This window comes from Nitrospirillum amazonense (assembly GCF_029594735.1).
Lineage (GTDB): Bacteria > Pseudomonadota > Alphaproteobacteria > Azospirillales > Azospirillaceae > Nitrospirillum > Nitrospirillum amazonense.
On record NZ_JARPAF010000003.1, the window covers coordinates 284686 to 339182 of the forward strand.

The window sequence follows — 54497 nt, forward strand, 5'->3', positions numbered from 1 at the left end:
GGAGGCCTCACATAGGCTGGGCGCCGGCTGGGCGAACGCCGACAAGGGCGGCGATCACCAGGCCGGACACGATGATCATGATCATGGAAAAGGCCATCAACTCAGGCAGGCGGCCGGTCGCCGCCATGTGATCGACGTCCGCCTTGCGGTAAGGCGCCAGGAACAGGCGCCACAGGCCCGGGAACTCGCCGCTTCCCCCGGTCCTGGCCATCCAGGCCTTGATGGTCGAACGCCACTGCAGCAGGCCGACCATGAAGAACAGCGATAGCGCGGCGATGCCGGCGGCGGCCAGCAGGGGGGCCGCCAGCACCATGGACATGGACTTGCCGCCCAAGGCCAGCAGGGCCAGGCAGACGCCCAGCAGACCGAACAGGGCCAGGAAGGCCTTAGGCGTCCGTTCCCTGTCCGGCAGGCGCGCGGCCAGGGAGGCCAGCAGGCCCAGGGTTGGCGGAGGGGTGGGCGAAGTATGGAATGGTGGATTGGACATGGCGCGTCAGTTTCCCTGGATGATCGAGACGATCACGCCCAGGGCCATTAACGCCCAGGCCAAGACGGTTAAGCCGTCGGTAAATTCGATACGGCTAATGCCGTCGAGAAAAGCCGGCGGCCGGCGGCCCATCGCACCGCCCATGCCGTTGGCGGCATAGCGTTGCAGGATGGCACGTCCGTTGAGATGGAACACAGTGCGGACGATCAAGCCTACGCCGCCAAACAGAAGAAGCACGACGGCGAGTGCCACCACTGCCAGAAGGACATAGCGGGCGGCGCCCAGGGTATCGAAGGCACCGGCGTCGTTACCGAAAGAGGCTGCGGTCAGGCAGTAGGCGACCAGGAGCAGCGCCGCCGTCGCGATGGCTTTCACGAATGTGCGGCTGCCCGGCAACGGTACAGTTGCTCCCAGGCCGGAGATGCTAGCGATAAGGGTGTTCATGGATCAGCCTGCCGGTGCCAAGGCGTTCAACAGGCTGGTGATGGCGATGTCGAAGGCGCGTTTGTTGATGGCCGTCACCAGATAGGGGTCGGACGGGCCGGCAGGCGTGACCAAGGTGAAGACCGCCCAGCCCTTGGCCGTGGCGACCACCGTTTGCCGAACCAGGGCGGAGCGCTGGCCCAGCGTCGCGGGGGCGTCCGCCGTCCAGAAGGAAACCCCGGCGGTGCCCGTCGGTACCTCTCGCAGCGCGCCGTCGGCGAAGTTGGCGCCGAGGTGTCGCATCCCGTTCGCCACCAGGTGCGCGATCTGGTCGGGTGCCCGGAAGCGGTCGTGCGGGGCGGTGTAGACGTTGATCATGCCGGCCCGATCCGCGCCCGTGCCATTGGACAGGCCCCAGGACTGGCAATTGGCATCAACGCTGTCATCAGCCCGCACCGTCCAGGATGCCGGCACCTTGAAGCCCAACTGGAAGACCTTGTTCAGGGCGACGTCCTGAAGGATTTCCATGGTGGGCTGGGGCTTGGCCTCCGTCAGCTTGAAGGAGGCGGCCGCCACCAGGAAGGCGTCCTCCGCCGCGGCGTAGCGGCGTTCGGGGGCGAAGCTGTGCAGCAGGTAGATGAACTTGCCATTCTTGAAGGTGCGCAGCCGGTACAGATAGGGCTGGCCTTGCACGCTGCGCGAGGCCAGCACATCGGCGTTGCGGCCTGCATCCGACGGGACGCTGCGGCGGGCCACCACCGTGTAGTGGTTCGCCGCCATCCAGGGATCCAGCCAGTCCTCCGGCGCCACTTCGCGTTCGATCTGCTGGGCGTAGACCTCGGTGATGGCCTCCTGATTTTTTTCGCCATAACGGGCCAGCAATTGCAGGCGGCCGTCCGCTTTGGCGGGCCGTCCGTCCTTTTCGAACCACTGCCAGTCCTTGGGAATCATCAGCTCGAAGGCGAAGGCCTGAACCGGGCTGGGGAAAGCCTGGTGCAGATAGTCGCGCTCCACCTCCGCGCGGGTGGCTTGAACGGTGGTTCGCAGGTCGGCCATGGGTCGTTCCTTCGCGGTGATGGTCTCCGCGGCATGGGTACGCGGTGTAAGGACGGCAAGCAGCCCGGCCGCCAGGATGAAGAATAGGACGCCACGCTCCTGTCGGGCAGGGGACGTCATGGGGCACCTCCCTTGGGGGCGGGGCCTATGCTGGCGTCCAGGCCCGTCTTGATGCCCAGGCCGGCTTCGATGTCGCCGAAGATGCCTGCGTGCGTCCGCTGGTCCACCCGATCGTAGTAGCCGTAGCCGCCGGCGCCGATGCCGGCGCTGCCGGCGGAGACGCCCTGTTCGCCCTTGACCGCGATGGTCCAGTCATCGGGCACGCCGGGCAGCCAGCCGATGGGGATGGTAACGTTCTCTTCCGCGCTGGCCTGGGCCACGCGGGCGCCGGCCTTGCCGCCCAGCGCGGCGCCGACATAGCGGCCGTCGTCCCCCAGCAAGGCTTGGCCCTTGGCGTCGGCGGAGAACAACTCGCCCGCGCCCTTCACCCCGAGGCCGCCCTTGTTCAGGTCGCCCGCGATACCTTCGCCGGTGACGCGCTGCATGGCGGCCTTGGCCTCACCTTGGGCGCCCAGGCCGTTGGTGGTCACCCCGGCGTGGCCGGTACCCTCGGCCGCGAAGATGTCCATGCCGCCGGAAATCTCGCCCCAGCTGTTCTTGCCCTTGGCCGAAATGCGGGCCATGGCGATTTCGCCCTTGGCGTCCACGGTGGCCTTGGTCGGGTCGGCGTGGGCGGTGATCGCCCCTTCCGCGCCCATGACCTTGGCGGTGACGGGGCCGGTGGTTTTGTTGGCGGCCCAGGCGGAGCCCTCGGCCTTGAAGTCCTGGCCCGGCGGCTTGGCCGGCGCCGGCTCCTTCATGTTCAGCCAGATCTTGCCGCCCTTGTGGCGGATGCCATCCTTGTCCATCACCACGGTGCTGCCGTTGCTGGATAGGATGATGTTGTCCGGCGTGAACTGGATGGAACTGTTACCCACCTTGAAGGCCAGCACTTGCCCCGCCTGGCGCACCGACGCCTTGGTCACCGTCTCGAAGGCGTTGTTCTGGACGACCATGGAGAGGTCTTTTTGGGAGTGGAAGGCGATCTCTTCGGCGCCGGCCTTGTCCTCCAGGGTGAAGAGGTTGAAGCCGCCGCCACCGGGGCTGCTGGCGGTGCGGAAGGTGGTCTGGGTTTTCTGGCAAATCCTCGTGTGCCCGGCGGACGGATGCGCGCCGAACGTCCCCAGTCGTGGCGGCCCAGTAGCGGCGGCACGGCCGCCTGGCTGCTACTATCATCACTTGTTAACTCACCGTTCACACGGTGTGATTTCAAAACCTTCCGAACCGCTCCTGTAACTTCGCGCGACACAGAACTATGGGCCGGCGGCGGGGCGTCAAGGGCCGCGCGCGCTGGGCGCGTTTCCTATGCCGTCATGAATACGGCAAGAAAGTGACGCAAATTATTCTTTAACCGCAGGTGAATGAGGGGTGGCTTCATGTTGATGTGGCTTTAAAAATAGGCCGTTACTGTAGAATTGAACGCCCGTGCTTCAATTCTGTTTTGCTGCCGACGGCTTGACCACTCCACGAAGGGTTATGTCCTTCGGGTATAGGGAGCTTAATGCTGCATGTCCTGATGGCGGACCCAATTGTCGGCCGGAACCCCAGCTTTCACGGCAAGGTAGCTGGAAACCCTAGGGATTCCGCGCAGTTCACGGGGGCAGGCACCTTCGTATTAACGCGTTATTGGGTTGGACCGAGGGTCGGAAAGCTGGTTCCAAGGGGTGTCACGGCACCTGTCGCCCGGGTCATATGACCTAGGTTTTGCAGATATATATCCGCTTCATCCCGGTGGTTATAGAACCGGCGGATAAGGAATAGGCTTCCGGAATTTTCTCAGCAATTACAAAGGCGATTGCTTAAAATATCGATTAAAATTGCATTCAAAATATACTTTGAAGCTATGCCCTATGACTGGGGGCGGGCGCAGCCTGTCCACAACTCTACCTCTATCTGGATATACCACCGAGAACCGTTTCTGGGGGGTCGACGGAACTATCTTCCGAATTATATCAGCGTGCATTGCTTGGTAAATTTATCGTTAAAAGATTGGACACGTTGTCGACCTCTCAGTGACGTCGCCAATGCCGTCCTTGCGCAGCGAGGATCAGATGGCCCTTGTCTTACGTGTTCTTTCGGCCGGGGACTGCTCCATATCCGAAGGCGAAACCCGCGTCTGCGACGGCGCCAGTTTCACCATCGGCCGTGGCGCCGAGAACGACTGGGTGGTCAACGACCCCCAGCGCCACCTGTCGAAGCAGCACTGCCGGATAGAGCTGCGTGGCCAGACCTATTTCGTGACGGACACCAGCACCAACGGTGTCTACGTCGGCGGGGCGGCTGCCCCCCTGGGTCGGGGCAACAGCCAGCCGGTGAACGACGGCGACGTCATCAATCTGGGCCCCTGCACCCTGCGCCTGGAAATCAGCAGCCAGCCGGCGGCCTCGGTGTCCCCCATGGCGACCATGAATGGCATCGGCATGACCAGCGGCGCCCTGGCCGACCCGGACATGGATTACGGCATGGGGGGCCTGAACAATGGCCACACCGGCTATGTCCCCTCGCTGACCCAGGTCCTGGCTGGCGACCGCGTCGCCGAAATGCAGCTGACCGACATGCTGGGGGAAGGGGAGGCGGAGGTGGAGGCGCCGTTTGGTGGCGCGCTGGCCCCATCGCTGGCCGCCCATTCCGGTACCGGCGCCTATTTCGAGGCGCCTGAGGTCAAGCACCCCGTTATCCCCATGGACTGGCAGGCGGAGGGCGTCGATGGCGTCGGCACGCAGGATGAGCTGGAGTCCGTCAGCGCCGCCGCCCAGGTGATGGCGGAGGCCTTCGCCGGAGCCCGCAACGGCCAGGCCACGGCCCGCATGGCCAGCCCGGCCGTTTCCAACCCCGCCCCGGTGGGTCCGGTCAATGGCGCCGGCGCCACCATCCTGCCCATCAACCCCGCCGTCGCCCCTATGCGGCCCCAGCCGGTGGCCGCCCCTGTGACGCCGGTCCCTCCCGTTTCCCCCGCCATCGCACCCGTCGTGGGGCTGGGCACCATGAACCCGGCGGCCCTCGCCACGCCGGCCGTCCCCCCACCGGCGCAGCCCGCACCGGTCGCCCCGCCGCAATCGGCGGCGCAGGCCTCGCCCATTGCCCAGGCTCAGGCCCAGTCGGCGCCCGCCCAGGCCGCCAACCCCCAAAACCCAGGCCCCCAGATCCCGGACGACGTGTTCGAGGCCTTTCTGGCGGGCGTCGGCCTGCCGCTGGACGCAGTGGACGCATCAGACGCCCCGGCGCTGATGCACAAGATGGGCGTCGCCCTGCGCGAGGCGGTCAACGGCCTGCGTGAGCTGCTGGAATTGCGCGCCTTCCTGAAGTCCGAGTTCCGCATCGAACACACGCTGCTGCGTGCCAAGGAGAACAACCCTCTGAAGTTCTCCGCCAACCTGGATGGCACGCTGTCCGTGCTGATCGGCCGGCGGGTCATGGGCTTCATGGACGCGCCGGAGGCCATCCGCGAAAGCCTGCGCGACATCAAGGCCCACGAGGTGGCCCTGATCGCCGGCATGAAGACGGTGGTGGGCGACGTGCTGGAACAGCTGTCGCCCGAGACCATCAAGAATGACGTCAGCGCCTCCATGCTGCCGCAGGTGCACAAGGCCCGCTGCTGGGAACGGTACGAGCAGGTCCACCAGCGCATGATGGGCGAACAATCGTCGGGGCCGCCCCTCGGCAGCAAGTTTTCCTCCGCCTACACCCAGCAGTTCAGAAGCCTCTGAACCGCCTGGGGCCCGCCTTCGTCCCCGCCTGGCACCCGCCTCACTTCCACCCGTCCGCCAGCCGCCTGGGGATAACCCCAGCCCCGAGACTGCCCAGACTAACAGGGTCCTCTAGACGATGCCTCTCGCCACGACCATCGCCCGCCGCTCCACCCCGCACTCCATGGGGCGTGCGGCCCTCGCCACCGTGCTCGCCGGTGCCCTCCTGCAGCTGGCGGCCTGCTCGCACGAGCCGCCGCCCCCGCCGCCGGTGCGCACCACCGTGCCGGTGTCGATCAACGTCGGGCCCGACGCCAATCCCGACACGCTGGGCCGTCCGTCGCCCATCGTGACGCGCGTCTATCAGCTGGCGTCCAAGGACAAGTTCACCATCGCCGCGCCCATCCAGCTGATCCAGCACGACACCCAGGCCCTGGGTACCGATCAGCTGGGCCGGGACGAGTTCGTGCTGCAGCCCGGCGACAAGAAGCAGATGGTCCTGCCGCAGAACGACAAGGTGCACTACGTCGGCATCGTCGCCGCCTATCGCGCCATCGACCAGGCCAACTGGCGCGAGGTTGTGGCCCTGCCGGACACCGGCCCGGTGACGCTGAACGTCACCGTCGGTGCCAACGGCCTGGTGGTGAAGCGCGACACGGCCGACGCCGGCACCCCACCCGGCGCCGCCGGCACCGCGGCGGCGGCCGACGCGTCCAAGCGCACCCCCACCAAGTGAGGCCCCGGCCATGATGTCCGCCAACCGCGTGGTCTGGACCGAGGGCATGTTCCTGCGAGTCCAGCATTTCCAGCAAGCCGACCGCCATGTGGAACGGCTGCTGCACGCGCGCACCGAACCGCTGACCCCCTTCTCCTGGGGCCTGAGCGAGCTGACCATCAACCGGGAACTGCTGGGCATCGGCAAGTTCGCCATCGTCTCCGCCAAGGGCATCCTGCCCGACGGCACGCCCTTCTCCATTCCGGACGAGGCCGACCATCCGCCGCCGCTGGAGCTGTTCGACACCACCAAGAACTGCGTCATCTACCTGACGCTGCCGGTGCGCCAGCCGGGCGGGGCCGAGGTGGGGCTGACCAATTCCGAGGACGCCATCACCCGCTTCGTCCCGGCGCGGTATGAGGCCGAGGACGCCAACCTCGGCAGCGACCAGGCGGCCGCCATGGACGTCGCCCGCCTGCGCCTGCGCCTGGCGCCGGAGACGCAGCCGCTGGCGGGGTATGAGAAGATCGCCATCGCCCGGGTGGTCGAGGTGCGCTCCGACCGCGCCATCATCCTGGATGAGCAGTTCATCGCCCCGGTCACCTCGGTCGCGGCCCAGGCGCCGCTGGCCGCCTTCCTGACCGAGCTGCAGGCCCTGATCCAGCACCGGGCCGAGGCCCTGGCCGGCCGTCTGTCCGGCCCCTCGGCCAAGGGGGCGGCGGAGATCGCGGACTTCCTGCTGCTGCAGACCGTGAACCGGTATGAACCGCTGCTGCGCCATTACGCCGCCACCGCACCCATGCTGCATCCAGAGCGGTTCTACCGCCTGTGCGTCGAGGTGGCGGGGGAACTGGCCACCTTCACCACCGAGGCCAAGCGCGCCGCCGTGTTTCCCGAATACCGGCACGAGGATTTGCAGAACACCTTCCGGCCCGTCTTCTCCGACCTGCGCGCCTCCTTGAGCGCCGTGCTGGAGCAGACCGCCGTCGCCATCCCGCTGCAGGCCCGCCGCCACGGCATCAAGGTCGGCGTCATCGTCGACCGGTCGCTGCTGTTCAACGCCACCTTCGTGCTGGCGGTTAACGCGGACATGCCGGTGGAGCACCTGCGCCGCGTCTTCCCGAACCAGGTGAAGATCGGCCCGGTGGAACAGATCGCCCAGCTGGTGAACGTGGCGCTGCCCGGCATCAATGTCAGGCCCCTGCCGGTGGCGCCCCGCCAGCTTCCATACCGCAGCGGCCAAGTCTTCTTCGAACTGGACCGCAGCAGCCAGCATTTCAAGCAGCTCCAGAAGTCCGGCGGCATCGCCCTGCACCTGGCGGGTGATTTCGCGCAGATCGAAATGGAGCTGTGGGCCATCAAGGGGGGTGCGTGATGTCCTATCCCAGCTACGGCCAGACGGCGCATGAGCCGACCATCGTCAAGCCGACGCCCGGCGGCCGCCGTCCGGCCCCGGTGCAACTGGTGGCGCCGCCCACCGATTACGCGCCGGAAGACACAGTCGATCTGACGCTGGGCGGCCTCAACCCGCTGGTGGCCGCCGCCGGCCCCATCCTGACGCTGGCCCGCCGCCTGCGCACGTCCGCCGCCCAGTCCAATATCGAGGAACTGCGCGAGCGCGTCGCCGACGAGATCAAGACCTTCGAGAAGCGGGCGCAAGGCACCGGCGTCACCAACGAGGCGGCGCGCGCGGCCCACTACGCCCTGTGCGCCACCATCGACGACATCGTGCTGAACACGCCGTGGGGGGCGAGCAGCACCTGGGCGCGGGCCGGCATGGTCATCACCTTCCACATCGACGTGACGGGGGGTGAGCGCTTCTACGATCTGCTGAACCACCTGCTGAAGGATCCGGCCGCCAACTTCCAGGTGCTGGAGCTGATGTACCTGTGCCTGTCGCTGGGGTTCGAGGGCCGGCTGCGCATCCTGCCGCAGGGCTCGCTTGAGCATTCGCGCATCCGCGACAACCTCTACCGCGTGCTGACCCAGCGGCGCGGCGAGGCTGAGCGCGAGCTGTCGGTGCACTGGCGCGGGGTGGAGGCACCCTTCCGCCCCCTGCTGCCCAGCATCGAGTTCTGGACCGTCATGGCGGCCACCCTGATCCTCATCACGGTGATGGCCACGGGCTTCAGCTTCGCGCTGAACGGCAGTTCCGACGCCACGCTGGAAAAGATGGCCACCTTGCCGCCGGTGGGCCAGCCCAGCGTCGCCCTGGCCCAGCCCACGGCGCCGGTGCAGCCCAAGTCGAAGGATCTGGACCAGTTCCGCGCCTTCCTGGCGCCGGAGATCGCCCAGGGCCTGGTGACCGTGGTGCCCCAGGGCACGGACACCGTGGTGCGCATCCGCAACGCCGGCATGTTCGCGTCGGGCAGCAGCGAGGTGAACGAAAGCTACACCGCCCTGCTGAACCGCATCGGCGAGGCCCTGAACACCCGGCCCGGCGCGGTGCTGATCACGGGACATACGGATAATATTCCCATTCGCACCATCCGGTTCCCGTCGAACTGGCATTTGTCACAGGCCCGCGCCGACGCGGTCGCCGCCGTCATCGCCACCCACCTGACCGACAAGTCCCGTCTGAAGGCCCAGGGCATGGCCGACACCCAACCCATCGCCACCAACGACCAGGACGCCGGCCGGGAAGCCAACCGCCGCATCGACGTGATCCTGAGCTCGCCCGCGGCCGCCGTGCCGGCGCCGTCGGCGGCCTCTGCGACCCCGGCCGCCGTGCCTGCCCCGACCCCCAACCAGGGAACGGCCCAATGAACGTCCCAAGCAGCGTCTACTTCGCGCAGCCCCTGATTTCCGCCCTGGCGCAGCCCTTCCGCGCGCGCTGGGTCTGGTCCCTGGTGTGGGCCATCGGCTTCGCGCTGGTCATCTGGTTCTTCGGCGCCTTGGTGGCGGTGGGCAGCCACCGGCCGCTGGAAGGCGACCTGGTGCGCCTGATCGCCTGTTGCGCCGTGTTCGCCACCTGGGCCGCCTTCAACCTCCAGGTCAATCTCAAGGCCCGGCAGACCGACCGGCGCATGGTGCACGACCTGACCGACCCCAGCGAGGAGGAGAAGCGCCGGGGTGCCGACGCCGCATCCGCCGAGGAACTGCGCCTGCTGCGCGACCGCCTGCAAGAGGCGCTGAGCCAGCTGCGCAAGAAGGCCGGGCGCAAGGGCATGGGCCGGGGCTACCTCTACCAGCTGCCCTGGTACATCATGATCGGGCCGCCGGGCTCGGGCAAAACGTCCGCCCTGCTGACCTCGGGCCTGAACTTCCCGCTGTCCACCACCATTGGCCGGGACCCCCTGAAGGGCATCGGCGGCACCCGCAACTGCGACTGGTGGTTCACGGACGAGGCCATCCTGCTGGACACGGCCGGCCGCTACACCACGCAGGACAGCGACCCGCACCAGGACCAGGCCGCCTGGCTGGGCTTCCTGGACCTGCTGAAAAGCTATCGTCCCCGCCAGCCGGTGAACGGCGCCATCGTGGTGATGAGCCTGGCCGACCTGATGGCCCCCGATCCCACGGAACGCCTGAACCACGCCCGCGCCATCCGCCTGCGCCTGAACGAGCTGTACGACCGCTTCGGCCTGCGCTTCCCGGTCTACATGCTGTTCACCAAGGTCGATCTGGTGCCCGGCTTCGTCGAGTACTTCGACAATCTCGGCAAGTCGGAACGCGAACAGGTGTGGGGCATGACCTTCCCCCTGGACGACGGCGCCGCCGACAGCCCCGGCGTGGTCGAGCAGTTCCCGCAGGAGCTGGAGGGTTTGGTCATCCGCCTGAACGAGCGGCTGCTGGAGCGGGTGCAGCAGGAGGCGGACATCGAGCGCCGCGGCCTGGTGTTCAACTTCCCCAACCAGGTGGCCAGCCTCAGCGACGCGCTGCTGGAGATCCTCACGGAAATCTTCCGCGCCAGCCCCTATGAGACGCGGCCCCTGCTGCGTGGCAGCTACTTCACCAGCAGCGTGCAGGTGGGCATGCCCATCGACCGCACCATGGCCACCATCGCCGCAACCTTCGGCTTGGATCCGGTGCGCATGCCGGCCAACAACCGTCAGGGCCGCAGCTATTTCCTGACCCGGCTGTTCAATGAAGTGATCTTCGCCGAGGCCGCCGTCGTCAGCCTGAATCCCAAGGTGGAGCAGCGCCGCCGCCGCCTGCGCATCGCGACGTACGCCTCCGCCGCCGTCATCCTGGCCGTGCTGGCCTATGCCTGGAGCACCGGCTACCAGGAGAACAAGCGCCAGGTGGCCCTGATCGACGACGGCCTGCAGGCCTATGACAAGGCGGCCACCGGCATCCCCAGCCAGGGCGTGACGGACGCCGACCTGGTGCGCGTGGTCAAGCCGCTGAACATTCTGCGCAACCTGCCCACGGGCCTGGAGAACAACGAGGGCGTCGCCAGCCAGTGGCTGACCTTCGGCCTCTACCAGGGTGACAAGCTGAAGACGGTGCACGCCGCCGTCTATCACCGGGCGCTGAACGGCCTGATGCTGCCCCGCCTGCTGGTGCGGCTGCAGGACCAGATCCGGGCGCACGAGGATGACGATGACTTCGTGGCCGGCGCGCTCAAGATCTACCTGATGCTGGGCAGCCGCGGCCCCTTGGACGCCAATGCCGTGCGCCAGTGGATGGTGGCCGACTGGGCTGCCACCTGGCCGGGCGAGGCCAACAAGGGCTTGCGGGACGACTTGGCCCGCCACCTGGACAGCCTGCTGACCCGGGGCAGCCTGACGCCCATCCCCTTGGACGCCAACCTGATCACCCAGTCGCGCCGCAGCCTGGAAAAGCTGTCCCCGGCCGAGCGGGTCTACGCCCTGGTCCGCCAGCATGAGGGCATCAGCCAGCTGCCGCAGTGGCGCCCTGTCGACCATGCCGGCGCCACGGCCGACCATGTCTTCACCCGTGTCTCCGGCAAGCCGCTGACCGAGGGCATTCCCGGCCTGTACACGCCGGAAGGCTACAAGGCCTTCCAGCCGGCGCTCTCCGCCGTGATCGCCGAGGTGCAGGGGCAGAGCTGGGTGCTGGGCGACAAGCCCGCCGGGGCCAACGCCCAGGCGCAGCAGGCGGCCCAGGCCGATGACCTGCGCGAGCGGGTGACGCAGCTGTACTACGCCGACTACATCCAGCAGTGGGACACCATGCTGGGCGACCTGCGCATCGTGCCGCTGGCCGACATGCAGCAGACCATCGCCGTGCTGAACCTGGTGTCCAGCCCCGACATGCCGATGCTGAAGCTGCTGAAGGACGTGGCGGCGGAGACGCAGATCGTCCCCCTGCCGGGCCTGCCCAAGGCGGTCCCGGCGCCGGGCGGTGCCGCCGCCCCAGCGGCTCTGCCCACGCCGGACGCGCCGGCCGGCGCCGTGGCCGTGGCCCAGCACTTCCAGCCCATCGCCGATTTCGTCACGCCCAGCAACGGGGCGCCGGCGCGGGCGGAGGATCTGGTGCGCCTGCTGGGCGAGGCTTATCAGGAGCTCAGCAACGTCGCCAGCGGGCCCGGCAACGGCCGCATGGCCATGTACACCCGCGCCTCCCACGGCGGGGCCGGCGGCCCCATCCAGATGCTGAACAACCAGGCGGCGCAGATGCCGCGGCCGGTCAACGGCTGGATCGCCACCATCACCGGCAGCGCGTCGGAACAGTCGGTGGGCGGTGCCCGCGCCCAGCTGAGCAACCTTTGGGGCGGCGAGGTGGGCGGCTTCTGCACCCGCGCCGTCAATGGCCGCTATCCCTTCGCCAAGGACAGCACCAAGGAAATCTCGGTGGGTGACTTCACCCGGCTGTTCGCCCCCAACGGCATGTTGGACAACTTCTTCAACAACCACCTGAAGACGCTGGTCGACACCTCGGGCGCCAAGTGGCGGTGGACCAAGGTGGGCGACACCGGCCTGGGCATCCCCGACAGCGTGCTGGCCTCCTTCCAGTATGCCGCCCAGATCCGCGACGCCTTCTTCCCCGATGGCGGCCAGCAGCCCCGTGTTGCCCTGCAGGTGACGCCGGTGACCCTGGATCCGAAGTCCACCGGCGTGCTGTTCGCCAGCGGCGGCCAGCAGATCGAATACCAGCATGGGCCGCAGTGGCCGGCTTCGCTCCAGTGGCCGGACAACGACCCCAACGGCGTCAGCCGCGTGGTGTTCGAGGTGACCGACGGCCTGCCGCAGAGCGTGCTGAAAAGCGGTCCCTGGTCGCTGTTCCACCTGGTGGACCAGGGCACGGTCACGCCGCTGGGCAGTGACAACTTCCGCGTCAACTTCACCTCCGGCACCCACAACGCCGGCTTCGAGGTGAAGTCCAGCACCTCGCTCAACCCCTTCATCCTCAAAGAACTGAGGGCGTTCCGTTGTCCAGTCTCTTTCTGAATGGCGCCGTCTCGGCTCACGAGCCGGGTTTCTTCGGCAAGATCCCGGCGCGGGGGGACTTCGTCTCCCGGCGGCTGGACCCAGCGATCGTCCGCCCGCTGGACGAATGGCTGCAGGCGTCGCTCGCCACCAGCCAGCGGCAGATGGGCGAGGCGTGGCTGCCCAGCTACCTGGACACGCCGGTCTGGCGCTTCGTCCTGGGGCCGGGGGTCTGCGGCGACACGGCCATGGCCGGCGTGCTGATGCCCAGCGTCGACCGGGTCGGGCGCTACTTCCCCCTGGTGCTGGCGACCCCGCTGCCCGGCTGCGTCGCCCCCATCCGACTGATCGAAAGCGGTCGCGCCTGGTTCGACAAGGTGGAAGACCTGGCGCTGACCTCGCTGGACGACGACTTCAACTTCGACAGCTTCGACCAGGCCGCACGGGTATTGGGCGCGCCGCCTTACGACACCACGCGCGGGCCTGCGGAGAGCAGCGCTTTCCGTGTCGGGCTGGCCAACAACGGCGGCGCCAACGGCCGGGGTGCCCTGGGCAGCGCCTATGCCGAACTGCTGGACCAGGTGCTGATCGGCTTCAACAACCGCTTCAGCCTGTGGTGGACCACCGGGTCGGACAAGGTGGCGTCTTCGCTGCTGATCTCGCCCGGCCTGCCGGCGCCGCAGAATTACGCCGCCTTCCTGGACGGACGTTGGGAGCGCTGGGGCTGGGAACGCCCGGCCGACACGGCGCTGCACCTGGCGGACGAGGAACTGCCCATCCTGCTGCTGCGGCCCGTGGTGGCGCTGCCCAGCCACGGCCGTACCCATCCCGGCACCCGCCGCACCATCAACCAGGACGCCCTGCTGCTGCGGCCCGACCTCGGCCTGTGGTGCGTCGCCGACGGCCTGGGCGGCCATTCGGCGGGCGAGGTGGCCAGCGCCCTGACCGTGAAGGCGCTGGATGCGGTGATGCCGCCCCTGTCCTACGGCGGCTTCGTGGAAGAGGTGCGCGAGGCCCTGGTCGAGGCCAACGACAAGCTGCGGGCCCAAGCCGCCACCCTGGGCGACCAGGCGCTGATCGCCTCCACCGCCGTGGTGCTGCTGATCTACGCCAACCGCTTCAATTGCCTGTGGGTGGGCGACAGCCGCATCTACCTGCTGCGCGACGGCCGGCTGCGCCAGCTGACCACCGACCACGTGGCTGCCGGCATCAACCAGCAGCAGCGGGCCACCATGCTGGTCACCCGTGCCGTGGGCGCCGCCGACACGCTGGAGATCGACATGGTGCAGGACGTCGTCCAGCCCGGCGACCGCTTCCTGCTGTGCAGCGACGGCGTCACCAAGGTGCTGAGTGAGACGGAGATCGCCACGCTGATGCGGGGAATGCCTCCGCGCGAGACGGTGGACGCCCTGGTGGAAAACATCCTGGTCAGCGGCGCGCCCGACAACCTGACCGCCGTCATCGTCGATGTGCCGGAAAGCGATCATCCGGTGGCGGAGGCCGCCATGCAGGCCACGGCCGTGCCGGTGGCGCACTCGCCGGCGCTTGAAGATGTGCGCCAAGGGGGTGCGGAATGAGCCAGGCCGCCGTCCTGACCAACCCCGGCGCCATCGTGGCGAATGAGGAGCCGCAGCAGCCGGACGAGATGACCTCGCTGCTGATGAGCCCAGAGACGCCGGATGAACTGACCCGCTTCGCTCCGGCCGAGCTGACCGAGGTCATGGTGGCGCCGGACGTTGCTGCGCCGAACGCCGCCCCGGTGGTGCCGACGCGCGAGGTGGTGGAAAGCCAGGTGGCGGGCTTCATCGCCGGTGTCCGGGCGCAGGCGCACCGCGCCGGCCTGGACGAGGTCGCCTCGCTGGACCTGCTGAGCGGCGCCCGCGCCGCGCTGGACCGTCACATCCAGGCCGCGCAGCGCCCTTGGGAGGATGGACCAGAGCCTGCGGCCAGCACCGCGCCGGCGGCCAAGGCCGATCCCACCGGCTGGTCGGTGGCGCCGGGCAGCACCATGCTGAACACCTTCATCGTGCGCACCCTGCTGGCACGCGGCGGGATGGGCGAGATCTACCGGGTGCGCCATCGCGACCTGAAAACCGACCAGGCCATCAAGGTCATCATTCCGGAATATCGGGACGACGCCAAGATCGTGGGCTTGTTCCATGAGGAAGGCCGCCTGCTGCAGCGCATCCGCCATGACGCCGTGGTGAGCTGCGCCGGCCTGTACCGCGACGGCGACGGCCGGTCCATGCTGGTGCTGGAGTATATCGACGGCCAATCGCTGTCCTACTTCCTGCGGCGCGGGCCTTTGGGCCTGACGGCACTGGAGGCCCTGCTGCGCCGTCTGGCGGCGGGTCTGACGGCGGTGCACGCCGCCGGCATCGTCCACCGTGACGTCAGCCCCGACAACATCCTGCTGCCCGGCGACAATCCGGCGGCGGCCAAGCTGATCGATTTCGGCGTGGCGCGGGAAATGCGCAACGGCGTCACCCCGCGCGACGGACTGGATTTCGCCGGCAAGTTCTCCTTTGCCTCGCCCGAGCAGCTGGGCATGCACGGCGGCGCCATCGGCGTCGCGTCCGACATCTACAGCCTGGGCCTGGTCATCGTCGCCGCCGCGCGCGGCGAGAAGCTGGCCATGGGCCAGACGGTGGAGGAGGCGACGGCCGCCCGCCGCCAGGTCCCCGACATCAGCGCCGTGCCCGACCGTCTGCGCGGTCTGGTGGAGGGCATGCTGCAGCCCGATCCCAAGCGCCGGCCCACCGACCTGAACACGTTGCTGCGGGCGCTGGACGCCAACAGCGGTTCCTCGGCCAAGGGCGGCTTCTGGGGCCGGCTGTGGCCGTCGCGGAAAGGTGCATGATGGATAACGGCGCTATCCTGTCCCCGGGCGTCCTGGACCTTCCTGCCCTGCTGGCCCCCGTCCCGGGGGACCAGCCCTGCGGGCCGGATCTGCGCGTGCACAACGGCGGCGATGCCGCCTATTTCCAGCTGAAGGATCTGCGCGCCACCGCCCGCGCCATCGAGCGGCGGGCGGATTCCGAGGATGAGGCCCAGACCTCCCTGGCGGAGTGGCAGCGTATCCAGGACCTGGCGCGCAGTGTCCTGGCCCAGCGCACCAAGGACATCGAGGTCGCCGTTTGGCTGACAGAGGCCGCCGTGCGGCTGGAGGGTTTCGCCGGTCTGGCCGATGGTTTCCGCCTGCTGGCCGGCTTGGTGGAGCAGTATTGGGACGGCGTCCATCCCCAGCCGGACGAGGACGGTATCGCGGTCCGCCTGGCGCCGATCGGCGGCCTTAACGGCCATGGGGCGGAGGGCACGCTGATCCAGCCCATCCGCAAGGTGCCGCTGCTGCGCGAGGACCAGCCCATCGCCTACTGGCACTACGCCCTGGCCCAGCGCGCCAGCCAGACGCCGGACACGCGCAGCCGCCCGGGCCGCACCCCGCCGCCCACGCTGGACGCCTTGTCCCAGCGCATGAGCCAGGTGCCGGCGGCCCGCAACCGGGCGCTGCTGGCCGACATCCGCGCCTGCCGCCAGGCCTTCCGCGACCTGGATCGGCTGCTGACCGAACGGGCGGGCGCCGACGCCCCGCCTACCTCCACCATCACCCACATCCTGGAGGAGGTGGAGGACGCGGTGGTGTTCCTGACCGGCCTGTCGGCCAAGGAAGAGGTGGAGGAGGCCGCCGTGCCCGACGTCATCCTGCATTCCGCCACCGGCGCCCCCGTCGTGGACGAGGCGGCGGCGCCCCAGCGGCCGGCCAAGGGCATCACCAGCCGGGAAGAGGCGCTGACCCTGTTGGCGGAGATCGGCCAGTACTTCCGCCGCACCGAACCCCATTCACCCCTGTCCTACACCATCGAGGACCTGGTTCGGCGCGGCCGCATGCCGCTGCCCGAACTGTTGGCCGAGCTGCTGGCGGACGCGGGTGCCCGCAACACCCTGCTGACCACCGCCGGCATCCGGCCGGTGCAGGGCAACGGACAGTAAGACACTGATGAGAAATCGTTTTTGTTTCGGGGTAACCCCAGACGACATGCAGCAACCCATGGGTAGGAGAAGGTAGATGGCCAGCGTTCATGACAAGCTCGAGCGGGTTCGCAAGCCGCGCGTGCACATCAAATACGAGGTCGAAACCGATGGGGCGATGGTCGAGAAGGAGCTGCCCTTCGTGGTCGGCGTGCTCGGCGATTTCTCCGGCGACCCGACGGATGACCTGAAGCCGCTGAAGGACCGCAAGTTCATCCAGATCGACCGCGACAACTTCAACGAAATCCTGGCGCGCATGAAGCCGTCGCTGTCGTTGCGCGTGCGGAACGAGCTGGAGGACGACGGCAGCGAGATGGCCGTGGAGCTGAAGTTCTCCTCGCTGGAGGACATGGAGCCCGGCCAGATCGTCCGCCAGGTGCCGGCGCTGCGCAAGCTCTTGGAGACGCGCAACCAGCTGCGCGACCTGCTGACCAAGGCCGACCGCTCGACCCAGCTGGAAGACCTGCTGGAATCCATTCTTCAGGACGACACTCAGCTGCGCAAGCTGTCGCAGCAGCTGGGCGCCACCGCCGAGGAGGTGAAGTGATGACCGATACCCTGACCGTTTCCCGCGAAGAAGCCGCGGCCGGCACCGTCGAAGGCCTCTCCCTGCTGGACCAGGCCATCGGCGCCACCAAGCAGACCGAGCCGGCGCGCGTGCAGGAACTGCTGCGCACCCTGACGGAAGAGGCGCTGGGCGGCACCGTCACCTACAGCCGCAACCTGACCCAGACGCTGACCGCGGCGGTGAAGGCCATCGACGCCAAGCTGTCCAAGCAGCTAGCCGCCATCATGCACCACCCGGAATTCCTGAAGCTGGAAGGCAGCTGGCGCGGCCTGCACCACCTGGTCATGAACACCGAGACCAGCGCCAACCTGAAGATCCGCGTGCTGAACGTGCGCAAGCGCGAACTGGCGAAGGATCTGGCCAAGGCGGTGGAGTTCGACCAGAGCGAGCTGTTCAAGAAGCTCTACGAGAACGAGTTCGGCACGCCCGGCGGTGAGCCCTACGGCATGCTGATCGGTGACTATGAGTTCACCAACCACCCCGAGGATGTGCAGATGCTGTCCAGCATCTCCAGCATCGCGGCGGCGGCCTTCGCCCCCTTCGTCTCCGCCGCTAGCCCCAAGCTGTTCGGCTTCCAGGATTACCAGGAGCTGGCCAAGCCCCGCGACCTGGAGAAGATCTTCGAGACGGCGGAATACGCGCAGTGGCGCAGCTTCCGCGACAGCGAGGACAGCCGCTTCACCACGCTGACCCTGCCGCGCGTACTGGCGCGCCTGCCTTACGGCGCCGCCACCCTCAGCGTCGACGACTTCAATTTCGAGGAAGCCCCCCTGGACCCCTCGGGCAAGTCGCTGGCGCTGGAGCACAACGAATATTGCTGGATGAACGCGGCCTACGTCCTGGGCTCGCGCGCCACCGAGGCCTTCGCCAAGTACGGCTGGTGCACGGCCATCCGCGGCGCCGAGGGCGGCGGCAAGGTGGAAACCCTGCCCACCCACGTCTTCGTCAGCGATGACGGCGACCCCGACCAGAAGTGCCCGACGGAGATCGGCATCACCGACCGCCGCGACGCCGAGCTGGGCAAGCTGGGCTTCCTGCCCCTCTGCCATTACAAGAACACCGACTATGCCGTGTTCTTCGGCGCCCAGACGGTGCAGAAGCCCAAGAAGTACGACCGCCCGGACGCCACGGCCAACGCCGCCATCTCCGCCCGGCTGCCGTACATGATGGCCACGTCCCGCTTCGCCCATTACCTGAAGGTGATGGCGCGCGACAAGATCGGCTCCTTCCTTGAGGTCGAGGATTGCGAGGCCTGGCTGAACCGCTGGATCAACAATTACGTCAACGCCAACGAGGGCGCCGGCCAGGAAATGAAGGCCGCCTACCCGCTGCGCGAGGCTAAGATCACGGTGAAGGAAATCCCGGGCAAGCCCGGTTCCTATAACGCCATCGCCTGGTTGCGGCCCTGGTTGCAGATGGAGGAACTGACGACCTCGCTGCGCATGGTGGCACGGATACCGAGCAAGCTCTGATGCAACAGACCCTTGAGGCGGCAGCCCCGGGGGTGGAACGACGCATCGACACGACGGAAGGCCGGGCTCCCCGGCCCGACGCGCCCCCGGCTTGGCGGCTGGACCTCAGCCGCCATCCCGACAAGCGCCTGGTCATCGACCAGCTGATCGCGGCGATCGACGCTCTGCTCACGGCCCAGGTCAACGTCATCCTGCACAATCCCCGCTTCCAGCAGCTGGAGGCGTCGTGGCGCGGGCTGCTTCAGCTCGTGGAGGCCTCGGCCTCCACCCGCGCCATCAAGATCCGTGTGCTGGACGTGTCCTGGCGCGAACTGTGCCGCGACTTCGAACGCGCCATCGAGTTCGACCAGAGCCAGCTGTTCACCAAGGTGTACAGCGATGAGTTCGGCACGCCCGGCGGGGAGCCCTTCGGCCTGCTGATCGGCGACTACGCCGTGCAGCACCAGCGCGATGCCGACCACCCCACGGACGACGTGGGGACGCTGAAGGCCATCGCCGCCGTGGCGGCCGCGGCCTTCTGCCCTTTCGTCACCAGCTGCTCCCCCGCGCTGTTCGGGCTGGACAGCTTCGGCGACATGGCCAGCGACGTGGACCTCGCCCGCTCCTTCGAGGGGCATGAGTTCATCCGCTGGCGGGCCCTGCGTGAGGCGGACGACGCCCGTTTCATCGGTATCGCCCTGCCCCGGGTGATGATGCGGCCGCCTTACCGTCACGACCCCAACCGTATCGACGGCTTCCGCTTCATGGAACGCACCGGGCGGCCGGGGGCGGGGGACTACCTGTGGGGCAACGCCGCCTTCGCCTTCGCCACCGTGGTCATGCGCGCCTTCCACCAGTACGGCTGGTTCGCCGACATCCGGGGCGCGCCGGACGACCTGAACGGCGGCGGCCTGGTGGACCGTTTCCCCGGCCACACCTTCCCCACCCTGGGTGGGGCCGCGGCGCCGGCCGCACCCCTGGACGTCTACCTGTCCGACCGGCAGGAGAAGCAGTTGAGCGACCTGGGCATCGTGCCCCTGTCGCGGGTCAGCTACGTCGATGCCTGCGTCTTCTACAGCTGCCAGTCGCTGCATCAGCCCAAGGTCTATGACCGGGCGACGGCCACGTCCAACGCGCGGCTATCGGCCATGCTGCAGTATGTGCTCTGCGCCTCGCGCTTCGCGCACTACATCAAGATGATCGGCCGGGACAAGATCGGCTCCTTCGCCACGGCGCATGATTTCGAGGAACATCTGCGCGATTGGCTCAGGGGCTATTGCCTGGCCAACGACGACGCCAGCACCTCGTTCAAGGCCCGCTATCCCCTGCGCGAGGCCGAGGTGCAGGTTCGCGACATCGCCGGCCGGCCGGGCGCCTTCGGCTGCGTCATCCATCTGAAACCGCATTTCCAGCTCGACGATGTCCAGACCAGCTTCCGCCTGGTCACGGAACTCGTCGGCCCGCAGGCCTGACGGGAGAGGACCCCATGAGCCAAACCGCCATCACCGACGCCCTGGAGGCCGGCGACCTGTTCGGCGCCTTGTCCGCCGCCACCGCGCATGTGCAGAAGGCGCCCACCGACACCGGTACCCGCTATCTGCTGGCGGAGATCCTGTGCGTGGCGGGACAGCTGGAGCGGGCGGACAATCAGCTGTCCGTCGTGCTGAACCAGGACCCCGGCTCCATGGTGCCGGTCTCGCTGCTGCGTCAGCTGATCCGGGCGGAGACGGCGCGCCAGGATTGGTACCGCGAGGGTCGTCCGCCGGAATTCCTGACCGACATCACCGCCGCCGCCCGCCTGCATCTGGAGGCGGGCGTGAAGGCCCGTGCCGGGGACGCGCAGGGGGCCGCCGCCACGCTGGCGGAGGCGGAGACGCTGCGCCGAGCCCCCACCGGCCAGCACAAGGGTGCCGCCTTCACCGACTTCCGCGACCTGGACGACACCTGCGGCGGCCTGCTGGAGATGCTGAGCGCCGATGGCAAGTATTTCTGGGTGGACGCTGACGAGGTTCTGGGCCTGGATTTTGCGCCGCCCAAGCGCCTGTCCGACCTGATCTGGCGGCCCGTGCGCCTGACCCTGCGCGACGGCACGGCCGGCAGCCTGTACATGCCTATGATTTACGCCAGCGCGGGGGCCGATGGCCTGGCCGACCAGCACCGGCTGGGCCGCCTGACGGATTGGGTGGATCGGCACGGCGCCATCCTGGGGCGGGGCCAGCGCTGCTTCCTGCTGGGCGACGACGCCGTGGGTGCGGCCGACCTCACCACCCTGCGCTTCGATGAAACCCAGGCCGATGTGGAGGCGGCGTAAGCCATGCCGGCGCAACAGCCCGCCACCATCGTGCCCTCCGTCCTCGACCGGCTGATCCAGCCGGTGGAAGGGCCGGCCGTGCGCAGCCTGGGCTGGAACGCGGCGTTGTCGCAGCTCAAGAACTCCATCCGCCGGGATCTGGAGGCCATGCTGAACACGCGGCGGCGGCCGGGCAAGCTGGGCAATGATGTCGGCGAGCTGCACCGCTCCCCCCTGCAGTATGGCATCCCCGACTTCACGGCCATGAGTATGGCGGCGCCGGAGCGCCAGGCCGCCTTCGGTCGCGCGCTGGAGGTGGCCATCCGCGAGTTCGAGCCGCGCCTGTCGTCGGTTGCGGTCACCCTGCTGAACGGCGGCCGCAACCTGGACCGCACCTTGCGTTTCCGGGTGGAAGCGGTGATCCGCCTGGACCCGTCGCCGGAGCCCATCGTCTTCGAATCCGTGCTGGATCCCGTCAGCCAGACCTTCCTGATCAAGGGCGACCCCCATGCCTGACACCTTCCTGTCCTTCTACAACCAGGAACTGGCGGCCATCCGGCGGGCGGCGACCCGCTTCGCGGGTGAGCATCCCAAGGTGGCGGGCAACCTGCGCATCAGCCCGACCACGGTGGACGATCCCCACGTCGCCCGGCTGATCGAATCCTTCGCCTATCTGACGGCGCGGGTGCGCCAGAAGCTGGATGACGATTTCCCGGAACTGACCGACGCGCTCCTGGGCGTGCTCTATCCCCACTACGTGACGCCGCTGCCCTCCATGGCCATCGTGCAGATGAAGGCGGCGCCGGAACTGACGGGCAGCTTCACCGTGCCGCGCGGCGCCCAGGTGGAGACGGAGGCGGTGCGGGGCGAGGCCTGCCGCTTTCAGACCACCATGCCGGCCGAGATCTGGCCGGTGGAGGTTACGGCGGCCAGCCTGGCGGCCCTGCCGGCGGCGGCCCCCCTGGTGGCGTCCACCCGCCAGGCCAAGTCGGTGCTGCGGCTGAAGATCAGCTCCACCGCGCAAGGGCAGGGCCTGACCGACCTGGGCGTGGATCGCCTGCGCCTGTTCCTCTCCGGCCCGCCGGAGGTGGCGTTCACCCTGCACGAGCTGCTGCTGAACAACGTCGTGGGCATGGCGGTGGTGGAGGATGTGAACGACCCCAACCCCGTGGAACTGGGCCCCGACCATTTGACGCCGGTGGGCTTCGAGCCCGAGGACGGCATGGTGCCCTATGGCGCCCAGTCCTTCCTGGGCTACCGCCTGCTGAGCGAGCTGTTCACCTTTCCGGAAAAGTTCCTGTTCGTCGATTTGCACGGCCTCAGCGCGCGCTCCCTGCGCGGGGTGGGCCAGCATATGGAGGTCTACCTCTACCTCGACCGCGTGTGGACCGAGGGGGAACGGCTGGTGCGCCCCCAGGTGTTCGCCCTGGGCTGCGCCCCGGTGGTCAACCTGTTCCGGCAGTCAGCCGAGCCCATCATCCTGGGCCATGACGCCACTGAGTATCTGGTGCAGGCCGACGCCCGCCGGCCGGAGGCGCGCGAGATCTATGCCATCGAGCGGGTGCGGGCCTCTTCCCCCCGGGGGGAGAAGGCGGAGTTCCTGCCCCTCTACGGCAACCATCACGGCGCCGATCCATCGCGCCACCAGCATTTCTGGCACGCCATGCGCCGCCCCCGGGGCGGACGCGATGCCAGCAGCGAAATGTACCTGTCGCTGGTCGATCTGGGCCTCAACCCCAACGCCCCGCCCGACTGGACGGTCAGCGTGGAGACGCTGTGTTTCAATCGCGACCTGCCGGCGCAGCTGCCCTTCGGTGGCGGCCATCCGCGCATGCACCTGACCGAGGGCGGGCCCATCGCCGGCGTCACCTGCCTGACGCCGCCCACGGCGGTGGTGCGGCCGCAAACGGGCGACGGCGCCCGCTGGCGCCTGATCTCCCACCTCAACCTCAACCACCTGTCGCTGATCGACGGCCAAGGGGGCAGGGACGGCCAGGGCGGGGCGGCGGCGTTGCGGGAGCTGCTGAAGCTTTACGACCTGAAGGACACGCCGGAGACGCGGGCCATCATCGACAGCGTCACCGGCATCGGCTATCGCCGCGCCACGGCCCGGGCGCCGCACGCCGACTTCGCCGCCCTGTGCCGGGGCGTGGACATCGACTTGGTGATGGACCCGGAGCGGGCGGGCGCCATGGGCATCTACCTGCCCTCGGCAGTGCTGGAACGCTTCTTCGCCCTCTACACCTCCATCAACTCCTTCACCCGGCTGACGGTGCGGGCCAAGGGCCGGAAAGAGGCGCTGGTCCGCTGGGGTGCCCGGATCGGCGCCAAGGTGACGGCATGAACGCCATCGTGCCCCTGCCGACGCTCAGCGGTTCGCCCGCCCTGCTGGACATGCTGCGGCATGAGCCCTTCCGCTTCGACCTGTTCCGCGCCATCCAGCTGCTGGAACGGCAGTTCGGAGCCTTGGCCGAAGAGGATGAGCTGCCCATCCGGTTCGCCGCGCACCAATCGTTGTGCTTCCCGGCGCATGAGATCCAGCGCCTGCACCTGCCTCACCTGACGGAAGGCGGGGAAGAGGGCGAGGCGGCGGCGCCCGCCCGGCTGGATCTGAACGTCATGACCCTGACGGGGCCCGTCTCGGCCCTGCCGCAGGCTTATACCGAGACGGCCATCCGCAGCCTGCGCGATCGCACGCCTGGCTTCGCCGCCTTCCTCGATTTGTTCAACGACCGCATCGCCACTCTGCTGTTCCGCGCCTGGCGGCGCTATCGCCTGCCCGCCTTGTATGAGCATCGCGGGCTGGAAGGCGGGGACGCCGCCACGGCCGCCCTGTTCGGCATCGCCGGCTTTGGCACTGGTCACCTGCGCGGCCGCCTGTCGGTGCGGGATGAGGTGGCGGTCTACTATGCCGGCCTGTTCAGCCAGCAGCCGCGCGCCGCCATCTCGCTGGAGCGCATGCTGGCCGACGCCTGCGGCCTGCCCGTCAAGGTGCAGCAGTTCGCCGGCCGCTGGATCGCCATTCCGGCGGAGGAGCAGACGTGCCTGCGCCTTGGGGGAAAGGCGCCCGCATACAACCGCCTGGGGGTGGATGCCGTGGCCGGTGCCCGCATGTGGGACGTGCAGGGCCAATTCCGCATCATCCTGGGCCCCCTGACGCGGCGCCAGTTCATGGACCATCTGCCGGGTCGGCCGGGGCTGAGGCGCTTGGTGGAGCTGGCGCGTCTTTATGCCGGGCCCGAACTCGGCTTCGACGTGCAACTGGTGCTGCACCGGGAGGAAGTGCCCCCCTGCCAGCTGGACGGGCGGGACGGCACGGGCCCGCGCCTAGGCTACGACAGCTGGCTGGCGTCGCTGCCCATGCTGCACGACCCGGACGACGCCATCATTAGTATCAATGATACCGATTAGTATCACCTGGAGCATATATCGGAAGTAATGCCGTTCTATTAATGTAATGTTACATGAATGGCATAATAACAGATGGAAAATTTGATACTATAACTATTGGGTAAGTTCCAATTGCCGTTCGAGTTTTATTTTTGCAGTCATGCCATCGGCGGACCTGGGTCGGACGATGGGGGTAGGGGAATACGTCAACCAAAAGCGCGGGTCTTGAAATGGATTCGATGGATCTAAGGACGCTGGTCGATGGGCTGGATGCCGCGGCCCGGCGGGCGCTTGAAGCCGCCGCGGGCGGTGCCATGGCCAAAACCCACTATGAGATTGAGATCGAGCACTGGCTGCACGCCTTGCTCGACCGGCCGGACACCGGCCTGCGCCAGGCGCTGCCCAAGGTGGGCCTGGGCCCTGAGGCGCTGGAGCGCGCGCTTGACCGTGGGTTGGCCCGCTGCCGCACCGGCAGCAGCCGCGCCCCGGCCTTCTCGCCGCGCGTCGTCTCGCTGATGCGTGAGGCCTGGTTCCTGGCCACCTTGCGCTTCAAGGCCGGGGCGGTGTCGCCCCTGCACCTGCTGGCGGCCCTGGTGGCCGACGATAAGGGCGCCTTGGCCTTTGGCGATCTGGCCGCTGCGCTGGAAGCCATCGACCCGCAGGCGCTGGACGCCCTGATCGAGACCGAGGTTCCCGAGGGTGCCGCCGCCGATGGCCAGGCCCCGCGCAAGCCCGGCGGGCGCACGCCCAACCTGGATGCTTACACCATCGACCTGACGGCGGAGGCGGCCCAGGGCCGCATCGACCCCATCACCGGCCGCGATGCCGAGGTGCGGCAGGTGATCGATATCCTGACCCGCCGCCGCCAGAACAACCCCATCCTGGTGGGCGAGGCCGGCGTGGGCAAGACCGCCGTGGTGGAAAGCCTGGCCCTGCGCATCGCCGCAGGCGAGGTGCCGGCGGCCCTGCGCGAGGTCAGCATCCGCACCCTGGATCTGGGCCTGCTGCAGGCCGGCGCCGGCGTGAAGGGCGAGTTCGAGAACCGCCTGAAGGGCGTGATCGACGAGGTCAAGGGCTCGATCAAGCCCATCATCCTGTTCGTGGACGAGGCGCACACCCTGATCGGTGCCGGCGGCCAGGCGGGGCAGGGTGACGCCGCCAACCTGCTGAAGCCCGATCTGGCCCGTGGCGCGCTGCGCATGGTGGCCGCCACCACCTGGGCGGAATACAAGCGCTATATCGAGCGCGACGCCGCCCTGGTCCGGCGCTTCCAGCCGGTGAAAGTGGACGAGCCGGACGAGGCGACCGCCATCGCCATGATGCGCGGCCTGGTCCCGACGCTGGAGCAGCACCACGGCGTGCGCATCCTGGATGCGGCGGTGCGGGCGGCCGTGCACCTGTCCCACCGCTACATCACCGGGCGCCAGCTTCCCGACAAGTGCGTCAGCGTGTTGGACACAGCCGCCGCCATGGTGGCCATGAGCCAGGCCGGCCGGCCCGAGGCGCTGGACGCCGTGGCCCGGGAGACGGAAGGGCTGGAGGCGGAAAAGGCGTCCCTGCTGCGGGAGGTGGCGCTGGGTGCCGACCATGGCGACGCCATCGCCGCCCTGGACGAACGGCTGGCCGACGCCCAGGTGCGCCAGGCCGACCTGCACCGGCGCTGGACGGAGGAACGCCGCCTGATCGACGAAATCGTCGGCGTCCGGGGCTCGCTGGAAACGGCGCAGGGCGATACCGACGTGGCCGCCCTGCGCGGACGCCACGCCCGTCTGCACCAGGACCTGACGGACTATCAGGGCGAGCAGCCCCTGATGCACCACGACGTCACCGCGCAGGCTGTGGCCGAGGTGGTGGCGCGCTGGACCGGCATCCCGGTGGGCCGCATGCTGTCCAGCGAGATTGAGACGGTGTTGGGCCTGGAAGGGCGCCTGGGCCAGCGGGTGGTGGGTCAGGACGACGCCCTGCACCTGATCGCCGACGTACTGCATACCGCCCGGGCCGGTATCGCCGACCCACGCAAGCCGCCCGCTATCTTCCTGCTGGCGGGCCCCAGCGGCGTGGGCAAGACCGAGACCGCCCTGGCGCTGGCCGACATGATGTACGGCGGGGAACAGAGCCTGACCGTCATCAACATGTCGGAGTTCAAGGAGGAGCATAAGGTCTCCCTCCTCATGGGGTCGCCCCCCGGCTACGTCGGCTATGGCGAGGGCGGTATCCTGACCGAGGCGGTGCGCCGTCGGCCCTACGGCGTGCTGTTGCTGGATGAGATGGAAAAGGCGCACCCCGGCGTGCAGGACATCTTCTACCAGGTGTTCGACAAGGGCGTGCTGCGCGACGGCGAAGGCCGCGACATCGACTTCCGCAACACCACCATCCTGATGGCGTCCAACGCCGGGTCCGATCTGCTGACGGCCCTGGCCGCCGACCGCGAGACCCTGCCGGATCTGGCCGGCCTGACGGCTGCCCTGCATCCGGAACTGCTGAAGCACTACAAGGCGGCCTTCCTGGGCCGGGTCACGGTGGTGCCCTACCTGCCGCTGACGGCGGAGCGCCTGCGCGACATCGTCGGCCTGCAGCTGGGCCGCCTGCGCCAGCGGGTGGAGCAGACCTATGGCGCCGCCCTGTCCGTGTCGCCGGCGGTGATCGAACGGCTGGTGGCCCGGTGCGGCGAAAGCGACGTCGGGGCCCGCGCCATCGACCATGTGCTGTCGCGCAGCCTGATGCCGGCGCTGTCCAAGCGCCTTCTGGAAACCCTGGCCGCCCGGCGCACCGTCGCCGCCGCGACCGTGGATTGGGATGACGAGGCCGGGGATTTCCGGATCGACATCCAAACGGTGCCACTGGCCGAAAGGCCGATGGTGGAGTCCGCGGCGGAATAAGCCGCCAAGGCACCGCCCGGACCCAAGCCGCTTGGGGTCACCCGGCGCACCGTACCTACCGCACCGGCCGCTGGCCGCCCGCCAGTCCGGTGCATCGACGCAAACCCGCGTTCAACCAAAGTCCATGAAGTGAGGAGAACTACGAATGCCCATTTACCTGCAGATCGACGGCATCTCCGGCGACGCCACCCAGCAGAACCACCAGCAGTGGACCGACATCAAGACCCTGCAGTGGGGCGTGACCCGGTCCATGAACACCCTGGCCGGCGCCACCGCCAACCGCGAAGGTTCCGAGCCGTCGGTGCGTGAAGTCGTGCTGACCAAGACCAGCGACAGCTCCTCCGTGAAGCTGTTCTCCCAGGCCTGCAGCGGCCGTTCGGGTGTGACCGCCAAGATCCACATCGTCACCAGCGGCAACCCCGGCGACACCTACATCGAGTTCACCCTGACCAACACCCTGATCTCGTCCTACAACATCTCTGCCTCCAGCGACCGTCCGGAAGAGCAGATCGTGCTGAACTTCACCAAGGTGGAGATGAAGTACACCCCGTACGACAGCCAGCACAACCCGCAGTCCCCGATCATCGCCTCCTACGACCTGGCCACCACCAAGTCGGCTTGATCGATCGCTTGAGCGGCCGCGCGGGCGGGCAGCCGCCCGCGTGGCTTCAAGCCTCTGATAGTTGCCTGGGATCGCTCGCACCGTAACACGGATGATGAAGCCGCAATTCCGGCTCTCGCCCAGAGTCGTGGACGGAGAATGAGATGATGTCTGCCCTGGGTGTTCATCGTCGGGGGCGGGATCGAGGGCAAGCGACGCTAAGCACCTGGCGTTTTTACTTTCTCGATATCTTGTTTGTAGTCTGCATCTGGTTGATCTGGGCGTCCTATCCGGATCTTTTGGTATTTGACGGTGGTGCCGACCACGTCCTCTTTAGCAGATATGTGTTTTGTTTCTTTGCTGGGCCGTTTTTGTATGGCATCCGAATTGCGATGTATGTCGCGATCTTTAGAAAATATAAGAAGCCGATGACTATGGAAATTCGGATCATCCAGATTTCCATCGGCGCTTTTATAACGATCATGGTTCTTGGGATATTTGCCGGAGATCTATGGGCTTCGGCTCACGGATATAAGAAGTGCTTCAAGGTGGCCGATCGTTCCAACGATTACTTATATGTATTGCAGGGAACAGAATGCTCGCCGGAGCCTAGTCTCGGCGAATACCTACACCCGGAAGACAGTAAGCGGCAGTAGAGGCTGCTTTCGGCAGAAATAGAAGAGTGGGAGAAACGCTATGGCAGTCGTTCTGAACAGTGACTGGGGGCCGTTCCGCAATGAGACCGAGGCCACGGCCTGCCTGTGCGCCTATGTCGACAAGGTGTGCGGTCCCGGGGTCGGCATTTCCTGGGCCACCAACGGCTATGTCTACCCACTGCGCGGCCCTACGCGCGATGCCGGCGGTTTTGGTGACATCTTCGTTTTCCAGTGGAGCCACATTCCCGCTCCGCCACCCAAGCATCAGCCGCCGCCCGATTTCTGGCATCGGGTGAAGGCCTTCATAGAGAGGTGCATGGAGGCCCAGGGCCAGGCCGCCATCGCACAGAGCGAGGCCGACCTGGCCATGAGTCAGGCCGTGGGACGCGTCTTCAACCGCATGTTCACCTCGCACGGCGATGACGCCTTGGGCGTGGCGCTGGACGTGTTGTGCGTCGCGGCCTCCATCGCGCTCATCCCAACCGGGCTGGGCGTGTTGGGTGTGGCCGGCCTGGTGGGCGGCGCCTTCCTGCTGGTGGCCGACGGCACCGCCTATGGCATGGAACTGGCCGGCAACGACGAGGGGGCCGAGGCCTTCAAGCAGCACACCGAGAAATACCGCATCATCGCGACGGTCATGACCCTGCCTGACATCGTCGTCGGTGGCCCCAAGGCCATCAAGGAACTGGCGGAGGCGCGGGAACTGCTGCAGGCGGACTTGACGACCGCCCGTTCGGCGGAGACGCTGGCCGCGCGCACCGCCAATGCCTCCCGCGCGGAGCGGTATGCGCAGATTGCGGAGCGTGCTCATTTGCGGTCCCAACTTCGCGCCAAGCAGATCCATGCCGGCATGACGCTGGAGGTCGCCCCCCGCGCTGCTGGTGTCGGCTCCGGCTTCCTTATGATCCGGGAAGAGATTCTGGGCGATGAATCGGCCCTGCATGAAATAGCCCGCCGTCTTCAGGTTCACAGCGTCGCGGTGCACAAATGATGACAGACACCCACTCCGCCCCGGCCTGGCGGCGCCCCTCTCCCGGATATCTCTTCCACCTGGCGCTCGCGGTGGTTGGCATCACTTTCCTGGCCATCGGCCTGGACGGTTCGATCAAGCTGCGGGCGCAGCTTGATCCGGTGGAAGCGCTGGATGGGGCGGGGCTGGTGGGTTTCCTGTTCAGCTGGGCGCTGGTCTTCGGCTTTCGCCTGATCTTCTGGGGCCGCGTGCCCAGCCAGACCCAGGGCCTGGTTCGCCTGTTGCTCAGCACCATCTTCGCGGTCGAGGTCGTAGCTACAGTCGTCGCCTTGGGCTTGCTATTCACCCAGCCCGGCGGTGTTGGGGGCAGCGTCCTGGTGACCGTCTTCACCCTGGCCGCCGCCCTCTGCCAGATTTCCACCATCATCTGGCTACTGCGCTACCGCAAGGAGTGAGGAGGGCGGGATGGGCGTGTCGACGATATCCAGCGCCGCGCCACGTCCCACATGGCGCCGGCCATCCACCGGCTACTATCTCACATTGGGCTTGGCGCTGCCCGGCATCGTCTTCGCGGCCACCAGCATTGCCGCGTCCTTGCAGATCCGGGCGCATGCTGATCCTTTCGACATTCTCAATCCCGTGGGTCTGCCTGCGTTACTGTTCGTCTGGTTCTTGCTCTACGCCTTCCGTTTGATTTTTTGGGGGAAAGTGCCCCTACAAATGCAGAACCTGGTGCGCACGCTCTTGACGCTGGTGTTATGCGTCGAGGCCTTGGCGGGTTTGGTGGCCTTCCTCTTGGTATGGAGCCTGCCGACAGAGGCCTTGGTGCGCGGGCAATCAGATCTCATCGTCGTGGGCTGGTTCACCACTCTTGCCGTTCTCAGCCAGATCGGCACGGTTACCTGGCTGCTGCGCTACCGCAAGGAATAGCGCGTCACAGCGGGTCATTCTCGCGGACCAAGGACAGTGCAGGGTCACGCGGTTCACGCCGTCTTCGTTACGGAAGCGGGCGTCGCTGAAGCAGCGGCGCACCAGGGAGAAGCTGCGGCCAGACAGGGCCACGGCGTGGGCATGCGGCCCGCCCCGTCTTACCCTTTTGGGTAGGGTGGGCCCGGGTAGCGACCGATCACCAATGGGTTTCGCTTATGTAAAAGGGAATGGGCACTTCCGCCGTCCCGCGACCCGCGCAGCGGTCTTTTCGGAACGTGTGCGGGAGCGGAAGCCCATCGCCTGGGTGCTTGCGTGGCGCTGGAAACCAAGGCGTGGCGCCACTTTGAGAACAGGCCTGCAGGCCACGCATGGCAAGAGGACGCCCCCTCTCGCCCCACATCCTCCCTTATGTCCATGCAAGGCCGCCCCTTGCTGAACCGCATTGCGCTAAGCGTGTGCGATGGCATCTTGAATAAATTATTCCTCATATTGTTAAAGAACTTATTGGAGAATGCTGCCGTAAACTGCTGCACATATACCGGAAAACTGTGCATATCATGAAAATATCACCAGAGCGTTCATGTTTTACGTCATCAATCTGATGACAGTAACGACGCTATATTTTCCCACATTTGGCGTTTATGTTCCGTAAACAAAGCCCGAAAATATGCCTGATGATTATGCATCTACTATCTTGATGCAAATCTCCAACGAAGGGGTTACTCGGATATTCAGATGTGCTGGGACCGCTGTCCCCTGCGCGCGTCCCGGCGCGTGGGGGTGGCAACCGGCGTAACGCCGGTTTCTGATTTGGGGGAGTGGGCTTATGGGCAAGATGCTGCCGGACGTGCGCAAGGGCCTGGATACGCAGGGCCAGGACACGCGGACGCGGCCGTCGCGCGCACGGCCATCGCGTACCCTGCTGCTGGCGGGCACCTCCCTCCTGGCCATGGGCACGGCCCTGACGGCCCCCCGGGCAACGGCGGCGGATACCACCATCACCGGCGGCAGCACGTCGTTCGTGGCGACCCAGTCATCGGGCAACCTGACCCTCACCAACAGCGGCACCCTCAGCGGCGCCACCGCCCTCAAGTACACCGACGGCACCAGCTTCCTGATCAACCAGGGCCTCATCCAGGGCAGCATCCGCGGGGCGTATCTGGCCGGCACCCAGGCCGCCGGCTACGTCACCCTGACCACGCTGGTGAACACCGGCAGCATCGTCTCCGCCGGCAACGCCATCGAAATCGGCCTGGGCAACACCCTGGTCTCGCTGGTCAACAGCGGCATGATCCAGGGCAACCTGCTGCTGGGCGGCGACAGCGCCGTCACCATCTTCGGCGGCACGGGCGGTGCCACCGGCACCTTCACCGGCGTGGACGGCACCACCCAGGGTATGATCACCAGCGGCGCCGACCTGACGCTGGCCAGTGGCAGCCTGCTGCTGAACGACGCCGTGACCGTGGGTAGTAATACCCTGGTGAACAGCGGGGCGACCGTCATCCTGTCCAGCATCGTCAGCGTCACCGGCAATTATCGCCAGTCGGCCGGCGAGCTGGCCCTGGGCGGTGGTGGTGAACTGGTGGTCAGTGGCGCCGCCACCGTTGCCGGCGGCACCGTCTCCGCCTTCCTGGGCAACCTGTCGACGTCGGGCAACTACGTGGCGGGCGACACCCTGGCCACGCTGATCGCGGCCGGCAGCGGCAGCTACAGCGGCATCACCGCCAACCTGGGCAACGGTCTTCCCCTCCTGTTCACGGGGCAGGGGTCGGACGGGTCCAACCTGCTGGCCGTGGCCAACAGTGATTACATCGGCAGCACGCTGGGCAGCGTCACCAATACCGGCAGCATCAGCGCCCTGTACGTGGCCACAACGGGCAGCCTGGGCGGCTTCCGGAATGAGACCACCGGCACCATCAGCGCCGACGCCGGCGTTACCATCCTGGGCACCGTCGGCACCCTGGACAATGCCGGCCACATCTTCATCAGCGGCAGCAGCGGCTTCGTCGCCAACGGCAGCATCGGCACGCTGATCAACAGCGGCGTCATTGATAACGCCGACATCTCCGGTGTCGGCTTATTGGTCCGTGGGACCATAGGCCAACTGGTGAATCAGGCGGGCGGCAGCATCAACAGCGGCCTTTTGGGCGTTTTTGTCATCGGCCCCAGCTCCAATCACGGCACCGCCGCCACCATAAGTACGCTTAGCAATAGTGGCTTCATCGGTGGTGCCGTCGGGGCGGTCTATGTTGACGGGACCATCGGCCTGCTGGAAAACCAGGCCGGCGGCACCATTACGGGCGGCAACTCCGCCGGCATCGTGGTCTATGGCGGCATCAGCACCCTGACCAACACCGGCCTGATCCAGAGCAACTATCACGCCATCGATATCGCTGCCGCCCAGTTCATCGGCGGCACCATCGGCGTGCTGGAAAACCAGGCCGGCGGTACCATCGTCGGGTCCCAGGTCGGCGTCGCCAACACCGTCGTCGTCCATACCCTGGTCAACAGCGGCATCATCGCCGGCGGCAACCAGGGCGTCTTCAACCAGGTCATCATCGGCACCCTGGAAAACCTGGCTGGCGGGACCATCACCGCATCGGGCGGCGGCACCTCGACGGCTATCCGCAACGTCGCCATCATGGGCACGCTGACCAACGCCGGCCTGATCGCCGGCAACTATGGCCTGTACGTGGGCCCCGGGGGCACGCTGGACGCCTTTAGCAACAGCGGCACCATCGCGGGTCAGTTCGCCGTCAACATCCAGGGCGGCACCGTCGGCACCCTGGACAACAGCGGCACGATCACCGGCACCTATGCCGTGGTGATCAACGGCACCATCGGCACCTTCATCAACGGCGGCCTGGTCCAGGGCACGGTGCTGAATGGCGCCAACAACGACCTGACCATCCAGGGCGGCGCCGGCGGCGCGGTGGGCACCTTCACCGGCCAGGACGGCGTGTCCAAGGGCATGATCGTCAACCAGCAGAGCGACCTGACCTTCAGCGCCGGCAGCCTGTTGCTGAATGACGACATCGACGCCACCGGCCATACGGTCGCCAATGCCGGCGCCAGCCTGCAGATCGCTACCCTGGTCACCATCACCGGCGCCTATGACCAGGCGGCGGGCACCCTGGTGCTGGGCGCGGCCGGCGGCCTGTCGGTCACGGGTGCGGCCACCGTGGGCGGCCTGGTGCAGGCCAACCCCGCCGGCACGGCCAACTACCTTGTGGGCGATACCGTTGCCACGCTGGTGCATGCCGGCGGCGGCCTGGTGTGGAGCGGCAGCCTGGGCCCCAGCGCGTTGGGCGGCCACCTGGCCGTCGGCGATGCCACCAACAGCACCGATTTGATGGCTCTGGCCGCCAGCGATTATATCGGCGGCACCTACGGCACCCTCAGCATTGGTGGCGGCACGCTGCTGTCGGCCCCCACCGCGCTCTACATTGCCGGCACGGGCATCCTGGGCGCACTGGCCAACAGCGGCACCATCGCCGGCGACATCACCAACGACAGCGCCCGCGACCTGACGATCCTGGGCGGCGCCGGTCTAACCATCGGCACCCTGACGGGCAGCAGCCTGACCACCCAGGGCACCATCGCCAGCGCGCTGGCCAACGTGGTGCTGGGCGGTGGCAACCTGGCATTGAACGACGCCGTCCATGTCGGCACCGGCACCCTGATCAACAATGGCGCCAATCTGACGCTGTCCACCCTGGTCAATGTCAGCGGCAATTACAACCAGGCGACCGGCGGCCTGGAACTGGGCGGCAGCGGCACGCTGGCGGTCAGCGGGGCTGCCAGCATCACCGGCGGCAGTCTGGTGTCGGGGCGTCCGCTGTCCGCCACCGGCAACTACCTGGCCGGCACCATCCTGGACACCCTGGTGACGGGTGGTACGGGGTCCAGCTATGACGGGGTGACGGTCACCAACAACAGTCCTGTGGTGGGGGGCATCGGCGGCATCGTCTCCGGCGACGACCTGCTGCTGGGCGCCACCGGCAACTATATCGGCGGCACCTATGGCAGTCTGGCCAACACCGGTACCTTGTCGGGTGTCTTTGGCTTGGTCGTGGGCAACCTCGGCACCCTGGACGCCTTCAGCAACAGCGGCCTGATCTCCGTCACGGGCATGACCGGTATCGGCATCTACGACCGCGGCGGCTCTCTCGGCCAGCTCGACAACAGTGGCACCATCATCGCCCATAGGGGCGTCCAGCTCGACACTGGCGCGACCGTGGGCACGATCGCCAATAGCGGCACCATCACCGCCGTCGCCTCCGCCATCGAGCTGTACAACGCCCAGGCCGGGCTGATCACCAACACCGGCACCATCGCCGGCACCGCTACGTTCGGCGACGGCATCATCCTGCTGCAAGGCGCCAGTGCCGAAACCGTCGACAACGCCGGAGTGATCAGCGAGACCGGCTACGGCGGCAACGGTATCGTCAACTATTCGGCCAGCACCATCGGCACCGTGCTCAACAGCGGCACCATCATCGCCGGCGGCCTCGGGATCGGGAACTTCAGCAGCAGCGCCAGCATCGGCACCCTGGTCAACAGCGGCATGATCAGCGGCGGCACGGGCGCCATCCTGAACGGTGACACCGCCACCATCGGCACGCTGATCAACACCGGCACCCTGCGCGCCGCCAACGGCAGCGGCTACGCGCTGGCCAACCACAACGGCGCCGTCATAGGTACGCTGATCAACGCCGGTGTCATCGCGGGCGCGGTGACGGGTGCCCTCTACAGCTCCGACACCATCGGCACCGATTTCACCATCCAGGGTGGTGACACCGGCACGGTGGGTACCTTCACCGCCTGGGACATGTCTGCCAAGGGCATGATCTACAACACGCTGGGCAACGTCACCTTCACCTCGGGCGCCCTGCTGCTGCACGACGACATCTACGTCCCCGGCTATTCCGTCACCAACATCGCCGCCGCCCTGGCCCTGGACACGCTGGTCACCATCACCGGCGCCTACAGCCAGTTGGGCGGCACCCTGTCCATGGGCACCGCCGGCGGGCTGTCGGTCACCGGCGGCGCGGGGCTGGCGGGCCTGTACCAGGTCACGCTGAGCGGCAATGCCGGCGCCAACTATGTGGTGGGTGACGCCGTCGGGACCGTGGTGCAGGCCGACGGCGGCGTATCCTACAGCGGCAGCCTGACGGGTACCGCGCTGGACGGCCACGTGGTCCTGGTCAACGGCACCACCAGCAACCAGCTGCTGGCCCTGGCGGCCAGCGACTATATCGGCGGCAGCTACGGCACGATCAGCGTCACCGGCCTGCTGGCCGCGCCCACCGCCCTGTACATCGCCGGCACGGGCAGCCTGGGCGCCCTGGCCAACAGCGGCACCATCGCCGGCGACATCGTCAATCTCGGCACGGCCGACCTCACCATCAGCGGCGGCACGGGCGGCGCGGTCGGCACCCTGACGGGCGCCAGCCTGACCAGCCAGGGCACCATCACCAGCACTCTCGCCAACGTCGTGCTGGCTGGCGGCAGCCTGCTGCTGAATGACGCCGTGAACGTCGGCACGGGCACGCTGGCCAACGCCGGGGCCACCGTATCCCTCTCCACCATCGTCAGCGTCACCGGCAACTACAGCCAGGCGACCGGCACCCTGGCCCTGGCCACGGGGGCGGAGCTGGTGGTCAGCGGGGTTGCCAGCATCAGCGGCGGCACCGTTTCCATCGCCCGCCAATCCACCCTGGGCAATTACCTGGTCGGCGGCATCTACGCCACCCTGGTGGCTGGCGGGGCCGGGTCCAGCTACACCAACGTCGCTGTCACCACCGGCAGCCATGCCCTGGGCCTGGCCGGCACCGTGTCCAACAACGGCCTGCTGCTGGGCGCCACCGGCAACTATATCGGCGGCAGCCTGGGCAGCCTGGCCAACAGCGGCACGCTGGCGGGCCATGTCGGCCTCAGCATCGCCCAGGGCGGCCAGCTTGGCACCTTCACCAACGACGGCCTGATCAGCATCGGCGGCGGCATGGCCGTCGAAAACCGGGGCAGCATCGGCCTGCTGGAAAACACCAGCATCGGCACCATCACCGGCACGATGGGCCTCTACAGCGGCAACAACAGCACCCTCAGCACCCTCGCCAACGCCGGCCTGATCAGCGGTACCTACGCCGTCAGCCTGGAATACGCCCAGGTCACGCTGCTGGCCAACAGCGGCACGCTGGAGGCCCTGGCCGGCGCCGGCGTGCCGGCCGCGCTGAACCTGTCCAACAGCACCATCAACACCCTGGTGAACAGCGGCCTGGTCAGCACCGACGCGTATGGCTATGGCGTCAACCTCAACTTCGCCACCATCAATACGCTGGTCAACCAGGGCACCATCGCCGCGGGCATCGGCATCAGGATGGCCTACGCCGGTCTCACCGCATTGGAGAACAGCGGCACCATCAGCGGCACCACCGCCATCCAGAACAGCTACGGCGTCGGCATCGGGACCCTGGTCAACAGCGGCACCATCATGGGCGTCAGGGCCTATTTGGGTTTTGCGAACGCCAGCCTGGGCACCCTGGTGAACAGCGGCCTGATCCGGGGCGGCATCTACAACGGCAGCACCGACTATAACGACACCGTCGCCAGCGACCTGACCATCCAGGGCGGCACCGCCGGCACGGTGGGCACCTTCACCGGCCAGGATGGTGTCTCCACGGGCCTGATCTTCAACAGCCTGAGCAACCTGGTGTTCGCCAGCGGCGCCCTGCTGCTGAACGACGACGTCCGGGCCAACGCCCATACCGTGTCCAACACCGGTGCCGCCCTCACCCTGGTCAACACCATCAACCTGACGGGTGCCTACAGCCAGTCCGCCGGCACCCTGGTGCTGGATGGGGCGGCGCAACTGAACGTCATCGGCGTGGCCAGCATCGCCGGCCAGGTGGCGGCCTCGGTCGCCGGCGACAGCACCGCCAATTACCTGGTGGGTGACACGGTGGGCACCCTGGTGCAGGCCTCAGGCGGCCTGGCTTATGCCGGCACCTTCGTCAACGACGGTGCATTGGGCGGCCATGCGCAACTGACCGTGGGTACCAGCGGCAGCCAGCTGCTGGCGCTCGCCACCACCGACTATATCGGCGGCAGCTACGGCACCCTCAGCATCGGCGGCCTGCTGACGGGTCCCACCGCCCTGTACATCGCCGGCACGGGCAGCCTGGGCGCCCTGGCCAATACCGGCACCATCGCCGGCGACATCATCAATGCCGGCGCCAACACCCTCAGCATCACGGGCGGCACCAGCGGCACGGTGGGTACCTTGACGGGCGGCAGCCTGACCAACCAGGGCACCATCACCAGCACTCTCGCCAACGTCGTGCTGGCCGGCGGCAGCCTGTTGCTGAACGACGCCGTGAACGTCGGCACGGGCACGCTGGCCAATGCCGGGGCCGCCATCGGCCTGTCCACCATCGTCACCGTCACCGGCAACTACAGCCAGGCGACCGGCACACTGGCCCTGGCCACAGGGGCGGAGCTGGTGGTCAGCGGCGTCGCCAGCATCGGCGGCGGCACCGTCGCGGCTGCCGCCCTCTCTGACACCGGCAACTATCTGGCCGGCAGCATCTACGGCACCTTGGTGGCCGGCGGTGCGGGGTCCGACTACACCGGCGCCACTGTGATCGGCAGCAACATCCCCGGCATGGGCAGCACCGTGGCCGGCAACAACCTGGCGCTGTTCGCCACCGGCAACTACATCGGCGCCAGCTACGGCAGCCTGTCCAACAGCGGCACGCTGGCGGGGGCCGTCGCCCTGCAGGTCGGGGGCACCGGCAGCCTGGCCACCTTCAGCAACAGCGGCCTGGTCACGGGCGCCTACCGTCCCATCCTGAACTACAACACCCTGGGCCTGCTGGAAAACCAGGCCGGTGGCACCATCACCGTCACCGCCGCCGGCACCCTGCACCAGGACACGGCGGCCATCTTCAATAGCCGGGATGGCTCCATCGGCACGATCACCAACGCCGGTGTGATCGCCGTGGCCAATGACCCCGGTGACAACAGCGTCTACGGCATCTACGCCATCTACAACGCCGGCGGCACCATCGGCCGGATCACCAACACCGGCACCATCACCGGCCGCGCCGGCATCTTCAGCACCAACCCCGGCGTCATCTCAGACTATATCGGCACCATCGACAACCGGGGGCTGATCAGTGGTAACACGGATATCAGCCTACGGTTTGCGCGCGTCACCCTGGTGACCAACAGCGGTACCCTGACCGGCCTGGGCACCCTCAGCGCCGGCTTGGTGGGGGCTAACTTCAGCACCATCGCCACCATCGCCAACAGCGGCCTGATGGCGGCGGACCATGGCGGCTACGCCATCTCCAACATCTACGGCACCATCGGCACGGTGCTGAACCAGGGCACCATCCGCATCAGCGGCAGCGGCACGGCCATCAACAACTACGGCATCCCGACGACGATTGGCGCCCTGGTCAATTCCGGGACCATCCTGGCCGACAACGTACTCATCACCAACGCCTACGGTGCCGTCCTGGGTACGGTGATCAACAGCGGCACCATCAGTGCCCGCACCGTCATCCGCTCCTACGGCAATTCCAACCTGGGCACCATCGCCAACAGCGGCCTGATCCAGGGCAGCATCATGAACGGTGCCGCCACGGCGATGTGGACGGGCCAGGTGGACACCGCCGTCGGCGACCTGGCCCTGCTGGGCGGCACCGGCACCACGGTCGGCACCTTTACCGGCCTGACCGGCAAGGGCCAGATCGACAACAGGCTAAGCAACCTTTACATCACCGGCGGCAACCTGCTGCTGAACGACGACATCCTCGCCACTGGCCACAGCGTCACCAACAGTGGCGCCGCCCTGACCCTGGGCAGCGCCATCACCGTCAGCGGCACCTATGTGCAGAGCGCCGGCACGCTGGTGGTGAGCAGCGCCAACACCCTGCAGGCCGACAGCGCCACGGTGACCGGTGGCCAGGTCCGCCTGGACGGCTCGGGCAACTATGTCGTCGGCCAGGCGCGGACCGTGATCGGCGCCGCCACCGGCACCTACAGCGGCGTCGCGCTGAACGGCACCATCGGCACGGGCAGCGCCATCGTCCTGGGCACCTTGGTCCAGAGCGGCGCCGCGCTGCTGGCGCAGTTCAGCAGCGACTACGTCGGCGGCAGCCTGGTGACCCTGACCAACAGCGGCACGATCACCACCGCCTTCCCTGGCATCGTCGTCGCCCGCACCGGCAGTGTCGGCACCCTGACCAACGACGGCGCGGTCATCGGGACCCAGCAGGCTGTGGCCCTCGGTGGTGTCGTCGACACCCTGGTCAACAACGGGACCATCAGCGCCATCTCCGCCCTCGGGTTGGCCGGCACCGTGGGCAGTGTGCTCAACACCGGCGTCATCCGGGGAGCTATCGCCTTGTTTGGCGACAGCACCACGCGCTTCGCCAACACCGGCACCATCGCCGGCGCCTATATTTCCTTCGCCGGCATTTCCTACGCCGCTCTGATGGCGGCCTCCAGCATCGGCACGCTGGTCAACAGCGGCACCATCAACGCCCAGTATGCCCTGCTGATGGTGGGTGGCCAGGGCGGCGCCAGCAGCATCGGCACGCTGATCAACAGCGGCGTCATCGCCGGCAATATCGTGAACGGCAACGGCGGCGTCCTGGGTTTCCTGCCCAATGACACCGTCGCCGGCGACCTGACCATCCAGAGCGGCACCGGCGGGACGGTCGGCACCTTCACCGGCCAGTCCGGCACCGGCCTGATCCAGAACAGGCTGAGCAACCTGGTGTTCAGCGGCGGCAGCCTGCTGCTGAACGATGACGTTGACGTCACCGGCCACACCGCGCTCAACAGCGGCGCCAGCCTGACCCTGGCCAACACCATCGATGTCACCGGCACCTACGTCCAGGGCAGCGCCGGCACGCTGGTGGTGGGCAAGGGTGGCCAGATGGCCATCGCTGGCCAGGCCACCATCGCCGGCCAGCTGCGCGCGGGCCTGGCCACCGACAATTTCCTGCCGGGCCAGCAGGCCACCCTGGTGACCGGCGGCGTGGGGTCGGACTACAGCGCCGCGACCATCGCCAGCAACCTGGCGCACCTGACGTTGACCAACACCGTCACGAACAACGCCGTGGTGGTCACGGCGCACAACTATTACATCGGCGGCAGCCTGGGTGCCGACATCACCAACACCGGCACCGTCAGCGCCGCCACGGCCGTCTACATCGCCAGCGGCGCCACGGTCGTGGGCACGCTGGTCAACAGCGGCGTGATCGCCGGCGATATCATCGACGACCGTGCCGGCGCCAGCCTGCTGCTGGCCGGCGGCGCCGGCGTTGGCACCTTCACCGGCGGCACCATCACCCACACCTTGGGCGATATCCACGTCACCCAAGGCACCATCCGGTTGAACGATTCCGTCAACGCCGGCACCGGCGCGCTGTTCATCGACAGCCCGGCCTTCGTGACATTGGGCGGCACCGTCGCCGTGACCGGCATCCTGCGCATGGCCGGCGGCCTGCTGATCGGCACCACCACCGGCCTGCTGACGGCCGACAGCGCCACCGTCACCGGCCGGGTGCTGACCGACGCCCTGGGCAACTACGGGGCTGGCGACACGGCCACTGTGATCCAGGCCGCCACCGCCGACTATGGCGCCGCCACCCTGGCCAGCCTGTTCGGCCTCAGCGGCAGCGTGGCGCAGGACGGTGGCAACCTGGTCGTCCATTACCTGAACGACTACGTCGGCGGCGGTCTGGCCACCCTCAACAACACCGGCACCCTCACCAGCGGCGGCTATGGCGTGTACGTGGCCGCCACCGGCAGCATCGGCATGCTCAGCAACAGTGGTGTGCTGGGGGGCGTGACGGCGGGCGTGGTCGGCAACGGCGGCACCATCGCCACCCTGATCAACACCGGCACCATCAATGCCGCCTACGCCCTGGGCCTGGGCGGCGGGGCCACCCTCGGCACCTTGGTCAACAGCGGCGTGATCGCCGGCACCCTCGTCAACGGCGACGCCAACCTGGTCGGCCTGGGCGTCGACACGGTGGCGGCCAACCTGTCCATCCAGGGCGGCGGCGGTGGCCTGGTCGGCACCTTCACCGGCCGGAACCTGACCGGCAAAGGCAGCATCCTCAACCGCCTGAGCGACCTGCTCTTCACCGGCGGGAACCTGTGGCTGAACGACGACATCGACGCCACCGGCCACACGGTCGGCAACCTGGGCGCCGACGTCACTCTGACCAGCGCGATCACCGTCACCGGCGCCTACCGCCAGGCTGCCGGCGGCACGCTGGTGGTGGGCACGGCCGGCCGGCTGTCCGTCACCGACGCCGCCACCGTGGCCGGCACCGTCGTGGCCGGCCTGGCGACCGAGAACGCCACCCTGGGCCAGATCTCCACCCTGGTCGCCGGCGGCGTGGGCAGTGACTATGGCGCGGCGCATGTCGCCGCCGTCACCGGTATGGGCGTCACCGCCAGCATCAGCGGCGCCAACCTGCTGGGCATCCATACCAACTACTACGTCGGCGGCAGCCTGGGCAGCCTGGCCAACAGCGGCAGCATCAGCGCCGCCACCATCCTGTACATCGCCGGCACCGGCACGCTGGATACGCTGACCAACAGCGGCACCATCGCCGGCAACATCATCAACCGCAGCGCCCGCACCCTGTCCATCAGCGGCGGCACCGGTGGCGCCGTCGGCACCTTCACCGGCGGCACCGTCACCAATACCGCCAGCGATCTGGCCTTGGTGTCCGGTGACCTGTCGCTGGCCGACGCCGTCAACGTGACCGGTCATACCCTCGTCAACAGCGGCGCCAACGTCACGGTGGCCGGTGCCGTCAGCGTCACGGGCGACTATGGCCAGTCCGCCGGCACCCTGCTGCTGCGGCCCGGCACCGACAGCCTGAACGTCAGCGGCAACGCCCGCCTGACGGGCGGCACCGTGGCCATGGCGGGCTTCAGCGTCACCGGCAACTATTTCGCCGGCACCCTGGGCACCCTGGTGCATGCCGGCGGCACCCTGGCCACCGGCGCCACCATCGTCGCCGACGGCGTGGGCAACCTGAACATCGCCAGCAGCGTCAGCGGCGGCGACCTGCTGGCCCTCATCGGCAACGACTATATCGGCGGCACCCTGGGCAGCCTGGTCAACACCGACGCCATCGGCAGCCGCACCGCCCTGTACGTGGCCACCAGCGGCAGCGTCGGCAGCCTGGCCAACAATGGCACGCTGACGGGCCAGTACGCCGGCCTCAGCAACGATGGCAGCATCGGCGCCCTGGTGAACACCAGCACCATCAACCAGGGCGGCGGCACCTTCAGCAGCGCCATCGGCGCCTCCGTCGGCATCCGGAACACGGGTGTCGTCGGCCGCCTCAGCAACAGCGGCCTGATCAGCGCCGCCAACACCGGCCTGAACAGCCAGGGCAGCATCGCCACCCTGTCCAACAGCGGCACCATCACCGCCACCCACTTCGGCCTGCGCAATCACAACGCCGGCGGCAATATCGGCGTCATCGACACCCTGACCAACAGCGGCTGGATCAACGGCGGCATAGGCGGTGTGGTGCAGAATGCCGGCAGCGTGGGCCTATTGGACAACCGCGGCTCCATTTCCGGCTACAACTTCGCCGTCGCCGTGAACGGCGGCACCATCGGCACCCTGCTGAACAGCGGCACGCTGTCCGGCAGCATCACCAGCGTGGCGCTCACCAACCGGGGCAGCATTGCCATCCTGGCCAACAGCGGCCTGATCGGCGGCGGTGGCAATGCCATTGCCTTTGACAGCAATTCCGCCCTGGGCCTGCTGATCAACAGCGGTGTCATCGCCGGTGCCATCCGGAACGACGCGGCCCGCGACCTGACCATCCAGGGCGGCAGCGGCGCGGTCGGCACCTTCACCGGCGCCACCGGCCACGGCCTGATCAGCAATACCGCCAGCAACGTCGTGTTCTCGGCCGGGAGCCTGCTGCTGGATGACGACATCGACGCCACCGGTCATACCGTGCTGAACACCGGCGCCACCATCACCCTGGCGGCGCCCGTCCGCATCACCGGCGACTATGGACAGAGCGGCGGCACGCTGTCGCTGAACACCACCAACACCCTGGGCGCCAGCGGCGCGATCAGCATCAGCGGCGGCTACGTCCAGGTGAACAACCTGACGGCCACGGCCAACTACCTGCATCCTACCCTTGGTGTGCTGGCCGTGGGCGATGGCGCGTCCGACTACAGCGGCGCCGCCTACCTCGGCAACGTCGACGGCGTGGCCGTACGCGGCGTGGCCGCCAACGGCACCCTGACGGGCGTGGTGCTGAACGACTATATCGGCACCACCTACGCCACGCTGGTGAACGGGTCAGACATCCAGGCGACGGCGGGGGCGGCACAGCTGTATGTCGGGGCGTCGGGCAGCCTGGGCGGCTACACCAACACCGGCAGCCTGCATGGCGGCGGAACGGACCTGGTGCACGTCGGCGGCACCATCGGCACGATCAGCAACAGCGGCCTCCTCGACGCGCTCAGCCGGGCGATCCAGGTGGCCGGCGGCAGCGTCGGTACCCTGTCCAACACCGGCACGATCTGGGGCCAGCACACTGGCCTCTACAACCTTGGCGGCATCGGCAGCGTGCTGAACAGCGGCACGGTGGGCGGCGGCGATATCGGCCTGGCCGTGTCCACCGGTGGCACCATCGGCCGCGTGTCGGTCACCGCCGATGGCCTGATCACGGGCAACCACTACGGCATCTACAGCAATCAGTCCATCGGCACCCTGGTCAACGACGGCAGCATCCAGGCCCTGTCCGGGCGAGGCATCGGCAACAACAACGGCGCCATCGATACGCTGGTGAACACCGGACTGATCAATGGCGCGACGGCCGGCGTCGGCAATATCGGTGGCACAATCGCGACCCTAGTGAACAGCGGCACCATCCGGGGGGCTGGAGGGTCTTACGCGACCGCGATCAACAATGTCGCGGGCGTTATCGGCACGCTGGTGAACAGCGGCGTCATCCGCGCCGACGGCCCCTCCGGCATGGGCATCAGTGGCGGCAGCATCGCCGTGCTGTCCATCACGGGCAGCGGCCAAGTCATCGGCGCCGGCGGCGTCATCGCCACAATCATGAACACCCTGGCGAACAGTGGCCTTATTCAGGGTGGCACCATCGGTGTCTATGTCGACGGCAGCCTGGACACGCTGGTGAACGCGGGCACCATTCAGGCGGGCACGCTCACCGCCGGCACCACCGTCGGCCAGGGCGTCGTCTACAACAACGCCGTCGGCCTGCTGCGTAATAGCGGCACCATCAGCGGCGGCTATGCCGGCATCAGCGCCGGCGGTACGACCGGCACCATCCTCAACAGCGGCACCATCATCGGCCTTTTCCGGGCCGTGGGCGTCGGCGGCCTGGATCTGCTGAACAACAGCGGCCTCATCAGCGGCGGCACCGGCATCTCCAGCAACGGGGGCTTTGGTAGCCTGGTCAATACCGGCACCGTGATGGGCGACACCATAGCCCTATCCGGCGCCTTCGGGGTCATCAACAACGCCGGCCTGATCCAGGGCCCGGTCGCGGCCCGGTTCAGCAACCAGATCGCCGGCTTCACCAACAGCGGCATTGTGGCCGGCGACATCGTCGCCACCATCGGCGACCTCAGCATCACCGGCGGCAGCGGCACGCATGTGGGTACCTTCACCGGCTATGCCGCCAACACGCAGGGCACCCTCACTGTCAGCGGTGGCAACCTGGTGCTGGCGGGGGGCAACCTGGTCCTGAACGACCAGGTGCAGGCCAGCGTCGTCAATGCCGGTGCCAACCTGACCATCGCGTCGGCGGTGAGCATCGCTGGCGCCTACACCCAGGCGGTAGGCGGCGCCCTGCAGCTCAACACCGCCACCCCGCTGCAGGTGGCCGGCCAGGCCACCATCGCCGGCGGCGTACGGGTGGGCCAGGCCACGGCCAACTTCACCGTCAACCAGACCACCACCCTGGTCAGCGCGGCGGCGGGCTCCGACTACAGCGCTGCCACCGTCGGCGGCTTGGCGGGCATGAACGTCGCCGGTACCGTGGACGGCGCCGGCCGCCTGATCGCCGCCTTCCAGAACGACTATGTCGGCGGCACGCTGCTGACCCTGTCCAACACCGGCAGCATCAGCGCCAACACCCGCGTCTATGTGGCGGGCACGGGCAGCCTGGGCACCCTGGTCAACACCGCCCGTCTGTTCGGCACCCTGGCTGCCGTGTCCATCGCCGCCGGCGGCGTGCTGGACGTGCTGGACAACGAGCAGACGGTGGACGGCAACGTCATCAACGACGGCAGCCATGGGCTGACCATCGTCGGCAACACCAGCCAGGCCAGCGCCTTCCTGAACGGCACCATCCGCAGCCGCGGCGCTGACGTGGTGCTGGCCGCCGGCCGCCTCTCCATGGGCGACGTCGTTGATGTCGGCACCCTGACGCTGCGCAACACCGGTGCCACCATCCTGTCCAACGCGCCGCTGACCGTGCTGGGCAACTACCGCCAGACGGCGGGTGAGCTGGACGTCATCGCCGGCAGCGGCGCCTTGCGGGCCAGCGGCAATGTCGACCTGGCGGGCCAGGTGCTGGTCTACGCCGGCAACGCCAACATCCTGGCCGGCGACGTCAGCACCATCGCCCAGGCGGGCGGCACGCTGGGTGTCGGCGGCGCCACCATTCAGGCTTGGAATCTGTCCATCACCAGCGCCGTCAGCGGCAGCAGCCTGCTGGCAACCGCCCATACCGACTATCTGGGCGCCTCCGCCACCAGCGTGCTCACCACGGCGGACATCGACGGCACCTCCGTCGCGGCCTACGTGGCGGCATCCGCCACCATCGGCACCGTCACCAACCAGGGCACGCTGTCCGCCCGGTCCAACACGGCGGTGCAGCTGAACGGCACCATCGGCACCCTGGCCAACACTGGCCTGATCGCCGGCCAGGATAACGCGCTGTCCATCAGCGGCAATCTCTCCACCCTGGCCAACGCCGGCACCATCGCGGGCGACATCCTCAACGCCACCAGCCGCGCGCTGGTCATTGCCGGCGGCGGCACCGGCACGGTGGGCACCGTCACCGGCTATGCCGGCGGCCGGGGGACCATCACCAATGTGCTGAGCGGCCTGACCTTCGCCGCCGGCAATTTGCTGGTGAACGACGATATCGACGCCGCCGGACAGACGGTGACCAACAGCGGCGCCACCCTGACGCTGGGCAACGGCACCATCACCGGCGCCTTCGCCCAGACGGCCGGCACCCTGTCCATCACCAGCCTGACGGTCAGCGACGCGGTCAGCCTGACGGGCGGCGTGCTGGTGGCGCAGGGCGTCACCGCCAGCGGCAACTATCTGGCCAGCACGCTGGGCACCCTGGTCGTGGCCGGTGCCGCCTCCAGCTACGCCGGCGTCACCCTGGCGTCCGATCTGACCGGCCTGAACGTCGTCGGCCGGACGGTGGGCAACGACCTGCTGCTGGTCGCCAACAACGACTACATCGGCGGCACCCTGGCCACGCTGACCAACAGCGGCACTATCACCGCCGCCACCGCCGTCTACATTGCCGCCACCGGCAGCCTGGGCACCCTGGTCAACAGCGGCACGCTCAGCGGCGGCATCACCAACGCCTCGGCCCACGCGCTGGCCATCGCCGGCAACACGGCCGGCGGCACGGGCCTGCTGACCGGTGGCACCATCCGCAACACGCAGTCCGACCTGACCTTCACGGAAGGGGCGCTGCGGCTGGAGGACGCAATCGACGTCACCGGCCACAGGGTGGTGAACAGCGGCGCCAACCTCACCATCGGCGGCAGCATCGCCGTGGCCGGCAACTTCAGCCAGACCGGCGGCAGCCTGCTGATGGACCTGTACGGCAGCCAGCTGACCGTGTCCGGCAGCGTGGCCATGACCGGCGGCGCCCTGACCATCACCGGCGCCAGCAACCTGGCCAACTACACCGTGGGATCCGCCCTTTCCACCCTGGTTTCCGGCGGTGCGGGCGCCAACTACGCCGGTCTGTCCATCACCACCGACCTGACCGGCTTCGACATTGGCAGCAGCATCGCCGGCAACGCCCTGGTCGCCGTGGCCTTCAGCGACTACATCGGCGGCACGCTGGGCACCCTGAACAACACCGGCACCATCAGCGGTGTCGCGACTGGCCTGTACGTCGCCGGCACCGGCAGCCTGGGCACCTTCACCAATACCGGCGCCATCAGCACCAGTAGCCGGGCCGTGGCCATCAGCCCCTACGGCACCGCCGGCCGGGTGGACACCCTGGTCAACCAGGGCGGCATCACCGGCCAGACCGCCGTCTTCGTCGGCCAGGGCGGTATCCTTGGCACCCTAGTCAACAGCGGCACGCTGGCCGGAACCGGCTATGCCGCCATCGACAACTTCGCCGGCACCATCGGCCTGATCCAAAACAGCGGCACCATCGCGTCCTCCTACCCCTATTCGGCCCTGGCCAACAACTGGGGGGCCGTGATCGGCACCGTGTCCAATACCGGCGTGCTGCAAGGCCTGTACAACGGCGGCACCATGGGCCTGGTCAGCATCGGCACCACCGGCACCGTGCACGGCTGGTTCACGGGCCTGGCCAATGCCGGCACGCTGGCGGCTGTGATCAACGACGGCCAGATCTCCGGTCCTGTCGGCGTGCAGGTCGGCGGCAGCAACGGCAACGCCGGCGGGGGCAGCATGGGCACGCTGACCAACGCCGGAACCATCAGCGGCACGTCGCGCGGCCTCGACAACATGGTCAGCGGCGCGCTCAGCCCCACCATCGCCCGTGTGGACAATACTGGCCTGATCACCAGCGCCAACGGCGCCGCGATCTTCAACGAAGGCTCGGCCAGCGCGCTGGGCACCCTCGGCACCCTGGCCAACAGCGGCACCATCCAGGGCGCCTACGGCGTGGCCAACGACGGCGTCCTGGGCGCCCTGCTGAACGGCGGCACCCTGGCCGGCAGTGCCGCGGCCCTGACCATCGGCGCCTTGGGCACCCTGGGCTATTTCCGGAACGATGGCCTGGTGGCGGGTGACATCATCAACCTGGCCGCCCGGGACCTGACCATCAACAACGCCGGATCCATCGGCACCTTCACCGGCTACGGCGCCGGCACCCAGGGCACCATTCGCAACACCGGCGGCAACGTCGTGTTCGCCTCCGGCGCGCTGACGCTGAACGACGCCATCGACGTAGGCAGCCACACGGTGGTCAACAGCGGCATCGCCCTGACCCTGGCCGGCCCCGTCAGCATCACTGGCAACTATGCCGAGGCCGGCGGTACCGTCACCATGGCCCCGGGCAACCAGCTGGCTGTCAGCGGCGTGGCCAGCATCAGCGGCGCCGTCTTCTCCCTGACCGGCCAGACGGCCACCGGCAACTATCTGGCCGGCACCTTGGGCACGGTCGTGGCCGGGGGCGCGGGTTCCGACTACAGCGGCACCTCGCTCACCGCCGGCTACCAGGGTGTTGCCGCCGTTTCCACCGGCGGCAACCTGGTGGCCGTGGCCACCAGCGACTACATCGGCGGCAGCCTGGCGTCGGCCGGCAACAGCGACACCATCGTCAACAGCCTGGCCTCCAGCTTCCTGACGGTAGCCAGCACCGGCACCCTGGGCAGCTTCACCAACAGCGGCAGGCTGACGGGCGGCGTCTTCCAGGTGGATGTGGCCGGTGTCATCGGCACCTTCGTCAACACCGGCAGCCTTAGCGGCAACGGCCTGGCCTTCCATGTCGACACCATCGGCCGCGTCGGCACCCTGTCCAACAGCGGCGTGATCGGCACCGCCGGCAACCAGGTGGGCATCGCCGGCACCCTGGGCCTGCTGTCCAACAGCGGCACCATGGGCGGCGTGTCCGTGGGCGGCGCGGGCACGCTGGGCACCGTGGACAATAGTGGCCGCCTCGCCAGCGTGCTGGTCGCCCTGGGCGGCCGCCTGGACAGCCTGCTCAACACCGGCTGGATGGGCAGCCTGGGCGCCAGCGGCCTGGTCGCCCTCATCAGCAACGGCGGCACCATCAGCGGCGGCCCCACCGGGATCAACCTGACCCAGGCCAGCATTGGCAGCCTGTCCAACACTGGCACCATCAGCGCCACTGTCGCCGTCGCCGTTGACGGCAGCAGCACCATCGGCACCCTGACCAACACCGGCCGGATCAGCAGCCTGGGCGACAGCGGCACCATCGGTATCCTGGACAATGCCGGCTCCATCACCGAGGTGGACGTCAGCGGCCGGGTGCTATCCCTGCTGAACAGCGGGTCCATCGGCGGCAACGCCAACGGCATCTATCTGGCGCAAGGCGGCACCATCGCCAGCCTGTCGATCAGCGCCGGCGGCGTGCTGGCCGGCACCCAGCTGGGCATCCAGAGTGAGGAGCGGATCGGCACCCTGACCAACGACGGCCTGATCCAAGGGGCCGGCGCGGGCATCAACAACCGGCGCACCACCAGCACCATCGACCTCCTGAACAACCGCGGCACCATCTGGGCCACGGGCAGCACCGGTTTCGCCATCAACAACGCCGGCACCATCGGCACCCTGTTGAACAGCGGCGTGATCCGCGCCGAGGCGCCCCTGGGCACCGGCATCTATGGCGGCAGCATCGGCCTGCTGTCCATCGCCAGCGGCGGCCAGGTCATTGGCGCCCAGGGTGTCTACGCCGGGATGATGAACACTTTGGCCAACAGCGGCACCATCCAGGGCCGCACCATCGGCGTCCGCGCCAATACCCTGGATACGCTGGTGAACGACGGAATCATCCAGGGCGGCACGCTCACCGTCGGCATGACCGCCGGCCAGGGCGTTATTTACAACAACGCCGTCGGCCTGCTGCGCAACAGCGGTACCATCAGCGGCGGCTATGCCGGTGTCGCGGCTTCCGGCACGACCGGCACGATCCTCAACAGCGGCAGCATCCTCAGCCGCTTTGGGGCCGTGAATGTCAACGGCCTGGACCTGCTGAACAACAGCGGCCTTCTCAACGGCGGCACGGCCGTCCTCAGCAACAGCGGCATCGGCAGTCTGGTGAACACCGGCACCGTGGTGGGTCGCACCGTCGCCTTGTCCGGCGCCTTCGGGGTCATCGACAACGCCGGGCTGATCCAGGGCCCGGTGGCGGCCCGGTTCAGCAACCAGATCACCGGCTTCGGCAACAGCGGCATCGTCGCAGGCGACATCGTCGCCACCATCGGCGACCTCAGCATCACCGGCGGCAGCGGCACGCATGTCGGTACCTTCACCGGCTATGCCGCCAACACCATGGGCACCATCACCGTCACCGGTGGAAATGTGGTGTTTGCCCGCGGCGGCCTTTGGCTGAACGATCAGGTGGCGGGCAGCGTGGTCAACGCCGGTTCCGACCTGATCCTGACCAGCATTGTCAGCATCAGCGGCGCCTACAGCCAGACCAGCGGCACGCTGGACCTCAGCCGGGGCGCGGGCCAGCTGGTGGTGGCCGATGCCGCCAACATCACCGGCGGCACAGTCCTGGCGAGCGCCAGCGCCGGCGCCAACTACCTGGCCGGCACGCTGGGCACCCTGGTGGCCGGCGCGGCGGGTTCCACCTACACCGGCGCCACCATCGTCACCGCCGTCACCGGCCTGGCGTCCAGCGGCATCACCGCCGGCGGCGACCTGCTGCTGATGGTCGATAACGACTACATCGGCGGCACCCTGGCCACGCTGACCAACAGCGGCGCCATCACCTCCGCCACCGCGCTCTACATCGCTGCCAGCGGCAATCTGGGCACGCTGGTCAACAGCGGCACCCTGACCGGCAACATCCGTAACCTGACGGCCCATGACCTGGTGGTCGCCGGCGGCACGGGTGGTCTGGTGGGCACCCTGACCGGCGGCACCATCGTCAACAGCCTATCGGGCGTGTCCTTCATCGCCGGCAACCTGCTGCTGGCCGACGCTATCGATGTCGGCGGCAACACGGTGCTGAACAGCGGCGCCACCCTGACCATCGGCGGCACCGTCGCCATCACCGGCAACTACAGCCAGACCGGCGGCGGCCTGATTCTGTCGCTGGGCGGCAGCCAGTTGGCGGTCAGCGGCAGTGCCGCCCTGACCGGCGGCGTGGTCACCATCACCGGCGCCAGCAGCCTGGCCAACTACACCGTGGGCTCTGCCCTGGCCACCCTGGTGTCCGGTGGCGTGGGATCCCGCTACACCCTGTCCATCACCAACGATCTGACCGGTTTCGACATCGGCAGTACGGTGGTGGGCAACGCCCTGCTGGCCGTGGCCCACAGCGACTATATCGGCGGTTCCCTGGGCAGCCTGTCCAACACCGGCACGGTCAGCGCCGCCACGGCTTTGCTCATCGCCAACACCGGTTCATTGGGCAGCTTCAGCAACAGCGGCACCCTGTTGGGCGGCGCCTACGGCGTGTTCAACAGCGGCACCCTGGGCGCGCTCCATAATGCCGGCCTCGTTTCCGCCACCTTCTCCGGCGTGATCAACACCGCCCTGCTGGGTACGCTGGTCAATGATACCACCGGCACCGTGATGGGGCAGGCGGATGGCATCTTCAACCAGGGCAGGGTGGGTCGCGTGGCCAACGCCGGTTTCATCACCGGCGCCACGGCCATGGTCAACGGTGGCGCCGGCAGCATCGCCACCATCGCCAATAGCGGCCTGATCCGAGGTGCTCAGATCGGCCTGCTGAACGCCGCGACCGTCGGCCTGCTGGACAACCGGGGTACGCTGGCCGGCGTCACCGCCCTGCGCAACGCGGCGAGCGGTACCTTCGGCGCCATCGTCAACAGCGGCCTTATCCAGGGCGATATCGTCAACCTGGCCGCCAGTACCTTGACCATCAGCGGCGGCACCAACGGCTTGGCGGGCACGCTGGCCGGCGGCACCCTCACCAGCAGCACCGCCGACGTGGCGTTCAACGCCGGAACGCTGGTGCTGGCCGACGCCGTCAACGTCGCCGGCCATACCCTGGTCAACAGCGGCGCCACCCTGTTGCTCAACAGCGTCGTCGCCGTCACCGGCAACTACAGCCAGACGGGCGGCGTCCTGGGCTTGACCGCCGGCAGCAGCAGCCTGGCGGTCAGTGGTGCCGCCACCCTGTCGGGTGGCGTCGTGGCGGCCGCCTATGACGCGGGTGCCAACTACTTCGGCGGTTCCATTGCCACCCTGGTGTCGGCACTGGGCGGCCTCAGCCTCTCGGCGTCCGTGTCCAACACCGTGACGGGCCTGGCCATGGTGACGCGGCTGTCGGGCACCGACCTGACGGCCAGCATCGCCAACGACTACATCGGCGGCACGTTGGGCAGCCTTACCAACACCGCCGCCCTGGGCGGGCCCACCGCCTTCTACGTGGCGGCGGCGGGCAGCGTCGGCACCCTGGTCAACAACGGCACCCTGGCGGGCACCCTCAGCGGCCTGGCCGTGGCCGGTGGCCGTATCGACCAGGTCACCAACGCCCGCCTGATCCGCGGCTCCTCCACCGCCGGCGTGCAGGTGGGCACGGGCGGCCGCCTCGGCACGCTCAGCAACAACGGCACCATCGCTTCCGACCTAGGGGCGGGTGCGCTGGTCCAGGGCAACCTGGGCAGCCTTACCAACAGCGGCCAGATGACCGGTGGCGCGGCAGCGGTGGAGGTCGTGAGCGGCGGCACCGTGGGTTCGGTCAGCAACTTGGCTGGCGGCACGCTGGCCGCCGGCACCGTCGCTGTCCTGGTGGCGTTGGGCGGCACCCTGGACGGCTTCAGCAACGCCGGTGTCATGACCGGCGCACACTTGGTCGGCATCGCTGGCCACGCCGGGCTGATCAGCAACAGCGGCACGTTGACGGGCGGTGCCTCCACCGCGTTCGTGGTCGGCGGCACGCTGGGTACTTTGGCCAACAGCGGTCTGATCACCGCCACCCACGGCGTGCTCAGCATCACCAGCACCGGCGTGCTGGGCCTGCTGGCCAACAGCGGTACCATCATCGGCGACATCACCAACACCGGCGCCCAGGACTTGATCCTCACCGGTGGTGGCACCGTGGCGGGCACCTTCACCGGCGGCACCCTCACCAACCTGACCAGCAACGTGGTGCTGGCGGGCGGCAGCTTGGCCGTCAACGACGCCGTGAACGTCACTGGCCATACCCTGGTCAACAGCGGCGCCAACGTCCTGCTGTCCAGCACCCTGACGATCACCGGCGCTTACAGCCAGACCGGCGGCACCCTGGCCCTGGCCGGCAGCCATTTGGTGGTCAGCGGTGTCGCCAGCCTCAGCGGCGGCACGGTCAGTACGAGCATCGCGGCGGCGACCAACGTCAACTACCTGCAGGGTGACATTCTGGGCACCCTGGTGGTCGGCGGTGCCGGTTCCAGCTACACTGGTGTCTTCACCCAGGTGAACGTGACGGGCCTGGGGGCGGCCGCCAGCGCCGTAACCATAGGCGCCGACACCGACCTGGTGGCCACCGTTTCCAACAACTATATCGGCGGCGTCCTGTCCACGCTGGGCAACGCCGGTACCATCGTTGCCGTCACCGCCCTCTATGTCGGTAGCGGCGGCAGCATCGGCAGTGTCAGCAACAGCGGCGCGCTGTCGGGCAGCGTGGTGGGCGTGGTCAACAACGGCACCGTCGGCACGTTGACCAACAGCGGCACCGTCACCGGTTCCATCGCCGGTGTCGCCAACGCCGGTTCCGTGGGCAGCTTCAGCAACGACGGCTCGGTCAGCGGCTCCATCGCCGGTGTGGTCAACAGCGGCACCATCGGCACTCTGGGCAATACCGGTACCGTCACCGGCAGCGTCACCGGCCTCGGCAACCAGGCGGGCGCCAGCATCGGCACGCTCAGCAACAGCGGCACCGTCGCCGGCCAGATGGCGCTGAACAACGCCGGCACCATCGAGGTGGTGGTCAACAATGGCGCCCTGATCGACGCT

At 68.0% G+C, this 54497-nt stretch carries 26 protein-coding genes; 22 read left to right on the forward strand and 4 right to left on the reverse strand.

Features of this window, described 5'->3' with window-relative positions; genetic code table 11:
- Window positions 1–7: 7 nt before the first annotated feature.
- Genes P5F91_RS19715 through P5F91_RS19730 form a run of 4 tightly spaced genes read right to left on the reverse strand, consistent with a single transcriptional unit; the run spans window position 8 to window position 3192 of the window.
- Window positions 8–487, reverse strand: a complete 480-nt coding sequence (locus P5F91_RS19715; RefSeq protein ID WP_277908030.1) for a hypothetical protein — start codon at window positions 485–487, stop codon at window positions 8–10.
- A 6-nt stretch (window positions 488–493) separates the two neighbouring features.
- Window positions 494–931 (reverse strand): hypothetical protein, encoded by a 438-nt coding sequence (locus P5F91_RS19720; protein WP_145614025.1) that lies wholly within the window; start codon window positions 929–931, stop codon window positions 494–496.
- Window positions 932–934: 3 nt separating this feature from the next.
- Window positions 935–2086 (reverse strand): DcrB/PsbP domain-containing protein, encoded by a 1152-nt coding sequence (locus P5F91_RS19725; RefSeq protein ID WP_145614026.1) that lies wholly within the window; start codon window positions 2084–2086, stop codon window positions 935–937.
- Window positions 2083–3192 (reverse strand): bacteriophage T4 gp5 trimerisation domain-containing protein, encoded by a 1110-nt coding sequence (locus P5F91_RS19730; protein ID WP_422394488.1) that lies wholly within the window; start codon window positions 3190–3192, stop codon window positions 2083–2085. The genes P5F91_RS19725 and P5F91_RS19730 overlap by 4 nt, the downstream gene beginning before the upstream one ends.
- A gap of 924 nt (window positions 3193–4116) precedes the next feature.
- Between P5F91_RS19730 and tagH the strand changes: the two genes are divergently transcribed.
- The 22 genes from tagH to P5F91_RS19840 form a co-directional block, all read left to right on the forward strand.
- A complete protein-coding gene (gene tagH / locus P5F91_RS19735) occupies window positions 4117–5772 on the forward strand; it encodes a type VI secretion system-associated FHA domain protein TagH (RefSeq protein ID WP_277908032.1) in 1656 nt (551 codons plus the stop codon).
- Window positions 5773–5890: 118 nt separating this feature from the next.
- Window positions 5891–6487, forward strand: a complete 597-nt coding sequence (tssJ, locus tag P5F91_RS19740) for a type VI secretion system lipoprotein TssJ (RefSeq protein WP_277908033.1) — start codon at window positions 5891–5893, stop codon at window positions 6485–6487.
- A 10-nt stretch (window positions 6488–6497) separates the two neighbouring features.
- Window positions 6498–7841, forward strand: a complete 1344-nt coding sequence (tssK, locus tag P5F91_RS19745; RefSeq protein WP_145613987.1) for a type VI secretion system baseplate subunit TssK — start codon at window positions 6498–6500, stop codon at window positions 7839–7841.
- Window positions 7841–9232, forward strand: a complete 1392-nt coding sequence (gene icmH / locus P5F91_RS19750) for a type IVB secretion system protein IcmH/DotU (RefSeq protein WP_145613988.1) — start codon at window positions 7841–7843, stop codon at window positions 9230–9232. Before tssK ends, icmH begins: the two co-directional genes overlap by 1 nt.
- Window positions 9229–12822, forward strand: coding sequence for a type VI secretion system membrane subunit TssM (gene tssM / locus P5F91_RS19755; RefSeq protein ID WP_145613989.1), 3594 nt, complete (start codon window positions 9229–9231; stop codon window positions 12820–12822). The genes icmH and tssM overlap by 4 nt, the downstream gene beginning before the upstream one ends.
- Window positions 12804–14378 (forward strand): type VI secretion system-associated protein TagF, encoded by a 1575-nt coding sequence (gene tagF / locus P5F91_RS19760; protein WP_246134659.1) that lies wholly within the window; start codon window positions 12804–12806, stop codon window positions 14376–14378. Before tssM ends, tagF begins: the two co-directional genes overlap by 19 nt.
- A complete protein-coding gene (locus P5F91_RS19765) occupies window positions 14375–15661 on the forward strand; it encodes a serine/threonine-protein kinase (RefSeq protein WP_145613990.1) in 1287 nt (428 codons plus the stop codon). Before tagF ends, P5F91_RS19765 begins: the two co-directional genes overlap by 4 nt.
- Window positions 15658–16791: a type VI secretion system protein TssA gene (gene tssA, locus P5F91_RS19770; protein WP_277908034.1), complete on the forward strand. Its 1134-nt coding sequence runs from the start codon at window positions 15658–15660 to the stop codon at window positions 16789–16791. The genes P5F91_RS19765 and tssA overlap by 4 nt, the downstream gene beginning before the upstream one ends.
- 76 nt (window positions 16792–16867) lie before the next feature.
- The gene (tssB, locus tag P5F91_RS19775) at window positions 16868–17377 is read left to right on the forward strand and encodes a type VI secretion system contractile sheath small subunit (protein WP_040845788.1); all 510 of its coding nucleotides are present in this window, start codon (window positions 16868–16870) and stop codon (window positions 17375–17377) included.
- Entirely contained in the window at window positions 17377–18870 is a 1494-nt protein-coding gene (gene tssC, locus P5F91_RS19780) for a type VI secretion system contractile sheath large subunit (RefSeq protein ID WP_145613992.1), read from the forward strand. The genes tssB and tssC (P5F91_RS19780) overlap by 1 nt, the downstream gene beginning before the upstream one ends.
- Window positions 18870–20321: a type VI secretion system contractile sheath large subunit gene (gene tssC, locus P5F91_RS19785; RefSeq protein ID WP_145613993.1), complete on the forward strand. Its 1452-nt coding sequence runs from the start codon at window positions 18870–18872 to the stop codon at window positions 20319–20321. The genes tssC (P5F91_RS19780) and tssC (P5F91_RS19785) overlap by 1 nt, the downstream gene beginning before the upstream one ends.
- A 14-nt stretch (window positions 20322–20335) precedes the next feature.
- The gene (locus P5F91_RS19790) at window positions 20336–21160 is read left to right on the forward strand and encodes a type VI secretion system accessory protein TagJ (protein WP_145613994.1); all 825 of its coding nucleotides are present in this window, start codon (window positions 20336–20338) and stop codon (window positions 21158–21160) included.
- A 3-nt stretch (window positions 21161–21163) separates the two neighbouring features.
- Window positions 21164–21655: a type VI secretion system baseplate subunit TssE gene (tssE, locus tag P5F91_RS19795; RefSeq protein WP_004273669.1), complete on the forward strand. Its 492-nt coding sequence runs from the start codon at window positions 21164–21166 to the stop codon at window positions 21653–21655.
- On the forward strand, window positions 21648–23483 hold the full coding sequence (gene tssF, locus P5F91_RS19800; protein WP_145613995.1) for a type VI secretion system baseplate subunit TssF: 1836 nt from the start codon (window positions 21648–21650) through the stop codon (window positions 23481–23483). The genes tssE and tssF overlap by 8 nt, the downstream gene beginning before the upstream one ends.
- Window positions 23480–24550, forward strand: a complete 1071-nt coding sequence (tssG, locus tag P5F91_RS19805) for a type VI secretion system baseplate subunit TssG (protein ID WP_145613996.1) — start codon at window positions 23480–23482, stop codon at window positions 24548–24550. Before tssF ends, tssG begins: the two co-directional genes overlap by 4 nt.
- Window positions 24551–24768: 218 nt before the next feature.
- Window positions 24769–27408: a type VI secretion system ATPase TssH gene (tssH, locus tag P5F91_RS19810; RefSeq protein ID WP_277908035.1), complete on the forward strand. Its 2640-nt coding sequence runs from the start codon at window positions 24769–24771 to the stop codon at window positions 27406–27408.
- Window positions 27409–27553: 145 nt separating this feature from the next.
- Window positions 27554–28030, forward strand: coding sequence for an Hcp family type VI secretion system effector (locus P5F91_RS19815; RefSeq protein WP_040848882.1), 477 nt, complete (start codon window positions 27554–27556; stop codon window positions 28028–28030).
- Between the two features lie 143 nt (window positions 28031–28173).
- Entirely contained in the window at window positions 28174–28665 is a 492-nt protein-coding gene (locus P5F91_RS19820; protein ID WP_145613998.1) for a hypothetical protein, read from the forward strand.
- Window positions 28666–28705: 40 nt separating this feature from the next.
- A complete protein-coding gene (locus P5F91_RS19825) occupies window positions 28706–29656 on the forward strand; it encodes a hypothetical protein (RefSeq protein WP_277908036.1) in 951 nt (316 codons plus the stop codon).
- Window positions 29653–30090: a hypothetical protein gene (locus P5F91_RS19830; RefSeq protein WP_145614000.1), complete on the forward strand. Its 438-nt coding sequence runs from the start codon at window positions 29653–29655 to the stop codon at window positions 30088–30090. Before P5F91_RS19825 ends, P5F91_RS19830 begins: the two co-directional genes overlap by 4 nt.
- 10 nt (window positions 30091–30100) lie before the next feature.
- Complete coding sequence (locus P5F91_RS19835; protein ID WP_277908037.1) at window positions 30101–30565, forward strand: hypothetical protein; 465 nt, start codon at window positions 30101–30103, stop codon at window positions 30563–30565.
- Between the two features lie 826 nt (window positions 30566–31391).
- Window positions 31392–54497 (forward strand): beta strand repeat-containing protein (locus tag P5F91_RS19840; RefSeq protein WP_277908038.1); only part of this gene is annotated, 23106 nt, incomplete at its 3' end.

Excerpts from the sequence above, each read along its gene's own strand:
- P5F91_RS19830 (WP_145614000.1), top strand. The coding sequence starts at position 29,653 with ATGATGACAGACACCCACTCCGCCCCGGCCTGGCGGCGCCCCTCTCCC.
- P5F91_RS19790 (WP_145613994.1), top strand. The coding sequence starts at position 20,336 with ATGAGCCAAACCGCCATCACCGACGCCCTGGAGGCCGGCGACCTGTTC.
- P5F91_RS19725 (WP_145614026.1), bottom strand. The coding sequence starts at position 2,086 with ATGACGTCCCCTGCCCGACAGGAGCGTGGCGTCCTATTCTTCATCCTG.
- P5F91_RS19820 (WP_145613998.1), top strand. The coding sequence starts at position 28,174 with ATGATGTCTGCCCTGGGTGTTCATCGTCGGGGGCGGGATCGAGGGCAA.
- tssC (WP_145613993.1), top strand. The coding sequence starts at position 18,870 with ATGCAACAGACCCTTGAGGCGGCAGCCCCGGGGGTGGAACGACGCATC.
- tssC (WP_145613992.1), top strand. The coding sequence starts at position 17,377 with ATGACCGATACCCTGACCGTTTCCCGCGAAGAAGCCGCGGCCGGCACC.
- tssA (WP_277908034.1), top strand. The coding sequence starts at position 15,658 with ATGATGGATAACGGCGCTATCCTGTCCCCGGGCGTCCTGGACCTTCCT.
- tssF (WP_145613995.1), top strand. The coding sequence starts at position 21,648 with ATGCCTGACACCTTCCTGTCCTTCTACAACCAGGAACTGGCGGCCATC.
- P5F91_RS19835 (WP_277908037.1), top strand. The coding sequence starts at position 30,101 with ATGGGCGTGTCGACGATATCCAGCGCCGCGCCACGTCCCACATGGCGC.
- tssM (WP_145613989.1), top strand. The coding sequence starts at position 9,229 with ATGAACGTCCCAAGCAGCGTCTACTTCGCGCAGCCCCTGATTTCCGCC.
- P5F91_RS19765 (WP_145613990.1), top strand. The coding sequence starts at position 14,375 with ATGAGCCAGGCCGCCGTCCTGACCAACCCCGGCGCCATCGTGGCGAAT.
- tssH (WP_277908035.1), top strand. The coding sequence starts at position 24,769 with ATGGATCTAAGGACGCTGGTCGATGGGCTGGATGCCGCGGCCCGGCGG.
- tssB (WP_040845788.1), top strand. The coding sequence starts at position 16,868 with ATGGCCAGCGTTCATGACAAGCTCGAGCGGGTTCGCAAGCCGCGCGTG.
- P5F91_RS19815 (WP_040848882.1), top strand. The coding sequence starts at position 27,554 with ATGCCCATTTACCTGCAGATCGACGGCATCTCCGGCGACGCCACCCAG.
- tssJ (WP_277908033.1), top strand. The coding sequence starts at position 5,891 with ATGCCTCTCGCCACGACCATCGCCCGCCGCTCCACCCCGCACTCCATG.
- tssE (WP_004273669.1), top strand. The coding sequence starts at position 21,164 with ATGCCGGCGCAACAGCCCGCCACCATCGTGCCCTCCGTCCTCGACCGG.
- icmH (WP_145613988.1), top strand. The coding sequence starts at position 7,841 with ATGTCCTATCCCAGCTACGGCCAGACGGCGCATGAGCCGACCATCGTC.
- tagH (WP_277908032.1), top strand. The coding sequence starts at position 4,117 with ATGGCCCTTGTCTTACGTGTTCTTTCGGCCGGGGACTGCTCCATATCC.
- P5F91_RS19715 (WP_277908030.1), bottom strand. The coding sequence starts at position 487 with ATGTCCAATCCACCATTCCATACTTCGCCCACCCCTCCGCCAACCCTG.
- P5F91_RS19825 (WP_277908036.1), top strand. The coding sequence starts at position 28,706 with ATGGCAGTCGTTCTGAACAGTGACTGGGGGCCGTTCCGCAATGAGACC.
- P5F91_RS19720 (WP_145614025.1), bottom strand. The coding sequence starts at position 931 with ATGAACACCCTTATCGCTAGCATCTCCGGCCTGGGAGCAACTGTACCG.
- tssG (WP_145613996.1), top strand. The coding sequence starts at position 23,480 with ATGAACGCCATCGTGCCCCTGCCGACGCTCAGCGGTTCGCCCGCCCTG.
- tssK (WP_145613987.1), top strand. The coding sequence starts at position 6,498 with ATGATGTCCGCCAACCGCGTGGTCTGGACCGAGGGCATGTTCCTGCGA.